This is a genomic window from Actinocrinis sp., assembly GCF_035938995.1.
Taxonomy (GTDB): domain Bacteria; phylum Actinomycetota; class Actinomycetes; order Streptomycetales; family Catenulisporaceae; genus DASZGI01.
The window spans coordinates 1-53450 of sequence record NZ_DASZGI010000223.1 but is presented as its reverse complement, the minus strand read 5'-3'; the positions used below and the strand labels follow the sequence as shown (position 1 = coordinate 53450).

Genomic DNA, 53450 nt, shown 5'->3' with positions numbered 1-53450 from the left:
ATTTTACTGCTGCCTGCCAGCGGTAGCCCGATCCTCTACCCCTCCCCCGCTTCGGGGATCGTGGTTTCGTCGGGTGCGAGCGAACTCGTCCTGACCGGCGCAACAACCGGCACGATCGTCAGCGGCGGCACCGAGGTGACCGCGCTGCGCGGCGGGGCGCTGGCGGCCTACCGCCGGACGGTGGGATTCGTGTTCCAGCGCTACAACCTGCTCCCGGCGCTGACCGCCCTGGACAACGTGATCGCGCCCGTGCTTCCGTACCGGACCGGCTGGGACAAGCCGGAGCGCGCCCGCCAGCTCCTGGACGCGGTCGGCCTGGGCGGGCGGGAGCGGTCGCTGCCGGCCCGGATGTCCGGCGGCGAGCAGCAGCGGGTCGCGATCGCCCGGGCGCTGGTGACCGAGCCGCGCTTCCTGCTCGCCGACGAGCCGACCGGCAACCTGGACACCGCGAACGGCGACGAGGTCATGGCCATCCTGGAGTCCCTGAACAAGGAGCGCGGCGTGGCGGTGGTGCTCGTGACGCACGAGGCCGAGATCGCGGCCCGGGCGCGGCGGCTGATCCGGATGCGCGACGGGCTCGTGGTCGAGGACACGGGGTTCGAACACCCAGCGCTCGAAGAAACCGCGTTCGAACACCCAGCGCTCGAACACACGCGAATCGACGCAGGGCTCGATGACGCCAGGTCCGATAAAGCCGGGTCCGGGGAAACCGGCGCCGGGGAGGCGTCGTGAACCCCTGGGAGTCGCTGCGCGTCGCCGGCGAGTCGCTCGCCGCCAACCGGCTGCGCTCGCTGCTGACCATGGTCGGCGTCATCATCGGCGTCGCCGCGGTCGTGATCCTGGTCGCCATCGGCGGCGGGGCCAAGAGCATGGTGGAGAACGAGGTCGAGGGACTCGGCTCGAACATCATCCTGGTGGTGCCCGGCAAATTCGCCTTCGGCACCGCGCCGTCGGTGTCCCGGCTCCAGTTGTCAGACATCGATCTCGTCGCGCGGATCGTCGGCTCCCCGGACGACGTGACCGCCAGCATCACCTCCGGCGAGAACGTGCGGGCCGGCTCGCTTCAGTACTTCGCCACCGTCCAGGGCGTCACCCAGACCGTGCCCGAGGTCTTCAACCGCCCCATCGACGAAGGCTCCTACCTCACCCGTGCGGACGTGGACACCAACGCGCGCGTCGTCGTGCTCGGCGCCGACGTGGCCGACTCCCTCTTCCCGGGCGAGGACCCGGTCGGCCGCCCGGTCACGATCGCTGGCGTGCGGTTCCGGGTCATCGGCGTCGCGACCCGCCGCGGCTCGGCCTTCGGTGTGAGCCAGGACTCCCAGGTCGACATACCGATCACCGCGGCCCAGCGGCTGCTCGGCGTCTCGGCGATCCAGGGCCTCGCGGTCAAGGCGCCGACTCCGGACCGCATCGGCCCGCTCTCCGACCAGGTCGTCGCGGCGCTCGAGGCGAAGTACCCGGGCACCCAGTTCTCCGCCGTGACGCAGACCCAGATCCTCGGCACCATCGGCAAGATCCTGTCGCTGCTGACCCTCGTGCTCGCGGCGATCGCCGGGATCTCGCTGCTGGTCGGCGGCGTGGGGGTGTCCAACATCATGCTGGTCGGCGTCCGCGAACGCACCCGTGAGATCGGGCTGCGCAAGGCCCTCGGCGCTCGGCAGCGGGATGTGATCCTTCAGTTCCTCATCGAGGCGATCGTGCTGACGGCGTTCGGCGGGATTCTCGGCATCCTGCTCGGCGTCGGGGTTTCCGCCGCTGTGGGCGCGTTCAGCCCGCTGCCGACCGTCATCGCGTGGTGGTCGCCGGCCGTGGCGTTCGGGGTCTCGGTCGCGGTGGGTGTGATCTTCGGCGTCGTCCCGGCCCGCCGAGCCGGACGTCTCGACCCCGTGGTCGCGCTGCGCACCGACTGACCGCCGGGTGGTTGCGCGGTCCGTGATGCGATCCTTCCCCGTCGTGGCGGCGGCCGTGCCGCTACGCTCGTTTTCATGAGCACTCTGGTTCCGACCGTCGCCGAGGAGATCGAGCCCGCCCGCCGGGCGCTGGTCTCGCACCTGGTGGCGACCGGAATAGCGGGCCCGGTGGCCACCCCGCGGGAGAACAACCTGCTGCACTACCGGCTGCTCGCCGACCGCGATCCGTACTACCTGCTCGGCCTCGAGCCGGCCGCGCACTGGACCCGCGACTCCGTGCTCGAACTGATGGCCCGCAAGGCGGGTGTCAGCCCTCTGATAAATTATCGGTACGGCCAGGACACCATCGATCCGGAGCGCACCGCCGACGCCCTCGACCGGTACGCGGCCCGTTTCGGACGCGCGCTGCGCGAGAGGCAGCGGGTGCTGTTCGCCACCGGCCACCCGGACCACCTCAGCCCGCTCTACCAGCGCTTCGCGGCGACCCTCGAGGCGGCCGGCGGCACCGTGGTCGAGGCCGCTGACGGCTGGGGCTACGACGCCTCCACCCGACACGGCCGCAAGCGGCTGGAGATCCGCTATTTCCTCGGCGTCGCCATGGTGGAGGACCCCGGTGGCCCGGTGCACAGCCACGCGGCGCGCCCCATCAGAGCGGTGCTCGCCGAACTGGTCGGCTCCGGCGAGCCCCTGCCCGACCTGGTGGTGGCCGACCACGGGTGGTGCGGCGGCGCCGGGCAGGCGGGCATCGACGCGATCGGATTCGCGGACTGCAACGACCCCGCGCTGTTCGTCGGGGAGGCGGAGGGCACGATCCAGGTGGCGGTACCTCTCGACGACGGCCGCGATCCCGAACATTACGAACTCGTCGGCGACTACATACTCGCCCGCGCTACGGCTTGATCACACGTGGACGAGTTGAGGGTGCCTTAGACAGAGTTCGATCAAGAGCGGCAGCCGCTCAAGCGGGCGCTCAAATGTTCTCCGGTGAGCGCCCTCGGCGCGCTGACCGGCGCGCGAAGTGCCGTGGCGCACGTTGCACGATTCCACGCGACTGGCGTACGGGGCCTGAAGCGGGCACTGTAATGAAGAGGTAGGGATATCCCCATAATCCGGAATCGCTCTCCCCATTGGCAGCAGGGGCAACTACTGTAGGAGATGACGCGCTTACGCTGATGGACTCCGGACGGAGGGGATGCCGGAGCCGCCGCGCGCCTCGAAAGGTGGTTCGCCCATGGCCAACGCACAGCCTCCGCACGCTGAGCCCACGACCGCTTCCGCACCTCAGTTCTTCAGCGAGGGCACCGGGCTCGAAGACGTGAGCTTCCTCACGGTCGCCGAAGTCGCCGGGCTGATGCGGGTGTCGAAGATGACCGTCTACCGGATGGTCCATTCCGGCGAGTTGACCGCGGTGCGGGTCGGACGGTCTTTTCGGGTCCCGGCGAAGGCGGTGCGCGAGTATCTCTCCGGAGCCTATGTCGGAACGGAGTGAGCGGCGCGTCGTGAGCCCGGCGGGACGGAACGGTCTGAGCTGACCCGGTGAACCCAACCGTGTGAACTTGACCGTGTCCGTTCGACCGGGCTCGACCGTTGCTTTACCCGGCGTGCCTAGGATCGATCCGCCGCGTTCTCGCGAACTCGGCAGTGCGGGTACCCTGGAGCCCTGTTGAACATCCGTGAAGAGTGAGCGAGGGTTCCAAGTGGGCTCGGTCATCAAGAAGCGCCGCAAGCGCATGGCCAAGAAGAAGCACCGCAAGCTGCTGAAGAAGACGCGTATCCAGCGCCGCAACAAGAAGTAGACGTGGCGCGCGTCCGGCCATGACGCGGGCGGCGGTCTCGATGTCCGGGGCCGCGGGCCCGGCTTCCGCGCGTCGGCTTTCGCGGCGTCCGGCGGCCCGGTTGATGCCGAGCGGGAGGCGAACGAGCGGGTGAGCGAGTCCGGGACGATCCTGGTGACGGGAGCCGCGCGGCGACTGGGCGCGGCGGTGCTGCACGACCTGCTCGAACACGGTGTGGCCGGCGAATCGCCGGTGGACCGGATCGTCGCGGTGGACCTACGCGAGCCGAAGCCCGAGTACCGGGTCGACGGCGTCGAGATCGAGTGCGTGGACCTGCGCACCCCGGCCGTGGCGTCGCTGATCGCCCGGGTGCGCCCGCAGACCGTGCTTCACCTTGACGTGCTGGCCGCGCCGTCGCAGGCCGGCGGTCGCACGGTGATGAAGGAACGCAACGTCATCGGCACGATGCAGCTGCTGGCCGCCTGCCAGAAGGCTCCGTCGGTGCGTCGGCTGGTGGTGAAGTCCTCAGGCGCCGTCTACGGCTGTCACCCGCGTGACCCGGCGCTGTTCGCCGAGGAGACCCAGCCGCACCAGCCGCCGCGGGCGGGATACGGCAAGGACGTCACCGAGGTCGAGGGTTACGTGCGCGGCTTCTCGCGGCGCCGTCCCGATGTCGCGGTGACGATCCTGCGTTTCGCCAACTTCCTCGGCCCCGACGTGGAGACCGCGTTCGTGGACTACCTGGGCCTTCCGGTGCTGCCGACGGTGATGGGCTTCGATCCGCGGCTGCAGTTCGTGCACATCGACGACGTGGTGCGGGCGATACGGGTCGCGGCGGGTGACACACACCCGGGCACGTACAACGTGGCCGGCTCCGGCTCGCTGACGATCTCGCAGATCGCCCGCCGCCTGGGCCGCCCGACCGTCCCGATCCCGCGGTTCGCCACCGCCAGCCTCGGACAGCTGCTCAAGCGCGCCGGGGTGGCCGACTTCACCGCGGATCAGCTGAGTTTGCTCACCTACGGCCGGGTACTCGACACCGAGCGGATGGCCTCCCGGCTTGGCCTGTCCCTGCGCCACACGACCGCGTCCGCGCTGATCGCCCACCGCGAGGCAGCCGGCATCCGGCCGGTGATCCCCCCGACGGCGGTCGCCTCGGCGGAGCGGCGGCTGGCCGGGCTGCTGGCCGATCACGCGATGACAAAGGCAATGACGAAGACGGCGTTCGCACAAGCGACCTCCGGGTGGAAGGACGAGTCGTGACCGAGAAGTCCGACGTCGGAGTCGTCCGGCTGAACGGGGTCCGGCTCGACGAGTCGCACGCTCAGGAGCAGCCCCAGTCCCAGCCCGGACCGGGCGCGCCCCGCCGTCCGCGGGCCTCGGCGGGGGCGAAGCGGCCGATACCGTCCCGCCCCGAGCCGGGCTCGGCTCTCCGCCCCGAATCCGCGTCCGCCGGCGAGAACGGATCGACGAACGGCGCGGCGACCAACGGCACCGGGACGAATGGCACCGGGACCAATGGCGCCGCGAATGCCCGCGCATCGCAGCCTTCTTCATCGTCGTCCGGTAAAGCCTCTGCCGGATCCGGCGCCCGTCCTCGCAAGGCGCTGCCCAAACCCGAGAAGATTCAGAAGCCTGACTCCGTCGCCGACGGCGATGACCTGGCGGCGAACAGTGCCCAGGCCACGGAATCCGAGGCGTCGTCAGCGTCCGAAGCCGAAGCTGAGGCCGACGCCGAAGCTGAGACTGAGGCCGACGACGCGTCCGCGCCCTCTGCGCCCGCACGCCCGCGATTTGACATGATCGACACCGTCGGCCGACTGATCGGCGGCGGAGACTGGGAGCGGCGCGCCTCGCGCGGCCTGGCGTTCCTGCGCCGCCGGGTCACCGGCGACTACGAGATCGACGAATTCGGCTTCGACCGCGAGCTCACCGAGAACGTGCTGCTGAGCCTGTTCCGTCCGCTGTACGAGCGGTACTTCCGGGTCGAGACGCGCGGGCTTGAGCGGGTGCCCGACAAGGGCGGCGTGCTGATCGTCGCCAACCACTCCGGCACGCTGCCGCTGGACGCGATCATGACGCAGATCGCGCTGGCCGACCACCATCCGGCGCATCGCAACCTACGGATGCTGGCCGCAGACGTGGTGTTCACGATGCCGTTCGTCGGCGAGCTGGCCCGAAAGGCCGGCCACACCCTCGCCTGCAACCCGGACGCCGAGCGGCTGCTTACGGCGGGTGAAGTGGTCGGCGTGTGGCCTGAGGGCTTCAAAGGGATCGGCAAGCCCTTCGCGGACCGGTATCGGCTGCAGCGCTTCGGCCGTGGCGGCTTCGTCTCGGCAGCGCTGCGCACCGGTACGCCGATCGTGCCGACCGCGATCGTCGGCGCGGAGGAGATCTATCCGAAGATCGGCGATATCAAGCCCCTGGCGCGCCTGCTCGGCGTGCCCTACGTCCCGGTGACGCCGACGTTCCCGTGGCTGGGCCCGCTCGGCCTGATCCCGCTGCCCTCGAAGTGGTACATCGCGTTCGGCGAGCCGATCGACACCTCGGCGTACGACCCGGGTTCAGCGGACGACCCGATGCTGGTGTTCAACTTGACGGACCAGGTGCGCGAGACGATCCAGGACACGCTCTACCGCCTGCTGCTCCAGCGCCGTTCTGTGTTCTTCTAACAGCCGGTTTCTTCTCACCGCGTTCTTCTAGCCGCCGCCTCTAGACGCGCGCTGGCCGTGTGACGGCGATCCTGGCGGCTACGGGAGCGGCGAACCGCGACCGGGAACTAACGAGCCGCGCGGCTGTCACGCCTACGCGGCTGCTACGCCTGCGCGGCTTGTCCCCGCTGCGCGCCCCGCTCGCATTGTGCGCAGCGGGGCGCGCCCGCATCGGCTTGGGCCAGCGCGCCGCCGCCGCGGCCGCGGAACGCGCGACCGCCCGCCCAGCCCGCGAGGTGCGTCTCCCAGCACTGGCCGGAGGCGCGCCCCGGGTGGCCGCGAGGTACGTCTCCCGGTACCCGCCGGAAGCGCACCTCGGGTGGCCCGTCAGGGAGTCGGCGTGGAACTCGAGCCGCCGTCCCCGAGCCCGATGTCTATCCCCGGCAGCCCGAGCAGCGGTGGTAGGTCGATGCTGGTCGACGGCAGTATCGGCAGCGGCAGGAGGTTTATGGTTATCGGCGACGAGCTGGCGCTCGGGGTCGTGGTGCCGGGGCCGCTCGCGCTCGGGGACGGTCCACCTGACGCGCTGCCGTGGGCTCCCGCGCCAGGACCGCTCTGCTGTCCGGCCGCGCTGGTCGCGCCCTTGCCGCCGTGCGTCGTCCCGGGGCCCGCGCCGCCGTTCGCGCCGCCACGGCCCTGCGAGCCGCCTTCGCCGGGCGTCGGTGCCGGTCCCGCAGCGCCGCTCTGGGGCATGTTCGCGACCGCCTGCTGCAACTGCTGGTACAGCTGGTCCATGAGGGCCACGATGCGCGCCGGCTGGCCCTGCAGGCTCGTCGGCACCTGCCAGGTCAGGTCTGCCACCCGCTGCCGCTCCGTCTGGAGGAAATCGGACAGTGCGTGCAGCGCGCTCTGGTCTCCGGCCGTGCGCACCTGGCCGACGAGCAGCGTGCCGCCGTCGCCGATCGTCGTGCGCAGATCGTTCAGCGCCTGGGCGAGATACGCGGCCGTCGGCGAACCGGGCACGTCCGCGTCCCGGCGCGAGAGCAGGTTGTCGATCTCGGCGAGCCGGATGTCCGCCAGCTTGAGGTACTGCTCCCCGCGGTCTGTGGGCGAACCGGACAGCTCCAGCTGGATGTTCTCGAACATCTTCTTCGCGCTGTACAGCGGATCGCCCGGCTGCGCGCCCGCCGAAGCGACCGCGATCCCGCCGACCGAGCCGGTGGCCACCGCCACGCCCACACCGGCCGCCAGGAGCCGTCGGCGCCACGCCGCGGACAGACCGATGTGGCCGCGGGTCGTGTTCTCGCCGCTCCCGCTCTTCCCGCTGTCCGCGCCACTCGACGGACTCGGCCTGACTGCTGCGCCGCCGGGCCGCGTGCCGTTCACGTGCGCACCCGCGCCGCGGCGCAGGCCCGCATGGCGCCCGCCGCGCTGTGCGGGCAAGCGCACCGGCGCCGCCGCCAGCTCCGGGGTGAGCCGCACCAGCCGCTCGCGCAGCTGCGCCCGGAACGCCTCGTCCATGCCCGGCAGTGCCCGGTCCGCCTCGCCGAGCCGGTGCACGACCGCGACCAGGGACGTCATCGGGGCGGCCGTCGGAGCAGGCCTCCGCCGCCGGTCCGCCGCGCGCTCCAGCGCGAGGTCGAACTCCTCCGCGAGCCTGCGCTCACTGAGTGAAGCCATTCGCCAGCCACCTCCTCTCGCTTGCAGGGCGGCGCCTCCGCCGCCGTGGGCCGTCCCGCACCGGGGCCGACGCCTGGTTTGACTCGCCCCGATCGCGCATGGTTGTGCCCTGATCGGTCACTAGCACGCCCAAGGCGACTAAATTCACCCGGACGAGTGGATCTCCCGAACATCGGCTCGAATCGGCGCTCGGGGCGGGCCGGCCGGCGACTCTCATCAGGGCCAACGACGGCATGGGCTGCGGAGTTACGCCGACGCACCCCTCCAGTGGTCCGTCCCACCCGCCTGGGGGCGGCGGCGCCGAGTGCGCCGAGGACGACTGCGCGAGCACGCCTATATGATCGTCCGTCAACGCAGATCCACCGGAAGCATCCGGGCCAGGGTGCGGATCGCCCGGTACTGGAGCGTCTTGATCGCCCCGTCGTTCTTGCCCATGATCTTCGCCGTCTCGGCCACCGACAGCCCGTGCAGGAACCGCAGCGTCACGCACTCCTGCTGCTGCGAGTTGAGTTGGCACACCGCGTCGAGCAGCGCCTTGTTCGACAAATAAGCCAGCACCGAGTCCTCCGGCGACGACTCCGTCTCGTCCGAATCCAGCATCTCACCGGTCGGCACTTCCAAGCGGTACCGGCTGGACTTGAAGTGGTCGGCCACCAGGTTGCGCGCGATGGTCACCAGCCAGGCGCCGAAGTCCCGGCCCTGCCAGGTGAAGGTGGAGATCCGGCGCAGCGCCCGCAGGAACGTCTCGCTGGTCAGGTCCTCGGCGAGCTGCCGGTTCGAGACCCGGTAGTAGATGTAGCGGTAGACGGTGTCTGAGTAGGAGTCATACAGCTGCCCGAAGGCCTCGCCGTCGCCCTGCTGGGCGAGCTCGACGAGGGCGAGCATCCGCAGCGACTCGGCGTCCTTCGCGTTGTCCGCGAAGCGGTCGCGGTCGTCCGAATGCGGCCCGGAAGCCTGCGTCGGGGCACCAGGCCCTGAACCGTTCTGGCCGTTCTGGCTCGGGCCACCGGTTACCGCACCGGTGCGAGTGGGGCCTGTCTGGATGGGGCCGGTGCGGTCCGCACCGGCGGGCGCCGGCTGGCGGGGAACCGCCGAAGCCGTCATCGCGGCAACGGCCGTCCGGAGGCCGGACAGGCCGCTCAACTCGGCTCTGACGTCTCGATGCACGGGACTCCAGCTGTTCGAGGGCTCGCGTCAGTTCACCGCGAGCCGCCGCGGAAGCGCGGCTCCGGTACGGCGCCGGGGCAGCGGCCCGCGTGGGCTGCGGACCTTCCGGTCGGACCGGCGGACCGGTCATGACCGAGCGTGCGTAGGCGATCACCGCTTGTTGGCCGTCTCCACATCGTAGGGAAAATCTCACCCCTCGTGTGCGGGTTTGGTACGACCGGCCCGGACGTGCCGAGCGCTCCATGAGGATACCGCTTTGTGACCGAGAGATTACTGCAAGTACGCAAAACGCATGTAGAGCAGCGCCTTAAGCAGGCACGCGTACCTGTGCTCGGAACTAATGGCGTGTCACTTCGGCTCTGCGGCGCCCGGCGCGGCGCAGCGCCACGCCCGCCGACACGGCACCCGCGGTGGCCCCGATCCCCGCCGCGGCCGGGAGGCCCACCCGCAGGAACCTGACGCCGGCGCGGTACTCGACGACCGGCCAGCCCTGCTTCACCGCGTACTGCTTCAGCCGGTGGTCCGGGTTCACCGCGTGCGGGTAGCCGACCGCGGTGAGCATCGGCAGATCGTTCGCCGAGTCGGAGTAGGCATGGCATGAGGAAAGACGGTAGCCCTCACGGTCCGCCAACGCTCGCATCGCGGCGCCTTTGGCAGGTCCATGCAGGACTTGTCCGCACAAACGGCCCGAATACACCCCGTCCACCCGTTCGGCGACGGTGCCCAGCGCCCCGCTGAAGCCGAGCCGGTCCGAGACGATCTGGGCGAGCTCCGTCGGCGCGGCGGTCAGCAGCCAGACCGGCTCGCCCCGGCCGAGGTGGGCCTGGGCCAGCGCCCGGGTGCCCGGCCAGATCTTCGACTCCATGTAGTCGTCGAAGATGTCGTGGCAGATCTGTACGAGCTCGCTGGCGGTGTGGCCGGCGATGAAGGACAGCGCGCGGTTGCGGGTGGTCTCCAGCTGCCCGGCCCGCTCGCCCCGCATCCGGAAGGTGAACTGGTCCCAGCCGAACTTGGCGACCTCGCGACCGCTCAGAAACCGGTGCGCGGCCAGCCCCCTGGCCAGGTGGAACAGCGACGCGCCTTGGATGAGCGTGTTGTCCAGATCGAAGAACGCCGCCGCGCCGGTGGCGCTGACGGCGTGGTTCGGGGCGGCCGCTTCCGAGGTCACGCACCTCGCCACGGTCGAGGTTGCACTCTCCCGCCCCGGAGCCACCGGCTTGGACACGGCTGCTGTTATCTCCGGGACTGCTGACACTTCAGGCACGGAATGAGGCACCATGGCTGAGACCATACTCGGGTACCGGTAACTTCATGGCCTGGCTTAGTGCCCGGACGGTTACAGTCCGGCGACTATACCCTGCTGGCATGAGCGAGTCCCGGATCACTCTTATCGGCAAACCCGGCTGCCACCTGTGCGACGAGGCGCGCGCCGTGGTCGCACAGGTCGCGGAGGATCTGGGCGTCGGCTGGACCGAACTCGACATCACCGCTGACCAGAGGCTCGCCGACGAATACTGGGAGCAGATCCCGGTCACCCTGGTCGACGGGAAGCGGCACGACTTCTGGCGGGTCGACGAGGCCCGCCTGCGTGCCGCGCTGAGCTGAAAATCCAATGCCGCACGCCCAGGGCCGATCAAGGCTGCCTTAGGTGCCGCTCTAGGGCGAATCGGCCCGATAGCTCTTGTGGCGATTACACCCCTCATCCCACTGGCCGCGGTCGCCGATCGGGCAGTCGACGGCGCCCTTGAGATTCCATCGTGCCTGCTAGTGTGCCGCTTTACTGTGAACCCGCTGGGAATCGAGCTCAAGCTACTGTGATATGGGTCGCATCCCGGTTTCCGGCACCACCGCGGCGAACGCTTCCGACCTGGTCAGTGACCACGGAGGGGGACGTTCTGGCCGATAACAGACTTTTCTAACGATCCGGACAGGAACTTTGTGCGTTCGTTCACAAGGTCCTACTCTGTCGAGAAGGTGCTGAGGCAGCCCCACAAACCGTGGCGCGCTCCGGCAACAGTCTCACCGTGACAGCGCCTAGGAGCACGATGGCCACACTGCGAACCGACGGCCCGCCGGGCCGGGGGAGTGAAGGGCCGACCGGACGGGCCGCGTCCGCTATCCCGGAGGCGACCGTCGCCCGGCTGCCGGTGTACCTGCGCGCTCTGCACGGTCTGGTCGAGCGCGGCATCGCCACCGCCTCCTCGGAGGAACTGGCCGTGATCGCCGGGGTGAACTCGGCAAAGCTTCGCAAGGACCTGTCCTACCTGGGCTCCTATGGCACCCGCGGTGTCGGTTACGACGTCGAGTACCTCATCTACCAGATCTCCCGCGAGCTGGGCCTGTCGCAGGACTGGCCGGTCGCGATCATCGGCATCGGAAACCTCGGCCACGCCCTGGCCAACTACGGCGGCTTCGTCAGCCGCGGCTTCCGCATCGCCGCCCTGCTCGACGCCGACCCCCGGCTGTCCGGCAACCGGGTGGCCGGCCTGGTGATCCGCCACATCGACGAACTCGACGAGGTCATCGCGGAGAACGGCATCTCCATCGCGGTGATCGCGGTGCCCCCGCACGCCGCGCAGGAGGTCGCGAATCGGCTGGTGACCGCCGGCATCACCTCCATCTTGAACTTCGCGCCGGCCGTGGTGACTGTCCCCGAGGGGGTGGACCTGCGGAAGGTGGATCTCTCCATCGAACTCCAGATCCTCGCGTTCCACGAGCAGCGCAAGACCTCCGGGCTGCCGCGGGCCGTGCTGCGCGGCCCGCGCGCGGTGCGCCCGGTGCGCGAGGACCCGGTGAACCCGGGCGAGTTCGACTACCCCAGCTATACCGCGGACGACGCCGCTCCGGCCGCGAACGCCCGCTACGACGAGGTGAGGCCGGCGTGAGCCTTCTGATCATCGGACTGTCGCACCGCACCGCTCCCATTCCGCTGCTCGAGCAGGTGGCCCTCCCGCCGGACCAGGTCAGCAAGCTTCTGGGCGACGCCGTAGGCACCGAGCACGTCAACGAGGCCATCGCGGTCGCCACCTGCAACCGGCTCGAGATCTACGCGGACGTGGCCAAGTTCCACGGCGCCCTGGCCGACCTGTCGGACCTGGTCAACGACTACACCGGGGTGCCGCTGGAGGAACTGACCAGCCACTTCTACGTGCATTACGACAACCGCGCGGTCCAGCACCTGTTCAACGTCGCCTGCGGCCTGGACTCGATGGTCGTCGGCGAGCCGCAGATCCTTGGGCAACTGCGCGGTGCCTTAGCCGCCGGACAGGCCGCAGGCACCGCCGGGCGCGTCCTGAACGACTTGGCCCAGACCGCGCTGCGGGTCGGCAAGCGGGCACACAGCGAGACCGGCCTCGATCAGGCCGGGCAGTCGCTGGTCACCGCCGCCCTCGACCTCGCCCAGCCGGTGCTCGGCCCGGCCGCGCCGGCCCACGCCGTCGTGATCGGCGCCGGCTCGATGTCGGCGCTCGCCGCCACCACCCTGGCCCGGCTCTACCCGGGGCTCGACCTCGCGATCGTCAACCGCAGCCCGGAGCGGGCCGAGCGCCTCGCCACCGCGGTCGGCGGCCAGACGGTCGCGCTGGACCGGATCGGCAGCGCGCTGGAGGGTGCCGACCTGGTCATCTCCTGCACCGGTGCCACCGGAACCGTGCTGACCGCCGACGTGCTCGGCGACTCCCGGCCGGGTGTGATCATCGACCTGGCGCTGCCCCGCGACGTCGCCGCGGAGGTCGGCGCGCTGCCCGGGATCACCCTGATCGACCTGGAGCGGATCGCCGCCGCGGAGCGCGACGGCGGCGAGCGGGTCGAGGCCTCGAGCGTCGAGGCGGCCCGCCGGATCGTCGCCGAGGAAGTCGCCAACTACGACGCCAACCAGCGCGCCGCGACCGTCGCGCCCACGGTCGCCGCGCTGCGCGGGATGGCCGCGGTACTGGTCGAATCGGAGCTCGGGCGGTTCGACGCGCGCGTGGCCGATCTCGACCCGAAGACCCGCGCCGAGGTCGCCAACACGGTGCGGCGCGTCGTGGACAAGCTGCTGCACGAGCCGACCGTTCGCGTCAAACAGCTGGCCGCGGACCCCGGCGGCACCTCCTACGCGACCGCGCTGCGCGAACTTTTCAACCTCGACCCGGCCGCGGTCGCCGTGGTCAGCCGGGCCGAGCCCATCGAGGAGACCCCGACATGACCGTGCCGCTGCGGCTGGGCACCCGCCGCTCCGCCCTCGCCCTGGCCCAGTCCGGGCTGGTGGCCCGCGCCGTGACCGAGGCGACCGGACGGCCGGTCGACATGGTCGAGATCACCACCTTCGGCGACGTCTCCCGCGAGGCACTGGCCCAGATCGGCGGCACCGGGGTCTTCGTCAGCGCGCTGCGCGACGCGCTGCTGGACGGCCGGATCGACTTCGCCGTCCACTCGCTCAAGGACCTGCCGACCGCCGCGCCCGCCGGGCTCGCGCTGGCCGCCGTGCCGGAGCGCGAGGACGTGCGCGACGTGCTGGTCGCCCGCGACGGGTTCAAGTTCGCCGATCTGCCGTCCGGCGCGCGCGTGGGCACCGGGTCGCCGCGCCGCGCGGCACAGTTGCGCCTGCTGCGCGCCGACGTGGAGATCGTGCCGATCCGCGGGAACGTCGACACCCGCATCGGGTACGTCACCGCCGGCAGTCTCGACGCCGTCGTGCTGGCCTACGCCGGGTTGAACCGGCTGGACCGGATCGGCGAGGCGACCGATTTCTTCGAGCCGACCGCGCTGCTGCCCGCACCGGGCCAGGGCGCGCTCGCCGTCGAAAGCCGCGCGGACGACCGGGAGCTGACCGAGCTCCTGCGCGCCGCGCTTGATCACGGCCCGACCCGCCACGCGGTCGCGGCCGAGAGAGCGCTGCTTGCCGCGCTCGAAGCGGGGTGCTCTGCGCCGGTAGGCGGCTACGCGGTCGCCGCCGGGCACGAGCTACAGCTGACGGGGACCGTGACCGAAGCGGTCACGTCAGCCAACGACGGGGTTGCTGCCCCCCGGTCGATCAGGATGTCCGCCACCGGACCCGCGGCCGACGCCGAGCGGATCGGGCGCGAGCTCGCCGCGCGGATGCTGGACCAAGGGGCCGCCGGCCTGATGGGGAAACAGTCGTGACCGTGAGCGTCACCACCGAGCCAGCCGCCAACCAACCTCTCGTCGCGACGGCTCCGGCCGGCCCGGCGACCGCGGATGTCACAACCGCGGGTGTCACATCAGCCGACGCTGCGTCGTCATCTGATGTGTCCTCCCATGCGGTGTCATCCAACGCAACAGCTTCTGATGCGGTGCCTTCTAACGCGGCGCCTTCCAATACAGTGTCTTCTGACGCGGCGTCATCCCAGGCCGGGGCGGCGTCGCGGGCCCGGGTCAGCTTCGTCGGCGCCGGGCCCGGGGACCCCGACCTGCTGACGGTCCGCGCGGCGGCGCTGCTCGCCGAGGCGGACGTCCTGGTCCTCGAGTCCGGGCTGCGCGACCGCTTCGTCCCGCGCTGCCGCACCGCGGTCCACGTCATCGAGGTGCCGCCGACCCGCCTCTGCGCCTCACCCGACGGCGACGTCGAGGGGGTGGAGACGTTCGCCTCGGTGCTGCGCTTCGAGGCGATCAGCGACGCGGTGAAGGCGGGCAAGTTCGTGGTCCGCCTCCTCGACGGCGACCCGGGGCTCTTCGGCCCGCTCGAGGCCGAGGCCGCGCAGTGCGCCAAGGCCGGGGTGCCGTTCGAGGTCGTACCGGGCCTGGCCCGGGCCACCGCGGTCCCCGCGTTCGCCGGCATTCCGCTGACCGCGGGCCCGATCGGGGACGTCCGGTTGCTGGCCGCGCCCCGCGTCGACTCCAACGCCGACTTCAACGCCTGGTCGAACTGGCACCGGCAGCTCGGCGAGGCCGGCGCGGCCAGCTCCACGCTGGTCCTGATAGGCATCGGCGACCGGGTGGAAGAGGTCGCCGCGGAACTGCTGGCCGCCGGCCGCCCCGGCACCACCCCGGTCGCGATCACCGTCGACGGCTCGCTGACCTCCCAGCGCACGGTCACCGGGCCGCTCGACCGGATCGCCGCGGTCCTGAAGGCGGAGCGCGTATCCAACCCCGCTGCGGATACTGTGGTGGTCGTGGGTTCGGTCGTCGATCGGCGCGCCGAGCTGTCCTGGTACGAGACCAAGCCGCTGTTCGGCTGGCGGGTGCTGGTCCCGCGCACCAAGGAGCAGGCGGGCGCGCTCAGTGAGCAGCTGCGGTCCTATGGGGCGGTGCCGCACGAGGTGCCGACCATCGCGGTCGAGCCGCCGCGCACCCCGCAGCAGATGGAGCGCGCCGTCAAGGGCCTGGTCACCGGGCGCTACGAGTGGGTCGCCTTCACCTCGGCGAACGCGGTCAAGGCGGTGCGCGAGAAGTTCGAGGATTATGGGCTGGACGCGCGGGCCTTCGCCGGGATCAAGGTGGCGGCCGTCGGCGAGCAGACCGCGACCGCGCTGCGGGCCTTCGGCGTCGTCCCCGACCTGGTGCCGTCCGGCGAGCAGTCCGCGGTCGGCCTGCTCGACGACTTCCCCGCCTACGATCCCGCGTTCGACCCGATCGAGCGGGTGTTCCTGCCGCGGGCGGACATCGCCACCGAGACGCTCGTCGCCGGCCTGGTCGAGCTCGGCTGGGAGGTGGACGACGTGACCGCGTACCGCACCGTGCGCGCCGCTCCGCCGCCCGCCGAGGTGCGCGAGGCGATCAAGGGCGGCGGCTTCGACGCGGTCCTGTTCACCTCCTCCTCCACCGTCCGGAACCTGGTCGGCATCGCCGGCAAGCCGCACGCCACGACGGTCATCGCGTGCATCGGCCCGGCCACCGCGAAGACCGCGCAGGAGCACGGGCTGCGGGTCGACGTGCTGGCGCCGACACCGAGCGCGGCGGTGCTGGCCGAGGCGTTGGCCGAGTTCGGGCGGGACCGGCGGGAGGCCGCGCTCGCCGCCGGCGAGCCGGTGACGCGTCCGTCGGAACGGCGCTCGTCCCGGGCCCGCCGGGCGAAATAGGGAACCCGGTCAAAGCTCGAGAACGCCGGGACTACGCTTAAACCTATGACCGTGCAATCGCAGTACCCGCACGCACGTCCCCGTCGGCTGCGGCGCACTCCCGCGCTGCGCAGGCTGGTCGCCGAGACCCGGCTGCACCCGGCGGACTTCGTGCTGCCGATGTTCGTCAAGGAGGGCGCGCCCGAGCCGCGGCCGATCGCGTCCATGCCGGGCGTGGTCCAGCACACCCTGCCAAGCCTGCGCAAGGCGGCGCGTGACGCGGTGGCGGCCGGGGTCGGCGGCCTGATGCTGTTCGCGGTCCCCGAGCAGCGCGACGCGGTGGGTTCGGCAGGCGTCGATCCGGACGGAATCCTGCAACGGGCGATCCGCGAGGTGGCCGACGAGGTCGGCGACGAAACCGTGATCATGAGCGACCTGTGTATCGACGAGTTCACCGACCACGGCCACTGCGGCGTGCTGGGTGCCGACGGGACGGTCGACAACGACGCCACGCTCGAGGTCTACGCGGAGATGGCGCTCGCGCAGGCCGGCGCCGGGGCGCACCTGCTCGGCCCGAGCGGAATGATGGACGGTCAGGTCGGCTACGTGCGCAAGGCCCTGGACGCGGCGGGCTTCCAGGACACGGGCATGATCGCGTATGCGGTGAAGTACTCCTCGGTGTTCTTCGGACCCTTCCGCGAGGCGGTCGAGTCGCAGCTCCAGGGCGACCGCAAGACGTACCAGCAGGACCCGGCCAACGCGCTTGAGTCGTTGCGCGAGGTGCGGCTGGACATCGCCGAGGGCGCGGACCTGGTTATGGTCAAGCCCGCCGGGTCCTACCTCGACATCGTGCGCATGGTCGCCGACGAGGTGGACGTCCCGGTGGCGGCATATCAGATCTCCGGCGAGTACGCGATGGTGGAGGCGGCCGCGGCGAACGGCTGGATCGACCGGGACCGGGCGGTGCTCGAGACGCTGACCGCGATCCGGCGGGCCGGGGCGTCGATCATCCTGACCTACTGGGCGCTGGACGCGATCCGCCTGCTCGGCTAAGCCCCCAGTCCCGAAGCGCGCACCCCTGAAGCCCGCAACCCCGAACCGGCCCGGCTGACCTCGTACACCGCATCACACACCGCCGCGACCAGCCACGTGTCGTGCTCGACCAGCAGGATCGACAGACCGCCGGCCCGCAGCGCGCGCACCGTCTCGGCGAACTCCCGCACCTGCGCCTCGCTCATGCCCGAGGAGGGTTCGTCGAGCAGCAGGACCCGCGCCCCGGCGGCGAGTGCCCGCGCGATCTCGACGAGGCGGGCGACGCCGGTGGGTGCCATCGCCACCGGATGGTCGGCGAAGTCGACGAGCCCGAAGCGTTGTAGCAGGTCGCGGACGAGAGCGCCGGGCTCCGCGGCCTGCGCCGCCTCGGCCGCGACCAGCAGGTTGTCCGCGACGCTCAGCGAGCCGAACGGCTCAAGCCGCTGAAAGGTGCGCCCGAGTCCCATCCGTGCGCGACGGCGGACCGAGAGCCGGGTGACGTCCCGCCCCAGCAGCACCACGCGGCCGACGCTGGGCCGCAGCTCACCGCAGACGACGTCGAGCAAGGTGGACTTGCCCGCACCGTTCGGCCCTACCAGCCCGACGACCGTGCCCGGCGCGACGGCGAACGTCACGTCGCGCAGCACGGGCACTCCCCGGTACCCGGCCGTGACGCCCTCTACCTGCAGCGCAGCTTCCAACGCAATCCTTAGACTTCCCTAGCCCTGGGTGTGGGATCGGCGTGATACAACTCATTCTCTTGTAGAGGGGCAGACTCGTGTATGGGGCCGCTGTCGATCGGCCCGGCCGAAGCTAGCTGGGAGCGTTTGTGGAGCACACCGGACCTGGGACCGAGCGGGGGATACCCGAGCCCGAGGGCGCGGTGGGATTCGCGTCCCCGGCGGGTGGCGCGCCCGCGCAGCCGTTGTACCCCGCTCAGCCGCAGCCGCAGCCGGCCTACCCCGCCCCGTCGATGCCACCGCCGTCCGCGCCACAGTTCTACGAGCAGGCGACTCGGGATCAAATACCCTTCGACCAGCCGCCCCAGTTCCCGCCGCCGGTGCCCGCACCGCCGCCTGCGCAGGCTCCCTCGCCGCAGCCGCCGAAGATCAGCCCCGCGCGCGCCTTCCGCGAGATCGGCCTGGTCTACTTCGTGTCCTTCGGCCTCGGCGTGGTCAGCGCCGTCGGGCTGCTCACGGACCCCTCGCTCAGCTCCGACCAGGTCGTCAAGGGCTGGCTGGACGCCGGCAGCGAGATCATGCAGTACATCATGCAGGCCGCCGTCGTCATCCTCGGCGTCGGATACTTCAGCCTCAAGCGCGGTCTCACTCTCAGCTCGATCTTCGGGCGCTTCTCCCGCCCCGCGCCCCCTGCTGCGCCGGCCATGCCAGTTTGGCCCGCCTACCAGCAGCCATATCCGCAGCAGTACCCGCCCGGTGCCTATGCCGGCTACCCGCCGCCTTATGGCGCGACTCAGCCCTACGGTGCACCCCAGCCGTACGGCTACGCGCCTTACGTCCGCCAGCCCGCGCAGCGCGGTCCGGGATGGCAGTTCGCGCGTGCCTTCTTCGTCTCGATGGCGGGAGTCCTCGCCTTCCTCGTCACCGTGATCGTTTACGTCGCGATCAGCAAGCAGCAGGCCAGCGCGCCCGACCAGGGCAACAGTCTGTGGCTCGTCCCGGTCGGCGTGGTGGTCGCGCTCGCCGCCGGGCTGGGCGAGGAAGTGCTGATCACCGGCATGGTCACCACGACGCTCGAGCAGGCCGGGTTCGCAAAGCGGGCCTGGGTGATCTATCTGGTCGCGATCGCGCTGCGCGTCCCGTTCCACCTGTACTACGGCTGGGCGTCGCTCGGCGTCATCTGCTTCACGGTCGTCAACATCTGGGTCTACCGGCGGTGGCGGCTGCTGTGGCCGATCGTGCTCGCGCACACCGCCTACGACGGGATCGAGTTCGCCGGCAGCCTGATTCCGCAGGTCGCGGGCCTCACGCTGATCCTGCTCGGGCTCGCCACCTTCGTGATGCTGATCGTCATCGCCTGCATCGAGCTGTCCGACCGCTCCGCCCGCCGCCGCTTCAACCAATGGCGCACCGCGCCCGGCCCCGGTTACTGATCAACCCTGTGTCTTGATCTACGCTGTGCCCTAATCAACGCCGTGTCTTGAGTGACGCCGTGTCCTGATCGGTCCCGGTCCTGATCCGGAGCCGCGGCGGCCCCGCCGCCGCCGCGCATGGCTCCGACTAGGCGGCGACCGGCTTCTTCCCGGTGACCCCCCAGGCGACCAGGCGGGTCAGCGCGGCCCGCAGGTCTGCTTCCTTGACCGACCAGCTCTCGAACGCCTTCGTGTGCGCCGCGCACGCGGACAGCATCGTGACCAGCACGCCCGCGGTGGCGGTCGGCAGCACGTCCCCGTCCACCTTCCCGGTGCGCTGGAGCTCGGTTATCGCCTCGGCCACCGCGGTCACCACGATGTTGAGCAGCTTCATCCGGATGCGGGAGAAGCGCCGGTCGCCCTCCGCCGCCGCGAGGTCGAGCACCCGGAGGATCGCGTCGTGATCGCGCCAGAAGTTCAGGAAGCCGTCGACCAGCTGGCCGGCCGCGGCCGAGCCCGACCGTCCGCTCCAGCTGCGGTCGGCGACCAGGTCCCGCAGCGCCGCCGCGTCCCGCAGGACGTCGCCGGCCAGCTCCAGCACCGCGGCCTGGATGTCCGGGAAGTACTGGTAGAACGTCGCCGGTGACGTCCCGGCCAGCCTGGCCACGTCGATCACCGTCACGTCCCGGTAGGCGGTGGTCGTGAGCATTTCGGCGAGGCATTCGAGCAGCCGGGTTCGGGTCGCCTGGCCTCGGCGGCCGGCCACCCGCCCGTCAACGGTGCGCACTTGTGTCATACCGTCAGTTTATCTACGCCTAGATAGCCTGCATTTGCGAGGCGTATCGGTTAAGCCATCTGGTGGGTGGTCAAATCGGCAATATCTGCTTACACGCGGTGAAAATGCTCCTGACTTAGCCGTACGACGACTGACTTGGACGTCGGAGTGTTCGATACCTGCGCCGTCGAGTCCAGCGGCACGAGCACGTTCGTCTCGGGGAAGTAGGCGGCGGCGCAGCCGCGCGCGGTCGGGTAGCTGACGACCCGAAAGCCCGGCGCACGCCGCTCGACTCCGTCTTCCCACCGCGACACCAGGTCGACTGACGCACCGTCCGCCACCCCGAGCTCGGCTAGGTCCGCGGGGTTCACGAACACCACCCGCCGGCCTCCCTTCACGCCGCGGTAGCGGTCGTCCAAGCCGTAGATGGTGGTGTTGTACTGGTCGTGCGAGCGGACCGTCTGGAGCAGCAGGTGGCCCGGCGGGACGCGGAGCACGTCCAGCGGGTTGACCGTGAAGTTCGCCTTCCCGGTCGCGGTCGGGAAGGTCCGCGAGTCGCGCGGGCCGTGCGGCAACTGGAAGCCCACCGCCTGCTTGTCCGCCCGCCGCACCCGCGCGTTGAAGTCGGCGAAGCCCGGCACGACCCGCGCCACGTGATCCCGGATCAGGTCGTAGTCGTCCGCCATGGCCGCCCAGTCGATTCCGCCGCCGTCCGGGCCGAACAGCGCCGCGGCGATCCCCGCCACGATCGCGACCTCGCTCTTGAGCACCGGGGACGCCGGGGCCAGGCGGCCGCGGGAGGCGTGCACCATCGACATCGAGTCCTCGACCGTGACGAACTGCTCGCGGCCGCCGCGCACGTCACGCTCGGTCCGGCCGAGACACGGCAGGATCAGCGCCGCCGCGCCGGTGACCGCGTGCGAGCGGTTCAGCTTCGTGGACACCTGCACGGTGAGCCCGCACCGGCGCATCGCGGCCTCGGTGACTGAGGTGTCGGGAGTCGCGGTGACGAAGTTGCCGCCCATCCCGACGAAGACCGCCACCTTGCCGTCGCGCATCGCCCGGATCGCCTCGACGGTGTCGTAGCCGTGCTCGCGGGGCGGCTCAAAGCCGAACTCGGCGGCCAGTGCGTTCAAGAACGCCGCGGCGGGCTTCTCGTAGATCCCCATGGTGCGGTCGCCCTGCACGTTGGAGTGACCGCGCACCGGGCACACGCCGGCGCCCGGCCGCCCGACGTTGCCGCGCAGCAGCAGGAAGTTGACGACCTCGCGGATGGTCGGCACCGAGTTGCGGTGCTGCGTCAGACCCATCGCCCAGCACACGATGATCCGCTCGGACCCGCGCACCCGGGCGGCCAGCGCCTCGATCCGTTCCTTTGGCAGCCCGGTCGCTTCGAGGACGTCCTCCCACGGCGTCTTGCGCACCTCGGCCTCGTATTCGGCGAAGCCGTGCGCGTGCTGCTCGATGAACGCGCGGTCGAGCACGGTCCCCGGCGCCTCGTCCTCGGCCTCGAGCAGCAGCCGGCCCAGCGCGCGGAAGAGCGCGAGGTCGCCGTTGACGCGGATCTGGAGGAAATCGTCAGCCAGCGCGGTGCCCGGTCCGACGACGCCGCGCACCGTCTGCGGGTTCTTGAACCGGATCAGGCCGGCCTCCGGCAGCGGGTTCACCGCGACGATCGACGCCCCGCCGCGCTTGGCCTTCTCCAGCGAGGTGAGCATGCGCGGGTGGTTGGTGCCGGGGTTCTGCCCGGCCACGATGATCAGGTCGGCCTTGGCCAGGTCGTCCAGCGAGACCGAGCCCTTGCCGATTCCGAGTGTCTCGGTCAGCGCGGAGCCGCTGGACTCGTGGCACATGTTCGAGCAGTCCGGCAGGTTGTTCGTGCCGTAGCGCCGCACGAGCAACTGATAGAGGAACGCCGCCTCGTTCGATGTGCGCCCTGAGGTGTAGAAGACCGCTTCATCTGGCGTGCACGCACGCAGCGCGTCGGCGGTGATCCGGAACGCCTCGTCCCAGCCCACCGGGCGGTAGTGCTCGTCGTCCGGAGCCTTGTACATCGGCTCGGTCAGGCGCCCCTGCTGACCGAGCCAGTAGTCGGACCGTTCGGCCAGCTCGGCCACCGGGTGCGCGGCGAAGAACTCTGGGGTGACCCGGCGCAGCGTAGCCTCCTCGGCCACCGCCTTCGCCCCGTTCTCGCAGAACTCGAAGTGGCTGCGGTCGGCGCTCTCGGGCCAGGCGCAGCCGGGGCAGTCGAAGCCGTCGCGCTGATTGAGCTTCAGCAGCGTCAGCGCCGACCGCTTGGCGCCCATCTGCTGCTGCGCGATCTGCAGCGCGTGCGCGATCCCCGGAACGCCCGCGGCCCACGTCTCGCCCGGGCCCACGGCGACGCCGTCTTCGCGCGGATCGTTCTCGGGCGCCGGGGTGGCCATGGCTGTGACTCCTTGGCTGTCGTCGAGGCTTCGAAGCTGACCAGCGCCAGGTCACGGCCGCGGCGAGGACGATCCCCGCCACGGGCTTGCGCGTCCGGCCAGGTCAGGGTCGAAGCAGGTGTTCGGGCTGGTCAGTACCCAACCGTACCGGGATTCACCCTCTCACCCCATTGAGTGAATTGTCTGTTATTCGACCTACCCCCGATCGGGGCGCTGACTCCAATAGAAACCCACGCGGTTCGCCCACGCGCCCCGCGAGAAGGGAACCCCACGATGGCAAGACATGCCAAACCCCGCACCCGGGTCAGATCGGCCGCCATGGGCGCCCTGACAGTCGGCGCCACGCTCACCGGACTCGGCCTCACCGCCGCCGCGCTCGACCCGCCCGACGCGGCCGGCGTGTCCGCGGACGGAACGCTCACCGGCACCGCGGTCGACCTCGCCGCCGCCGGACTCGGCGCGCCGGTGCCGGTCGCCCGGATCGACACCGTCCCCGCTGCCGTGCCCGTCGGCGGCATTGGCGCTGGAGCCGCGACAGGCAGGGCCGCAGGCCGCACCGGAGTCCAGCCCGCCCTCGCGAGGGGAGGACCTGTCCAGCCGTCGCTAGGCCGCGCGGCTGCGGCCCTGCCTGTCGCGGCCAACGCCCCTGCCGTCCAAGTGCCTTCAGTGCAACTGCCGATAGTGCAAGCACCGACCGTCCAAACACCCGCGCTCCTGACGACTGCACTCGAGACGAGCAGCCTCCAGAACTCGCCCGTCCAGCCGGTGGTAAATCAGCTGTCGAGCGTGGGCTCCACGGTCGTGCCCATGGTCCGCAACGCACTTCCGCCGGCGGTTACGCAGCCCCTCGCAGCGACCGGCCTGCTCTCGTCCATCACGCCGATCACGCCGCAGTCCGTCGCCTCCCAGCCCACCCTGGTGAACGCCCCGGCTCCGCTCCCCCTCCCGGCACTGCCCGCGCTCGCGCCCGTCACGTCCGCCGCGCAGGCTCTGCCGTCCAACGTGACCGCGCTCGTCCACGGCGTCGCAGGTCTGCTCTGAGAAGGTCCGGTCACCGCTCCACCCACTCCGCCGGGGGACGGGACTTCACACCCGCGTGTGAAGATCGCTGACTTGCCCCGCGCGGGTTGGCAGCATGGTCACGCCTGCAGCCAGCCCACGGAAGGCGGTGACCGTCCTGTCCGCTCTCGCGCTCCTCCAGCGTCTTTCCGATCCGGGCTTCGTCGATCTGGGAAGCGGCCGCCTGGAGGATTTCGTCCACCGCGACTACGCGGCGCTGTTCGGTGCGATCCCCGCCATCGCGCTCGGCTCGCTGGCCGTCTTCGCCCTGCGCGACAGCGCGGCGGGCGACCGCGCGGTCGGCGCCGCCGACGGATCCGGCGCCGCGACGTTCTCGAGCCTGCGCCCGGAACAGGAGCTGGCGCTGGTCGGCGTGCTGCTCGCGGTGATGGCGGATCGGCTCGAGCACGATCCGGTCGCCTACCCGCTCCTGGCCTGCGCCGCCGCGCGCCTGGTGGCGGCCCGCCCGGTCGGCGCCGTCTTGACCGGCCTGACCGAGCGGGCCCGGCGCGCCGCCGTGGAAGTGCTGCGCCCGGCCGCCCTCACCACCCTCCTGCGGGCCGCTACATGGGGCATCGCGATGGAATTGGAGCGGCTGTGATGGCGGCGACCGGCGTTGGGGTGGAACCGTCCGCCGAGCCGGCCCTCGACCTTCCCGGCGCGCAGTTTGTGTGGACGCCACCAGTGCCCGTGCTCGCGCCGTACCTCGGCCTCGTTACCGCAGTGCTGTGCGCGCTCGGCGGCGGCTGGCTCCTGCTCGCCCCATACGCACTCGACTACCGTCACGGTGCCCGCACCACGCCACGCACCACTGAGATCGACCTTGCGACGGGCGCGGCAGTCGCGGCCGTCGCGCTCATCAGCGCGGCCCTGTTCGCCGCGGCCCTGGCACGCAGGCTCCATGCACCTCTCGGCGCCGAGCTGGAAACAGAGCCTGTCGCCGAGCCCGAACCCGAGCCGACCGCCGACGAATCAGAGCCCTTCGCTCCGCTGTACGCGACGTCCGCCTCGACCGTCCCCGAACCCGCTCCGGCGCCCGACGCGTTGCCCCCAGAACCGGCTGCCGACCCGATCGGCTCGCTGCGGGAACTGCTCACGCCACTTGTCGCCGCCCTCGCGGCGGATCTGAAAAGCCGCACCGACGGCTCCCAAGGCGGTGTCCGCCCGTGATGCCCAGTCCGATCGCCCGCGCGCTGCGCGCCCCGGTGGCCGCGCTGCTCGGCCTCGCCCTGCTCGCCCTCCTCGGCGGCTGGCTGATCGCCGCCCCGTTCGTGCTCGGCGACCAGCTACGCGGCACCGCGTGGACCGCTGCGACCCGCACCGACGTGGCCACCGGTGCCGCGCTGGCCGGGGTCGGCCTCCTCGGGCTGCTCGGCTACCTGGCTGCTGCCGTCGCCTGGCTGGCGCGCTACGGTCGTTAGAGACGGGTGTGCCCGTCAACGTCGGTGTATCAGGCTCTTCGACGTTGTGTGGGTTGCCAGAGGGAGAATGATCATGGGCGATCGGGCGGCGGGCGGCACCCAGGACCGCACCAACGCGGCCTGCCAGGCTGGGCGCGACTGGGTCCACGACGCCATCGCGAAGGTCGAGGCCGACGCCAACCGCTCCGCCGACACCCATCTGCTGGTCGTCCCACTGCCCGCCGAGTGGGGCATCGACCTCTATCTCAAGGATGAGTCGACCCATCCGACCGGCTCGCTTAAGCACCGCCTGGCGCGGTCCCTCTTCCTCTACGCCCTATGCAATGGCTGGATTCGCGAGGGGCGCCCTGTCATCGAGGCATCGTCCGGCTCGACGGCCGTCTCCGAGGCCTACTTCGCCCGGATGCTCGGCCTGCCCTTCATCGCCGTGATGCCCGCCTCGACCAGCAAGGAGAAGATCTCGCTGATCGAGTTCTTCGGCGCCGAGTGCCACCTGGTCGACGACCCCACCGCGGTGGTCGCCGAGTCGCGGCGGCTGGCGGCCGAGTCCGGCGGCCATTTCATGGACCAGTTCACCTACGCCGAGCGGGCGACCGACTGGCGCGGCAACAACAACATCGCCGAGTCGATCTACGAGCAGATGACCCGCGAGCGCCACCCGGTGCCCTGCTGGATCGTGGTCGGCGCGGGCACCGGCGGCACCAGCGCGACGATCGGCCGCTACGTGCGCTACCGCCGTCTCCAGACCCGCCTCTGCGTCGTGGACCCGGAGAACTCGGCCTTCTTCGACGGCTGGGCCAACCAGGACCCCGCCTTCACGACCGGACGCGGCTCGCGCATCGAGGGCATCGGCCGCCCGCGGGTCGAGCCGTCCTTCCTCCCGGACGTCGTGGACCGGATGATCCAGGTTCCGGACGCCGCCTCGATCGCCGCTGCCCGCCTGCTGGCGGAGCGCACCGGGCACCGCGCCGGTGGATCGACCGGCACCAACCTGTGGGGGACCTTCCGCATCATCTCCGAATTGCGGGCGGCCGGGGTGCACGGCTCCGTCGTCACGCTGCTTTGCGACGGGGGCGAACGCTACGCCCATACCTATTACGACGACGGGTGGTTGAGCGGCCAAGGCATCGACATCACGCCCTACGACCGTGCTCTGCGGGACTTCTTGGCGACCGGTAGCTTGCCGTGAAATGGCGCCGCGATCACGGGTTGAGTTCGCAGTGTCATGGGCGGGTAACAGTTTTCTGAATTGGCGCTGAGAAATCAGCGCAGACCCGCCTCGCTTCACATTGGTTTCAGATTCGGCGCCAACACTCCGCCCCATGACGCCGCTCAAGTCCTCCCGCCGCCGACTCGTGCTGAACGGGTCGCTCGCCGTGCTCGTGCTGGCCGGCGCGGGTGTTGCCTACGCGACGGTCGGCCCGGCCAACAGCGCCACCGCCTCGACCCTGCGCACCGCGAACGTGCAGCAGGGGACCGTCATCGCCTCCGTTTCCGCGTCCGGGAACCTCGCGCTCGCCGCCACCTCGAGCCTCGCCTTCGGCGCGGCCGGCAAAATCACCGAGATCGACGTGAAGGTCGGCCAGCAGGTCACCTCCGGGCAGGTGCTCGCGAAGGTCGACCCCACCCAGGCCAACCTCCAGCTGACCGAGGCGCAGCAGCAGCTGACGGTCGCTCAGGACAATCTCGCCAAGGCACAGAACGGTCCCAGCTCGGCTCAGCAGGCGGTCAACGACGACCAGCTCAACAACGATGAGACCGCGCTGGCCAACGCGCAGAAGACCCTCTCGAACGACGAAGCCCTGCCGCAGTGCACCGCGACGCCGACGCCCTCGCCGTCGTCCGGCAAGGGCGGCTCGTCGGGCTCGTCGTCGACGGGATGCCAGTCAGCACCGCTGATCACGCAGGACCAGCAGTCCGTCACCAACGCGCAGAACACCCTTCAGCTCCTCAGGGACCAGCAGGCGGCCAGCGCGTACGTCGACCCGAGCACGATCGCGCAGGACCAGGAAGCGGTCACCCAGGCCCAGGCCGCCGTGAACAACGCGCAGACCGCCGTCAGCGCGACGGTCATCACCGCGCCGACGAACGGAACCATCCTGACCGTGGCCGGCGCGGTCGGCTCCGAGGTCAGCGCTGGCACCTCGACGACCGGCGCCTCCTCCTCGTTCAGCTCCTCGTCTGGGTCGTCCGGCTCGGGCGGGGGCGGCGCGGGCGGCGGCTCCTCATCCTCTGCGGGTTCGTCGTCCTCGGGCTCGTCCAGCTCCTCAAGCTCGGGCACCTTCATCACGATGGCGGACCTCGGCCAGCTCCAAGTCACCGCGAACGTCTCCGAGACCGACGTCGCCTCGGTCCAGCTCGGCCAGTCCGCGACCCTGACCCTGAACGCCGCGCCGGGCACCAACTACTCCGCGCAGGTCTCCGCGATCGCCCCGACGTCGACCGTGGTCTCCAACGTCGTCGAGTACGCGGTCACCCTGGACCTGACCCAGACGGTGCCCGCCTCCGTGCGCCCCGGCCAGTCCGCCGCCATCACCATCATCACCGGCCAGGCCAGCAACGCCGTGTACGTGCCCAGCTCCGCCATCACCCAGCTCGGTGGCCGCTCGATCGTGACCGTCGTCGGCTCGGACGGCAAGCAGACCGTCACGCCCGTCACCACCGGCCTGGTCGGCACCACCGACACCCAGGTGACCAGCGGCCTGACCGCTGGCGAGAAGGTCCTGATCAGCCTGGCCAGCACCACCTCCACCACCGGCGGCCGCGGATTCGGCGGCATCGGCGGCGGACTGGGCGGCGTCGGCGGCGGGCTCGGCGGCGGCGCGAGGAGCGGCGGGTGAGCGTCTTCTCGGCCGACGACGACACCACCGCCGTCACGCAGGTCAAGCCGGTCCGGCCGAGCGCGGTCTGGATCAACGGCCTGCGGAAGGTCTACGGCGACGGGGACGCCGCCGTGCACGCCCTGCGCGGCATCGACCTCGACGTCCCGCACGGCGACTACGTCGCGGTCATGGGCGCGTCCGGCTCCGGCAAGTCCACCCTCATGAACATCGTCGGCTGCCTGGACGTGCCCACCTCCGGCGAGTACCTGCTGGACGGGATCGCCATCGCGGACCTCGACGAGCGCCAGCTCTCGCTCGTGCGCAACCGCAAGATCGGCTTCGTCTTCCAGTCCTTCAACCTGCTCGCCCGCACCACCGCGTTCGAGAACGTCGAGCTGCCGCTGGTCTACGGCGGCGTGCACAAGATCGAGCGGCGGCGCCGGGCCCTGGCCGCGCTGAACCTGGTCGGCCTCGGCGACCGGATCGACCACCACCCCAACCAGCTGTCCGGCGGTCAGCAGCAGCGCGTCGCGGTCGCCCGCGCCCTGGTGACCGCGCCCTCTCTGGTGCTGGCCGACGAGCCGACCGGAAACCTCGACACCCATTCGAGCTACGAGGTCATGTCCCTCTTCGACCAGTTGAACGCGACCGGCCGCACGATCGTGCTCATCACCCATGAGGAGGACATCGCGGCGCACGCCAAGCGGGCTATCCGCCTGGTCGACGGCCTGATCGTGGAGGACACCAGGCTCTCCCCGGCCGACGGCCTGCCGCCCCGGATGGCCACCCGGAACCCCGAGGCGTACAACAACCAGGCCCGGCACGCGGCCGAGGGCCATGCGATCCGGAAGGCTGGCTCCTGATGCGCGTCATCGAGGTCTTCCGGTTCGCCATCCGCGGACTGCGGGCGAACAAGCTGCGCTCGGGGCTGACCACGCTCGGCATCCTGATCGGCGTCGGCGCGGTGATCCTGCTGATAGCGGTCGGCCAGGGCAGCGGTGCGGCGGTGCAAGCGCGCATCTCCAACCTCGGCTCGAACCTGCTCACGGTCACCCGGCAGGCCGGCGGCTTCGGCCGGGCCGCCGCCAGCCGCACCGGCACCCAGAGCCAGACCACCAACCTCACCGTCGCCGACGCGCAGCTGCTGGCCACCTCGGACCAGGACCCGGACGTCGGCGTGGTCGCCCCGGTCGCCTCCACCTCAGGGACGGCCACCTACGCCGGCGCCACCACGACGATCAACCAGGTGGTCGGGACCTACCCGGCATACCTGCCGATCTCCAACGACCAGATCGCGACCGGCTCCTCCTTCAGCGCCGACGACGTCAACAACGACCGCAAGGTCGTGGTGATCGGCCAGACGGTCGTGACCAACCTGTTCGGCACCATCGACCCGATCGGCAAGACGCTCCAACTCGGCGGCGTCCCCTACACGGTCATCGGCACGCTCGTGGCCAAGGGCGGCGGCAGCACCTTCAACGACCCGGACAACGTCGCCCTCGCCCCGCTGACCACCGTGCAGAACAGCCTGACCGGTTTCGGCTCGCTGTCCGAGATCGCGGTGCAGGCCACCGGGGCCGACCAGTCGAACGCCGCCCAGGCCGAGGTCACCAACCTCCTGCTCCAGGCGCACCACGACACCGCCACCAACGCGGACTTCACGGTGACCAACGAGGCCTCGCTGCTGTCCACCGCGCAGAGCACGACGCAGACCTTCACCGTCCTGCTCGCCGCGGTCGCCGCGATCTCCCTGCTGGTCGGCGGGATCGGGGTCACCAACATCATGCTGGTGACGGTCACCGAGCGCACTCGCGAGATCGGCATCCGCAAGGCCCTCGGCGCCCCGCGCGGCGCGATCCTCGGCCAGTTCCTGATCGAGGCGGTGCTGCTGTCGGTGGTCGGCGGCGCGCTCGGGGTGGTCGCCGGGGTGGTCGGGTCGCGCTTCACGATCGACGGCATCAAACCGGTGCTCGTCCCCAGCTCCATCCTGCTCGCCTTCGGCGTGTCCGCCGTGATCGGCCTGGTTTTCGGTTCGCTGCCGGCCAACCGGGCCGCCAAACTCCATCCGATTGAGGCGCTGCGTCATGAGTGAACTAGAGACAGAGACCGCGGTGGACCCGGGCGCGGAGACCGCGGAACTGGTCCTGGCGGAGCCGGACGCGGACGAGCTCCCCGGCGAGCTCGAGGTGCGCGGCGCCGACGCGGACCTGCTGGCACTCCCGCCGCGGGTCGACGACCTCGGCACCGCGCTCGCCGCCCGGCCGCCGCGGCTGAAGCTGCCGAAGATCACCACCGCCCTGGTGGCCGCCGCCCTGCTGTGCGGCGGGTTCCTCGGCGGCGTGCTGGTCGAGAAGCACTCGGCCGGCTCCTCCAGCCGGGGCGGCGCCAACTTCGCCGCGTTCGGCACCGGGACCGGTGGGACCGGGACGGGCGCCGCCGGCCGGACCGGGCGAGGCGGGTTCGGCGGACTCGGCGGCACGGGCAGCGGTTCGGGGACCGGCTCCAGCGCGGTCAGCGGCACGGTGACCGTCGTCACCGGTAACACGCTCTACGTCACCGCGGCGGACGGCAGCGTCTACACGGTGACCACGAACGGCTCGACAGCCGTCTCGATCGCCCAGTCCGGCTCGCTCTCCCAGCTCAAGCCGGGCCAGACGGTGGTGATCGCGGGCAGCAACGACGGCAAGGGCGACGTCACCGCGACCTCGATCACCGCGGGCAGCACGACCAACAACACCACTTCGACCGGCCAGTGACGGTGGACACGCGATGAACAAGAACATGATCCGGATATCGGCCAGGCCCGTCGTGGCGGTGGCCGGCGCGATCGTCGCGGGCGCCGTGTTGGCGGCCTGCGGCGGCGGGGGCGGCGGCACGTCGGGCACCACGCCCGCGGCCGCGGCGGCGTCGGCCTCGAGCTCGAGCAACGCCTCGGCCTATCGCGCGTGCCTCGCGCAGCACGGCGTCACGCTGCCGTCGCGGGCTCCGGGACAGGGCAGGCCGTCCGGCGGAACCGGCGGCGGGGGCTTCGGCGGTGGAGGCGGCGGCGGGTTCACCGCGAACCCGCAGATGCAGGCGGCGCTGCAGGCCTGCGCATCGCTGCGGCCGGCCGGCGGGGGCTTCGGCGGCTTTGGCGGCGGGGGCGGCGCGGCGCTCACCGCGTTCCGCAACTGCATGAGCCAGCAGGGCGTGGTGATCCCGACCACCCGGCCCACCGTCCGCCCGACGGCCCCCGCCAGCGGCAGCTCCCGGTACCTCGGCGGCCTCGACCCCAACGACCCGAAGGTGGTCGCGGCGCTCAAGGTCTGCTCGCCGCTGCTGCCGAGCCGCAGCGCGTCGCCGTCGGCGACCAGCTGAACGGCCGCTCGGCGAGTTTACGGACCGCATGCACCGGACGGGCCACGTGCTGCCCGTCCGGTGCGCGGCGTTGCCCTCTACGCTGCAAATACGCCCCGAAGCGGCAGTTATCCACAGGCTGGGTGTACCTCTAAGGCAGTTTTCAGGAATTCTGTCCAACCTTGTCACCGGGGAGATGATTTACCCGTACGACAATCGAAGGTGAACTTAAGGGGGAGGCCCTGATGGCGGCGAGCAGCAGCGGCGCGCGGCTCCTAGTCGTGGACGACGACAGCGAGGTCCGCGAGGCGCTCGGTCGTGCGCTGAAACTCGAGGGCTTCTCGGTCACTCTGGCCGCAGACGGCGCCGCCGCGCTGGACGCCGTGCGCGAGGCCACACCCGACGCGCTGATCCTGGACGTCGCCATGCCGGGCGTGGACGGCCTCGCGGTGGCGCGGGCGCTGCGTGCCGCCGAGGACCGCACGCCGATCCTGATGCTCACCGCCCGCGACGCGATCGCCGACCGGGTATTCGGGCTGAACGCCGGCGCCGACGACTACCTCGTCAAGCCGTTCGCCCTGGTCGAGCTGGTCGCTCGGGTGAACGCGCTGCTGCGGCGGGCGGCGGCCAGCTCGCCGCCGGAGCCGGAGATGCTCGCCTGCGGCGATCTCGCCCTGGACGTCGCGGCCCGCCAGGTCGTGCGCGGGGACAGCCGGGCGGACCTGACCAAGACCGAGTTCGAGCTGCTCGAGTTGCTGCTGCGCAACGCCGGCCGGGTGGTCACCCGGGATCTGATCATCGACCGGATCTGGGGGTACGACTTCGGTCCCGGCTCGAACTCGCTGGAGGTCTTCGTCTCCACGCTGCGGCGCAAGACTGAGGTCGGCGGCGCGCCGCGGGTCATCCAGACCGTGCGCGGCGTCGGGTACACCATCCGCGAGGGACGGACGTGAGGCCATGACCTCGTCGGGAGCCACGCGTCTGCGCCATGCGCTGCGCCGGATGCGAAGCCTCAAACTGCGCACCAGGATCACCCTGGCCGCGACGCTGGCAGTTTCGCTCGGCATAGGCGCGGGTGTGCTGTTCGCCTACCTCGCGGTGCGCGCGGAACTGTTCGGCGGTATCGACAACCAGCTGGGCCGCCAGGTGCAGAACATCCAGAAGTTCAACGCGAGCGGCGGATTGGGTAACCGTCTTCCGAACGGCTCCCAGGCCGGCCATACCGGGCAGGGCTTCCTCAACGGCCCGCACCATCGGTTCGGCGACACCGTCGGTTACATCCAGTCGGTGAGCGCGAGCGGAAAGACTTCACAGCCGCCGGACCAGACGGTCGCGTTGCCGGTGGACAACGTGGACAAGGCCGTCGCCGCGGGGACCGCGCCGGAGGTCACCCGCAGCATCTACCTCCAGGGCGTGCACGTGCGCATGGTGACCGCGCCGCTGAGCAAGGGTTCGGCGATCCAGGTCGCGGTCCCGCTCACCTCCATAGACGACCAGCTCAGCCGGCTCGGCCTGGAGCTTCTCGCCGTCGGGGCCGCCGGCATCCTGCTCGCGGCTGTGCTCGGTTGGTGGGTCACCCGGACCGCGCTGCGCCCGGTCGGCCAGCTGACCGCGGCGGCCGAGCGGATCGCGCGCACCCGCGATCTGGCCCACCGGATCGACCCGGGCGACCGCGCCGAACGGGACGAGCTCGGGCGCCTGGCGACCAGCTTCAACGCGATGCTCGGCGCGGTACAGGACTCGACCGAGCGGCAGCGCCAGCTGGTCGCCGACGCCTCGCACGAGCTGCGCACGCCGCTGACCTCGCTGCGCACGAACGTCGAGGTGCTGCGCAAGATCGAGCTGCTGGAGCCGGACGACCGCGAGCGGCTGATCGCGTCCGTGCTGGTCGGCATCGACGATCTGACCGCCCTCGTGGCCGACACGGTGGAGCTGGCGCGCGGGGAGGAGCCTCCGGAGTCGGTCGAGCTGTTCCGCTGGGACGAACTCGCCGACCGCGTCGTCGAACGGGCACGGCTGCTGTGGTCCGGCGTCGAGTTCGCTTTCACCGCCGAGCCGTGCGTGGTGGCGGGCGTACCGGACCGGCTTCAGCGCGCCATGGCGAACCTGGTCGACAACGCCGCCAAGTTCTCCGGCGGAACGGGCCTGGTCGAGATCAAGCTGAAGGGCGGGACCCTGACCGTACGCGACGACGGCCCGGGAATCCTCGAGGCGGATCTCCCGCACGTGTTCAACCGGTTCTACCGGGCCGCCTCGATGCGTGACCGGCCCGGCTCAGGCCTCGGGCTGGCCATCGTGGCGCAGGTCGCCGAGTCGCACGGGGGAGCGGTCACCGCCGCGAACGATCCCGGCGGCGGCGCGGTGCTGAGCCTTTCCCTACCCCTCGCGCCTGATCAGAGCCTCGAGGCGGTGCCGCACGGGGGTGATGCGGTTGCCGTCGGGCTTGGCGATGCGGAGCCTGCCAGCAGGTTGGTCGAGGCGTACGGGTCCACCATACGGCCGGAGCTCCCGCCGCCCGTGCCGAAGGCCGGGTTGATGTAGCCGTTGTAGGTGTTGCAGGCGGTGTTCGCTATGTCCGAGGCGTAGTTCGACATCAGGTACTTGCCGTTTTGCGCGGCGAACCCCGTCGGAGTCGCCACTTCGAGCACGTAGACCCGGTGCACCACAGCCCGCGAGGGGCGTCCCGCGCCGTTGCCGGGACCGACCGCGTAGACGAACTCGTAGTCGCCGTCGACCGTGAGGTCGCCGTTCTTGTCGATCCCGGCGGTCATGGCGCCCCGGACCTTCACCGTGCGGCCGAGCAGCCGCGTCGTGGTGGGATTGAACCGGGTGACCACGTCGATCGCGTTCGCCCCGGCCCCCGGGTGCGAGATCCACTTGGTCAGCTCCTCGGACAGGTGGTTCCGCGAGTCGAGGAGCTGGGTGAAGTCGGTGACCGGGCCGCCGCTGAGGACCGCGGGGTCGAGATTGCCGGCGATGAGCAGCTGCCGCAGCCCGTCGTAGCCGAGCGCGACCTCGCCCGCCGGGAAGACGCCCGTCGCGGGGGAGCCCACGGCGGTGGCGGCGGGGACGACGATCCCGGCGTCGTTGTCCGCCCACGAGAGCGCGGGCGAGTCGGCGAAGTACTGGTCGTCCGGATTCGTGAACGAGGGCGACGGCGTCGGGCCCGGCCGGGCGGTCCCGGTCGGTGCTGTCTCGGTCAGCGGGGCCTTGCCGTGCCGCGGGTAGACGAGATACCCCACGACGGTGGCGACCGCCAAGATCAGCACGAGGTTCCGGACCCAGACGCGCTGCGCCCGGCGCGCGGGCCGGTCCTGCTCCGCCCACGGATCAGCCTCACCCGACGGGTCGGGCGTGTCGCTGCGCCGGCCCGTGGACTCCGGCGGCTGCTCGGACCACCGCGCGTTCAGCTCGCGGGCCCGCGCCGACGGCTCCTTCGTCGTGGCCGCCTTGACGAAGTCCTCGTCGAGGACGATGTCGAACGGGTCGTCAGGTTCCTGCGAGGAATCGGACGAGTCCCCGTGGTTGTCGGTCACCGGCCGAGGCTACCCAGCGGCGCGCGGACCGGGCAAGGCACTTCGCGCAAAGACCTTGCCACGGACGCGCGACGTGCGGTTACGACGTGCAGTCAGACGTCGGCTGGAAGAGCGGGCGTGGCCGGGCGGCTCCAGAAGCGGATCGACTCGCCGAGGAAGAGCACCCACAGATAACCGGTGAGCACGAGCAGCGCCGGGATCAGGGCGTGGTGAGCCGAACCGCCGAGGAAAAGCCCGGCGACGGCGAGGACGATCACGCGTCCCTCGAAGCCGAAGCAGCCGGCGATCGTCAGCCACCGCGGCGCGGAGGCGCCGGCGCGGATCCGGTAGACCACGTCGTAGTGGTGGTAGATCACGGCGGCCAAGTACGCGAAGGCCGCGGGCAGCGCGTGGTGGACCTGGGAAGCTACCGCGATGGCCAGCGCGTATTCGAGGCCGTGGTAGCTCGGCGGGATCAGCCAACCCAGCGGCGTGGCCAGGCGCCGCCGCTCGGCGATCGGCGCGGCGGCGATGTCGGACATGGCGAACAATCCTGCGAGCGCCTCATCGGTGGGCGGCGGCGCCGACCGCCGCGCGCGAACGACTCGCCCGGCCGTGGTGTACGCGGCAGCGACCGCGCCCCACGCGATCAGGACCGTGAAGGTGGTACGCGGGCTCGTCAGCGCGGTGAGCAGCGCGATCAGGGCCCACCGCTCGCCGATCGGCAGGATGACGACCTTGCGGGCCCAGTAGCCGAGGTTCTTCGCAGGAGGGTCCTGGCGCGCTTCGGTGGCAGGGCTCTGCGTTGCTTCTCCGCGGCGCGCCGAAGGTGCCGGCTGCCCCCGCTGCGCCTCGTGGAAGGCGAAGTCGATGTGGTGGCGCAGCGTCTGCAGGGCCATCGCGACGGCGGCGAGCAGCCAGACGTCGTCGCCATGCCGGGCGGAGCCGAGCGCGAGCCCGGCGTACACGGCGTACTCCTTGGCCCGGTCGAAGGTGGCATCGAGCCACGAGCCGATCCGGGAGAAGTTGAGGGAGTAGCGGGCGAGCTGGCCGTCGGTGCAGTCCAGCACGAAGGAGAGGTAAAGCGCGACGGCGGCAATCACGTACCCCGCACGCGTGCCGGTCGCCGCGGTCACGGCGCCGACGAGCGCGACCAGCAGGGACAGCACCGTGACCGTGTTGGGGCTCATTCCGTGACGCGCGCACCAACGGGCGAGATGCCGCGAGTACGACGATACGAAGAGCGTGGCGAACAAGCCGTCGTCCGCCTTGACCGACTCGCGCAGCCGAACCGTCTCGTCGCTGACCGCGGCGATGTCCGCATAAGCACTCTTACGGGCGGCGAGCGGTGCGTCCACGAGCGTCGCCACGAGACCCACGGGCAGCCGCACCTCGTGCAGCCGCACCGACTCGGGCAGGCGGGCCGCCAGATCGTCCGGAACCAGCGGGCGCGGGGCCGTCAGCCGCGCCGCCGGGGAAACCCCTTCCACCCGGTGCCCGGTCAGGTCTGGGAGCGCGCGCAGATGACCCGCCAGCAGTTCGCGTGCCGCCCCGGAGACGGTGAGCACGCCGGTGCAGTGCGCGGCCGACCAGCGCGGATCCTCGATCGCCAGCCGCAGCGCGTGCTGGTGCGCGACCAATCGGCGGTCCACCAGCGCGACCCGTCCGGCGGCCGACGCGCTGGCCACCGCCCGGGCCGCGGCCGCCGGCCCGTCCGCCTCGATCACGGTCGCCCCGATGGCCGACAGGTCGGCCTTCAACTGACCGTCGCCGTCCACCGGCTGCGGGCCGGTCAATACAGCGATCGTCGGGATGCGCACCAGGGCGGCCTCTCTCTTTGTGTGAACGTGCCCGGCGGCAACCGTAGTCCCTCAGCCGGGTCGGCTACCATCCTGCAAACGTTCATTCGGCGCGGAAATGCCGAGATCGAGCCCACGCGAGGACGCCAGGTGCCACCAGCCGACAAGCCCCCGGTCGCGGATCCCGTCACCCCCGACGTGTCCGTGATCGTCATCGTCTATAACGATGCGGCGCGGCTGCCGTCGGCGGTCCGGTCGGTGCTCCGGCAGACGCTGCGCAATCTCGAAGTGATCATCGTGGACGACTGCTCCACGGACGACACCCCGGCGGTCGCCGCGCGGCTGGCGGAGGATCCGAGGGTTCGCTACGTCCGGCTGGAGCGCAACAGCGGCGGCTGCTCCATGCCGCGCAACGTGGGCATCGACCAGGCGCGGGGCACCTATGTGATGTTCCTGGACTCGGACGACACGCTCGACATGCACGCCTGCATGAACATGGTGCACGCGGCCGAGGAATCCGGCGCCGACCTGGTCTCCGGGGTGTGCGTGCGGGTGCACCAAAACAGGTCCGGCCTGGTTGAGAGCGTGCCGTGGTGGCCCGAGATGTACGCCGAGCGGCGGGTGCTCGACGGCGTGTCGCAGATGCCTGATCTGCTGCGCGACACGCTGTCGACGAACAAGTGCTACCGGCGCGCGTTCCTCGATGCCAACGGTCTGCGTTTCCCGGTGGGCTACCACTACGAGGACCTGCTCTTCTCGGCCAAGGCGTACCTCGCGGCCGGTCGCATCGCGCTGATTCCGGAGACCGTCTACCTCTGGAACGTGGTGGTCCGGGCCGCGCAGAAGTCGATCTCGAACCGGCGCGGCGAGATCTCCAACCTGCGTGACCGCATCAGCATCCACCGGATGATCGACGAGGCGCTGTCCGCCTGGCTGGACGCGGGCGGCGATCCGGATGTGAAGATCGCGAAGGACGCCAAGTTCATCGAGCACGACCTGGTGCTCTACCTGCGCGACCTGCCGTATCAGAGCCCGGACTACGTATCCGAGTTCACCAATCTGGTGCGCGACTATCTCGGGACGCTGCGCCCGGAGGCCTTCGACCGCTGTCCGCACCGCGTGGCCGTGGCCGGGGCGCAGCTGTTGCTGCTGCAGGACTGGCCGAACCTGGTCACCGTGTGCGAGCACTTACTCGACCGCAGCCGCGACAGCGCCGCGCACCTCGAACGCACGAGGATCACCTCCGACCTCGTCGAGCGCGATGACCGGATCTACTGGTGCGATGCCCACCTCTACATGCCCGAAGAACGCGCCGCGCTCGACGTCACCGACCTCGGCCTGCACCGCGTCCCCTTCCCCCAGGCCAACTTCGCGAGTCGGCTGACCGGGATCGAAGCGCTCGGCGGCGGACGCGTGCGCATCACCGGCGAGACGGTTAACCCGCTGGGGCGGATCCCCGAGGACGTGGCGCTGTCCGCAGTGCTCGAATTCCGGCCGACGGCGCGCGCGGTGCGGACCTACCGGACGAAAGTCGGCGAGGTGCGCCACGAAGGGCGCCGCATCATGTGGACAGCCGAACTGAACCTCACCAAGACCGTCAAACCGGTCGGCGTGATCGACCAGAACTGGGAGACGCGGCTGCGGCTTACCGCTGGCGACTTGGGCACCACAGTGTCCAAGGTGACCGTGCTCCCGGGCGTCACCGGAGTCGGTGGCGATGCACCCATCACCGTGCGAGCCAAGCCACTGCTGACGCGTGCGGTCGGAGACCAGTGGGTCGCCGGCATCAACCACCGCGGCGCGTTCAGCCTGACGCTCGTCGCCCGCAATCCGGTGGCGCGCGCGGTGAACGCACCCTTCGATCCGTCCAGGCCACCCGGCCGGGTGCTGCGCCTCGCGCAACGGCTCTACCGGAAGGCGCGGATCCTGAACGACCCGCGCATCAAGCGTGAGGTCTACCACAGGGTGCTGTGTCGGCTGCCGATCCGGCGCGGCTCGGTGCTGTTCGAGTCGCATCTCGGCGGCTCGTACAGCGACAGTCCCAAATACATCCACGAGGCGCTGCGCCGCTCCGGCTACAAGCGGCGCGTTTACTGGTCGTACGCCAAGGGGACCGGCGGGTTCCCAAGGGATGCGCGTCTGGTGAAGCGGGGCTCGTGGGCGTATCTACGAGCCGCGGCCCGGGCCGAGATCTGGATCGACAACCAGGGCTTCCCCCAGTGGATGCGCAAGCGGCCGGGCACCACATACGTGCAGACCTGGCACGGGACCGCGCTCAAGAAGATGGGCGTGCACACCCCGCAGGTCAAGGCGATGCTCGCGGCGGATCGCAAGCGCCTGGCGAACGCGGTGGGCCGATTCGACTACTTCCTCGTGCGGTCCGAGTACGACATCAGGACCCTGGTTGAGGCCTTCGAACTGCGCGCCGAACCGCTGCGGATCGGATATCCGCGCAACGACGCGCTGCTCGCGCCGGACCGGGATCAGCGCGGCGGGGCACTGCGCGAAAGCCTCGGACTCCCGGCAGGCAAGCGGATCGTGCTCTACGCGCCGACGTTCCGGGCGCGGACCGGCGTCTTCGAGCCCGGATTCGACCTGGAGGCGTTCGCGCGCGAGCTCGGATCGACACATGTGCTTCTGGTGCGAGCGCACTACCTGAACACCGTGGTGGTGCCGCGGGCGGTGGGCGACGTCGTGCGTGACGTGTCCGCGTATCCCGATGTCACCGAGCTGATGCTGGTCGCGGATGTCCTGGTCACGGACTACTCCTCGGTGATGTTCGACTACGCGCTGCTCGACCGGCCGATGGTGTTCTTCACCCCGGACGCCGCGCAGTACGACCGGGACCGCGGCATGTACTTCGATCTGGCCGACCGCGCGCCCGGTCCGCTCGCCACGGATCAGGGCTCGTTCTTCGAGGCCGTGCGCGAGGCGGCGCGGCAGGGCGCGCACGACCCGTTCGCCGAGGCCCGCAAGGCGTTCGCGCACGACTTCGGCGAGTACGAAACCGGCAGCGCGGCGGATCAGGTCGTCGCCCGGTTCTTCGGCGGGGGAGGCGTGACCCGGTGAGCAGTGACCCGATGAGCACCGATTCGGCGAGCCCCGACCCGATGAGGGCCGGGCGGGACGTCTTCGTCGTCTGCAACACGATCGACGAGCTCGGCGGCGTGCAGCGGTGGGCGCGCAGGCTCGCCGATCTGCTGACCGAGCGCGGCCACCGGGTCCGGCTGGTGGGCGTGTTCGCGGTCGCGCCGGCGAACCGGGCCGCGGGGATCGGCGGTACGTACTCCGAAACCGTCCTGCACCCGAACCGGTTCGGGGCGAGGCCGCGACCCGCGTTGCTCTCGCGGATCGCCAATCCGGTCGCCTACGTCCGGTACAAGCGCTGGGAGGCGGTGCAGCGCGCGGGTGCCGCGCGTCTCACGGCACTGCTGCGCACCGCCGACGAGCCCGGGAGCGCCGTTGTCATCTGCGCTCAGGTGCACGCGATGGAATGGGTCGCGCGGGCGGTCGCGAACCTCGGTCCGGCCGCGCCGCCGGTCATCGCCATGAGCCACGAGTCGTACGCCGCGTCCATGGCTTCGAGCCGGGGCCGCCGGGTCAAGAAGCTCTACGCGACGGCTCCGCGGTTCGTGTGCCTGACCGAGGCCGACGCCATGAGCTGGACCCGGGACGGCGGCATGAACAACACCGCGGTCGTCCCGAATCCGTTGCCGCTGCCCGCGAACGGCGGGGCCGACCCCGGTGCACGTGTGGTGATCGGACTCGGCCGGCTGTCGCAGGAGAAGGGCTTCGATCTCCTCCTCGAGGCATGGGCCGCGGCCGGCGCCGACCGCCCCGGCTGGACGCTGCGCATCCACGGATCCGGGCCTGAGCAGGACTCGCTCGCAGCACAGGCGGACCAACTCGGCATCACCGGATCGGTCGACCTCGCCGGGCCCACGGACGATGTCGCCGCCGCGCTCGTGCAGGGTTCTGTATTCGCGGCCTCGTCCCGCGCCGAGGGCTTTCCGATGGCGCTGCTGGAGGCGATGGCGTGCGGTCTTCCGTGCGTGGCCTTCGACTGCGCCCCCGGCGTCACCGAGATCGTCCACGACGGCGAGGACGGCATCGTCGTCCCACCCGGGAACACCGACGCGTTCGCAAAAGCGTTGGGCGACCTGATGGATTCGCGCGAACTGCGGGAGTCGCTGGGAAAGGCGGCGGTCGGCTCAGTCGGCCGGTTCGCTCCGGAGGAGATCCTCACCTCCTGGGAGAACCTGTTCGATCTCGTGTGGAAGTGATCGGAAGTGTTTGTTTCCGTTCCGTGACGGCATTCGGCGCTGTCGGCCCGAACGTGTCTACTAGGGTCGAGCCATGACGACGACTTGGCTGGTTACCGGCGGCGCCGGATTCATCGGTTCGCACGTGGTGCGCGCGCTGCTCGCCGACGGGGACGGCGTCGAACAGAACCGGGTCGTCGTGTTCGACGACTTGTCCACCGGCTTCGGCGACCGGCTGCCCGAGGGCGTGCCGCTCGAAATCGGCACCGTGCGGGATCGGGCCGCGCTGGACCGGGTCTTCTCGGCGCACCCGATCGGCGGCGTGATCCACATCGCCGCGAAGAAGCAGGTCGGCGAGTCTGTCGAGCGCCCGGCCTGGTACTACGAGCAGAACGTGGAAGGCCTGCGCGTCCTGCTCGAGGCGACCCTGGCGGCCGGCGTGCGCCGCTTCGTCTTCTCCTCGTCGGCGGCCGTCTACGGCTCACCGGACGTCGAGATCGTGACCGAAGACACCCCGTGTCTGCCGCAGTCGCCCTACGGTGAGACGAAGCTGGTCGGCGAGTGGCTGATCCGCGCGATGGCTCGCGAATACGGCCTGTCGTACGCGAGCCTGCGCTACTTCAACGTGGCCGGGGCCGGCACGCCCGAACTGGCCGACGTCGGCGCGTTCAACCTGATCCCCATGGTTTTCGAGCGGATTGACGCAGGCGAGGCGCCGCGCATCTTCGGCGACGACTATCCGACCCTCGACGGCACCTGCATCCGGGACTACATCCACGTCAACGACATCGCGAGCGCGCACGTCGCGGCGGCGCGCCGGCTGCGGGAGGACGACCACGCGGCGCTGACGCTCAACATCGGCCGCGGCGAGGGCGTCTCCGTCCTCGAGATCATCGACCGCGTGCGCGTGGTGACCGGCGTCGGCCTGCCCCCGGCCGTCGTCGCACGGCGGCCCGGCGATGGGGCCCGCTGCGTCGCCTCCGCCGACCGGATCAAGGCGGAACTCGGCTGGACCGCCGAGTACGGGCTCGACGACATGATCGCCTCGGCGTGGGCGGGGTGGCGTCTGCGTCACGACTCGGCCACGCTGCGTGGCTAGATGACGTAACAGTGGACCAGGGTTGTCCTAGGGTCGTCACCAGAGCGAAGAAAGCACCCGTACGCCTGGCAGAATGGGCGCGTGATCGGACTCATCCTCGCCGCCGGGGCGGGCCGCCGCCTACGCCCTTACACCGACACGCTGCCAAAAGCGCTGATCCCGGTGGACGGCGAGCGTTCAGTCCTGGATCTGACGCTGGCCAACTTCGCCGAAGTCGGGATCGGCGACGCCGCAGTGGTGGTCGGGTACCGGGCCGACGCGGTCCGGGAACGGAAGGCGAGCCTCGAGTCCGCGTACGGCGTCACGCTCCACCTCATCCAGAACGACAAGGCTGAGGAGTGGAACAACGCTTACTCCCTGTGGTGCGCCCGGGACCTGCTCGGCGAGGGCGCGCTGCTGGCCAACGGCGACACCGTGCACCCCGTCGCGGTGGAGGAGACCCTGCTCGCGAACCGCGGCGGGGACAAGCGGATCCTGCTCGCCGTCGACACCGTCAAGAAGCTCGCCGACGAGGAGATGAAGGTCGTCTGGACCCGCGAGGCCGGGGTCCGGCGCATCAGCAAGCTCATGGACCCGGGCGAGGCGACGGGCGAGTACATCGGGGTCACCCTCATCGAGGCCGAGGCCGGAGCGCAGCTCGCCGACGCGTTGCGCGCGACGTTCGAGCGCAACCCGCAGCTGTACTACGAGGACGGCTACCAGGAACTGGTGGACCGCGGCTTCCGGATCGACATCCAGCCGATCGGCGAGGTCGACTGGGTGGAGATCGACAACCACGAGGATCTGGTGCGGGCCCGGGCGATCACCGCGGCCGCCAGCCGCGCGGATGTCGTGGGTTCAAGCCCCGACACCCACCTCGCACCGGCCACCGGTTCTCCGGCAAGGCAGGACGCGCCATGGCCGTCCTGACGCGCCTCTATCCCGGCCCCGCGACCGTCCGGATCGGCGCCGGAGCCGCCCGCGAGCTCCCCGCGATCCTCGCCGACCAGCGGATCTCCGCCTCCGGCCGGCTCGCCATCGCGATCAGCGAGGGATCGGGCACAGCGCTGCGTGAGCGACTGCGCGAGCAGATCCCCGCCTCCGCCGGCTGGTTCACGGTGCCGACCGCGTCCCTGGACGCCGCCGTGGCCCTGGCCGACCAGATCCGCGCGTCCGGGAAGCCATACGACACGATCGTCGGGCTCGGCGGCGGAAAGGTGATCGACGTCACCAAGTACGCGGCGGCCCGGCTCGGCATGCCCATGGTCGCGGTCGTCACCAATCTGGCGCACGACGGCATCTGTTCCCCGGTCTCGACCCTGGAGAACGACGCGGGCAGCGGCTCCTACGGTGTGCCCGGCCCGATCGGCGTCGTGGTCGACCTCGATCTGGTGCGCGACGCCCCGCCACGCTTCGTGCGCGCCGGAATCGGCGAGGCGCTGTCGAACCTGTGCGCCCTGGCCGACTGGGAGCTGTCACACCGCGAGACCGGCGAGCCGGTCGACGGCTTGGCCGCGGCGATGGCCCGGACCCCGGCCGAGGCCCTGCTGCACCGCGACGGCACGATCGCCGACGACGGTTTCCTCACCGTCCTCGCCGAGGCGCTGGTGCTGTCCGGGCTGGCGATGTCGGTGGCGGGCAGCAGCCGGCCGAGCTCGGGCGCCTGCCACGAGATCTCGCACGCGATCGACCAGCTGTTCCCGGCCAAGGCGGCCCAGCACGGCGAGCAGGTTGGCGTCGGGGCCGCGTTCGCGAGTCACCTGCGCGAAGACCGCGGCCTGGCGGACACGCTGGTGGAAGCGCTGCGTCGGCACGACCTGCCCGTGCTCCCCGGCGAGCTCGGACTCGACACCCACGAATTCGTCGAAGCAGTCGCCTACGCCCCTCGTACGCGGCCGGGCCGCTACACCATCCTCGAACACCTCGATCTGTCCGAATCAGACCTCGTTGACGCGGTAAAGGACTATGTCGACACCTACGCTCGATGAGCTGCGGCAGGTCGTGCAGCCCGCCGAGAAGATGCAGCGGCGCAACGGCGAACACTGGGCCGGCCTGCTCTACATGCGATGGATCTCGCTGCGGGTCACCCGGCTGCTGGTGAACTCGCCGATCACCGCGAACGGCTACACCTATCTGATGATCCTCGCGGGCTTCGGGGCCGGGGCGGCGCTGCTGATCCCCGGCGTCGCGGGGGCCGTGCTCGGCGCGCTGCTGATCCAGGTGTATCTGCTGCTCGACTGCGTCGACGGCGAACTGGCCCGCTGGCGCCGGCAGACCTCGATCACCGGGGTCTACCTCGACCGCGTCGGCCACTACCTCTGCGAAGCCGCGTTTCTCGTCGGCCTCGGATTCCGCGCCGCGGATCTGCACTTCGACGGCTGGACGGTGCTCGGGTTCACCGCCGCGCTCGCCGTCGTCCTGGTGAAGTCCGAGACCGACCTCGTCGACGTGGCCCGCACCCGCTCGGGACTCCCGGCCGCCACCGACAGCGCGGCCATCCCCCGCGCGCGCGGCGCTGCTAAGGCACGGACCCTCGCCTCCGCCTTCAAGATCCACCGGCTGATCGGCGGCGTCGAGGCGTCGCTGCTCGTCCTCGTCGCCGGGATCGCCGACGCGTTCGCGACCGGCCGTCCGTTCACGCAGGCGGCCGTCGCCGTCCTCGCGGCCATCGCGTTGGCGATGGTCGTCCTGCACTTCGTCTCCATCGTCATGTCGAGCAGGCTCAAAGGATGAAGCTCGCCGCCGTCGTCATCACCATGGGCACCCGCCCCGCGGAGCTGTCCGAACTGCTGCGCACCATCGCCACGCAGGAAGGCGACCCGATCGACGTGGTCGTGGTCGGCAACGGGGTCAAGGCGTCCGAGCTGCCGGACCTGGGCCGCGCCCGCACCCTCGACCTGCCCGAGAACCTCGGCATTCCAGGCGGCCGCAACCGCGGGTACGAGCTGCTGCAGAAGCTGCCCGCAGGCGAGCGTCCCGACGTGATCCTGACCCTCGACGACGACGGGGCGCTGGTCGGCGACCAGGTCGGCAAGCGGGTGCGCGAGGCATTCGAGACCGAGCCGAAGCTCGGCATCGTCTCGTTCCGGATCACCGACCCGGACTCCGGCGAGGTGCAGCGCCGCCACGTGCCGCGCATCCGGGTCGGCGACCCGAACCGCTCCTCCGCGGTGACCACGTTCCTCGGCGGCGCCAACGCGGTGCGCACCGCGCTGCTGGACCAGGTCGGCGGCCTGCCCGACGACTGGTTCTACTGCCACGAGGAGACGGACCTGGCGTGGCGCGCGCTGGACGCCGGCTGGTCGATCGAATATCGCGCCGACCTCACCCTGAACCACCCGGCCACCACACCGAGCCGGCACGCGACGTACAACCGGCTGGTCGCGCGCAACCGGGTCTGGCTGGCGAAGCGTAATCTCCCATGGGCCCTGGTCCCGGTGTACCTCGGCGTCTGGACGGCGCTGACGCTGGTACGGATGCGCGGCGACCGTGCTGCGCTGCGTGCGTGGTGGGGCGGCTTCGTGGAGGGATGGCGGACTCCGGCGGGCCCGCGCCAACCGATGCGGTGGCGTACGGTCTGGCGCATGGGCCGATTGGGGCGCCCGCCCGTCATCTGACCCGCCGGTCGTCCGGCATGGCGGTGAGTGGTGACACGGCCCCAGGCCCAGGCGATTCGGCGCGGATGGTCCGGCGCAGATGGTTCGGCTAGTGATATCGACGCGGATGCGATGAAGACGAGAGGGAACGTGAGCGGCACACAGACGGTGGCGGTCGGCCCCGCCGGCGGCTCCGAGAGCCTTGCGCCCGTCGACCCCGAGTTCAACGAGCTCAGCGGCGCGGGCATGGCGGCCAAGTACGGCCTCGCAGTCGCGGGCGCCCGCCCGAGCCCGTGGGCGTACGCCAAACGGCTGTGGGTCGCCCGGCACTTCATCGTGACCTGGGCCACCGCGCGCAACCAGGCGCTGTACTCGGGCTCGCGGCTCGGCCAGATCTGGCAGGTGCTCACCCCGATCCTCAACGTCGGGGTCTACTACCTGATCTTCGGTGTGCTGCTCGGCACCAGCCGCGGCGTCCCGGACTTCATCGTCTACCTGGTCACCGGCGTCTTCATCTTCAACTTCATGCAGACCGCGATGCTCTACGGCTCGCGGGCGATCAGCGACAACCTCAACCTCATCCGGGCGCTGTACTTCCCCCGCGCCAGCCTGCCGATCGCGATCACCATCATCCAGCTCCAGCAGCTGATCATCGCGATGGTCATCCTGGTCGGGGTGGCGCTGGTCCGCGGCGAGCCGGTCACCTGGCACTGGCTGCTGATCGCGGTGGCGCTGGCGCTCCAGTTCGTCTTCAACACCGGCCTGGCGCTGTTCGTCGCCCGCTTCGGCGCGATCCTGACCGACACCAGCCAGCTGCTCCCGTTCCTCCTGCGCACCTGGATGTACGGCTCGGGCGTGTTCTACAGCATCAAGAACATGATCGCCCAGCACCCGAGCACCCCGGCCGCGCTCGCCTGGGTCCTCGACCACAACCCGCCGCTGATCTTCATCCAGCTGGTCCGTAGCCAGCTGATCACACCGCCCGCGCCGAATCCGAAGCAGACAGCCGCCCAGATCGCGAACGCGATGTACCTTCCGCCGCACGCCTGGCTGTGGGCGGTCGCCTGGGCGCTGGCGATCGGCGTGGGCGGGTACCTGTACTTCTGGCAGGGTGAGGAGACGTACGGCCGTGGCTGAGGTTGTCGACGAGAGCACGGGCGAACTGAGCCGCGAGGAGGTCCTGGAGCGCCGGGCCAAGCGGCGGGCCGAGGCCGCGCAGAACCAGCCGACGGTGGTCGTGGAGAACCTGCACGTCCACTACAAGATCTACGGCGCGGGCGGCGCGACCAAGGGTACGGCGACCGGCGCGCTGAACCGGATGTTCCACCGACGCAAGCACAATGCGCTCAGCGACGTGCACGCGATCAAGGGCATCTCCTTCGTGGCCCGGCGCGGCGAGTCGATCGGCCTGATCGGGTCCAACGGCTCCGGTAAGTCGACCCTGCTGCGTGCGATCGCCGGGCTGCTGCCGGCGGAGAAGGTCGGCGGCGTGTACACCGACGGCCAGCCGTCCCTCCTCGGGGTGAACGCGGCGCTGATGAACGACCTGACCGGCGAGCGCAACGTGGTCCTCGGCTGCCTGGCGATGGGCTTGCACCCGGACGAGATCAAGGAGAAGTACCAGGAAATCATCGACTTCTCCGGCATCGACGAGAACGGTGCCAGGACCTCCCAGCGTCCCATGAAGACGTATTCGGCGGGCCAGGCCGCCCGCCTGCGCTTCTCCATCGCGGCGACCAAACTTCACGATGTCCTCCTGATCGACGAGGCGCTGGCTACGGGCGACCAGGGTTTCCAAAGGCGCAGCGAGAACCGTATCCGCGAGCTACGCCAGAATGCGGGCACCGTGTTCGTCGTGAGCCACTCGATAGCTTCCGTCAGGGACATCTGCGACCGGGCGATCTGGCTCGAGGCCGGGGTGATCCGCATGGACGGCGACGTCGACGAGGTCACCGGGGCCTATGAGGAGTGGAGCGCCCAGCGCTAGCCGCAGCAGCATCCGCGGCATTCCCGTGCCCGTCTCCCGTGTCCATACCCGCGGCTCCGTGAACACCTGGCAAGGAACCAGCAAACACCACCCCCTCGTCTGATACTTGGAGCGAAGCCGCGGAAAGCGCGGCCGGACACAGGTCGGGATGCGGGCGCTAGGGCGATGGGTATCACCAGCAAGACCTTCATCGTGCTGCTGGCCCTGGTCGCATTGGCTCTGTTCGCCCTCACGGTCTGGCTTTGGCCTAAGCTCGCCCCCGCCACCCCCCGCGCCATCTGCGGCCGCGTCGCGCTCCTCGTCTCATCCCAGCTTCTCGTGCTCTCCGTCGCCGCCGTCTTCGCCAACGCCTACTTCGGCTTCTACACCTCGTGGAGCGACCTGTTCGGCTCTGGGTCGCAGCGCTATCACGTGAACGACAAGGGCGCGGTGGCGGCGAACGTCAACGCCTCGCAGCTCACCTCGGGCTCAACGTCCGGCTTGATCACCACGACCACTCTCACTGGCCTGCGCAGCGGCATCACCGCCCGGCTACGCGTATACGTGCCGCCGCATCCTCCGCAGTCCTACCCCGCCATAGTCGTCGACGCGACGGGTCAGCAGAGCGCCGCCGCGGAGGCTGCCGCCTTAAGCAACGCCGCCCGCCCGGTCCAGGCCCTCGTTGTGATCGTGGACACCGCGAACGGTTCCACCATCCCCTGCACCGACCAGCCCGGCGGCGCGCAGGGCGGACAGTTCTGGTCCCAAGACCTGCGCTCCGCGATCGCCGCGCACTACGCCGTCGGACTAAGCGCGAGCGACTGGGGCGCGCTCGGTACGGGCCCCGACTCCGCCTGCGCGCTGGAGTTCGCACTCGCTGACTCCACCCGCTACTCAGCCGCAGCCGCCATCAGCCCCACCCCGGCCGCCGCCAACCCGGCCTCGACCGTCACCAACCCCACCTCGGCGAGCTTCAACCCCGCCTGGTGGCTCGCCACCTACCCCGCCCCACCGAGCCGCATCCTCCTGGCTGGCGTCTCTGGCCCGCCGGACAGCGTCCTCGGCCACGTGCGCCCACCCCTCCAGACGACCGTCAGCGGGAACACCGACACGCAGAGCGCGCTCTCCTGGCTCGCCCAGACGCTCCAGGGGGTCAAGTCATGAGTCTCACCGGCGCCCCCTTCCTCATCCTCCTCACGGTCGTCACCGTCGCCATCTTCGTCCTCCTTGTCTACTTCTGGCCCCGCCTCTCTGGGGGCGGCCCCAAGGGCATCACCCTCCGCGTCGCCGCCTTCGCCGTCGCCCAACTTTTCCTTCTTTCCACCGCCGCCGCTTACGCCAACTCCTACTTCGGCTTTTACGGCACCTGGAACGACCTGCTCGGCGTGGCCAACGCCTCGTCCAGCCGTAGCTACACTTTCGCCGCACCCACCCCCCTCGGCGCCGGAGCCACCGAAGATCCCATCACCATCACCGGCCACCAAGCCGTCGGCCTGCCCGGGGACGGCAATCCGGCCGCGGTCGGCCAGATCCTCGACACCACGATCAAAGGCCAGACCACCGGCCTCTCCGCCGACGCGATGATCTACTTCCCGCCCCAGTACTTCCAGCCCAAGTACGCCGACACCCGCTTCCCCGCCGTCATCGTCTCGTCCGGCTACCCCGGCAGCGTGGTCAAGCTCGTCACCCTGCTGCGCTACCCCGCGCGCCTGGCCGGCGGCATCGCAACCGGCCAGGACAAGCCGATGGTCCTGGTCATGATGTCGCCGATGATCATTCCGGGCCGGGACACCGAGTGCACCGACGTGCCCAACGGAGGTCCGCTCGCCGGGACCTTCTGGTCCCAAGACGTCACGACCGCCGTCGAGCGGGACTTCCGGGTGGCGACCGACGCGCGCGGCTGGGGTCTGGTGGGTGACTCGACCGGCGGCTACTGCGCGCTCAAGCTGGCGATGATGAACTCTGACAAGTTCTCCGCCGCCGCCTCCCTGTCCGGCTACCTGGACGCCCTCCAGGACGGCACCACCGGCGACCTCTACGACAACAACCAAGCTTTCCGGAATCTCAACAACCTCACCTGGCGTATCAACAACCTTCCCTCGCCCCCCATCGCCGCCCTCCTCTCCACCAGCAAGACCGGCGAGGACAACTACGCCCCCACGATGGCGTTCGCCGCAGCGGCCAAGGCGCCGATGCGCGTCTCAACCCTGATTCGCGCCCAGGGCGGCCACAACTTCAACACGTGGAACGCCGAGGTCCCGGCCGCGCTTCAGTGGTTAAGTGCTCAACTAGTCTCGTCCCCGCCCGGCTGAGCGTCCTACTATCGTCAGATCATGGCGAACACAGGGTGGGGCATGGGGCCGGTCGAGCGGATCCTGCCCGCGGTTCCGCATACGGACCATTACATCGTCTGCGGCGCCGGTTCGCTGGCGCACCGGCTGGTCGTCGAGCTGACCGAGCAGTACGACGTCCCGGTGGTGGCGATCCTGCCGGACCGGGAACGCGACCACTCACCGCACATCCTGAAGATCCTCGGCGAATCAGGGGTCGTCGTCACACCCTCCGTCGGTGAGGAGGCCCTGCATCTCGCCCAGGCGGTCAGCGCGCGCGGCATCGCCATGGTGGACGGTGACGACCAGAGCAACATCCACGCCGCCCTTCGCGCCCAATCACTCAACCCCCGTATCCGCATAGTGCTGCGGATGTACAACCAGCGGCTCGGCGAGCACATCGAAAAGCTCTTCGACAACTGCGCGGCGCTCTCCCGGTCCGCCACCGCGGCCCCGGCGTTCGTCGACGCGGCGCTGCGTCGGCCCAACTCGGTGCAGATCGGCGGCCGCGCGGTCACCATCGCGCAGAGCGAGCAGATCTCCCCGGTCGACTACCTGTGCACGGTCGCCGACGAGATCGACCAGCAGGACCTCTCCCGTATGCGGCTGCTGCCGGAGACCCCCGGCCCGACCGCGCAGTGGGTCACCAGGGTCACCCGGCAGCCCACCCCCACGCCCGCCACCGGCCATGAAGCGGTCTTGCAGTTCCTCGAATCCGAACCCGGCGACGCCCTCCCGCGAATCTCCCGCATCCGCTGGCGGCTCATCGACATGTGGCGCTTTTTCACCAGCGCGCAGCTGCGCGTCGTCCTGGCTGCCAGCGTCGCCCTGGTGATCGGGTCCTTCATCCTGATCTGGCTGCTCAACCGCCCGGTCGGCTGGGCGGTATACGAGTCCTTGCTCGACATCGCCGGCTCCGCGGTCCCGGACAACTTCGGCCAGCCCAGTGGAACGGGCGGCACCTGGCAGCGGGTCGCGCAGGTCGCCATCACCCTCTGCGGAATCCCCCTCATGGCCGTCGTCACCGCGATCCTGGTGGAGAACACCGGCCAAGAAAGGCGCGGCGCCCCCAAAACCCCCAGCGCCGGCATCCGCGGCCACGCCGTTGTCATCGGCCTCGGCAACGTCGGCACAAGAATCGCGACGCTCCTCCACGAGTCCAAAGTCCCCGTGGTCTGCGTCGAAAGAGACCCGACGACGAGAGGCATCGCGGTCGCCAGAAGCCTCGACATCCCCGTCATCGTCGGCGAAGGCCCCCTCGACAACCAACTCCGCCAAGCAAGAGTCCAGACGTCGAGAGCAGTCCTCGCGGTAACCGGCGACGACGCGACGAACCTGGAAGCAGTCCTCGAAGCACGAGCAGTCAGCCCGGATGTAAGAGTCGTCCTACGCCTCTTCGACGACGACTTCGCAGCCCACGTCTACCGCACCTTCACCAACGCATCCTCACGCTCGGTGTCCTACCTGGCAGCCCCCGCATTCGCGGCAGCGCTCATGGGCAGGGAAGTCCTCGGCACGCTCTCGGTCTACCGCCACGTGGTCCTCATCGCCCAGTTCGCAGCGGAAGCAGGCTCCCCCGTCGTCGGCAAGACCCTCCGCGAAGCAGAATCCCCCGGCGAAGTAAGAATCATCGCCGTCCGCCCAAGGGGCACCGACGACTACATCTGGCGCCCCGACCACGGCCGCAGGCTCAACCCCGGCGACAGCTACGTCCTCGTCGCCACCCGCACCGGCCTCGGCCGTCACACCGGCCTTGTCTCCTAACTGAGCCGCCCCGAGCCACTCCCAGCACAACGACAGAAGGGCTCAACAAAGAGAATAAAGAGTCTTAGGAAGGCGGCACCTTGAAGGCGGCACCTTGGACGCGAGACCTTCCGGGAACCACTGCTGGGATAAGTCACGGCGCCGCCTCACCTTGACTCCGACGTTAGCGGTCTACCAACGCCGTCACGTGCGCAACAGCCGAGCGTCCGAACGCTTGGCCTGCCGACCGAACCACGCCGCCGCACCGATATCCGACCCGCCAATGAGGTCGAAGAAGTCATCGCGTTGCCTCGCCTCCCAGCCCGTCACTCGCCTCCCACGCAGTCACTCGCCTACGGCGATCTGCACGCACAGCACTGACGCGGACTGATACGTGGCCCACGCCAGCACCCACGACGGCCAAACTGCCTGCGATCAAGGCCGCCATCCCATGGCTCACGTCAGCCCGCAGACGCACCCCGCTATAGGTCACCATCTCCGAGACCTCCCACAGCGCCAAGCCGTCAAGGTTCTCAGCGACTCCGTGCGCTCGGTCTGCGCCTTGGACGGACTCGGTCCCTGACTGCCCGCCGGTGCAAACTCGACAGCACGAAGGTGCCGAGGATCGCGCGCAAAATCATTTATTCCCCAGGTCAATCAGGGTGACGAACGACCCGCTTGCCAAGTCGTTACATGCTGAGCCCAACCGCTCGCGCCGCCACGCGTTTTTGTGTGTGACTCCGCACGCAGGGCCGTGCCGGATACCCACCACCCGCCCGATTCTCCCAGGGGGCAACATGACCATCCTCACCCGGCGCCTCGCCGCAGCGGTCGTCCTCACTGCCGCCGGCACCGCACTCGTCGCGGGCTGCACCGCGACGACCAACGCTGCCGCAGGCGCCACCGTGGGCACGAGTGCGACGTCGTCGCCGTCCACCGCACCGGCTGTGCAACTGCCCACGGGCGCCAGCGGGACGACACCCCCCGCAAGTGCGCCGACGCAGGCCCCGTCGTCCGCGCAGCCGCCACTGTCCTCGATACCCCCGAGCCCCACGCCGACGCCGTGCTCGTTTCCCGAGCAGAGGTTCGTGCGCATCCTCTCGATCGGAGTCGACCCCGCGACCAACCACGAGGAACTCGTCGCGCAGCCGGCGAAAGGCCTGTGCGGAGGAGGCATCCCGAACGACGCAGAGTACTCCGTCACCGGCCCGGCCGTGGACTACGACGTGGCCACGACCGTGAAGATCACCGCAATGAACCACGGCGGCCAGCCGTACTCCCAGACGTGGTCGCAGTTCGCCGCCAGCAACCTCAACGAATACGGCGGCTTCTACGGGATCGACTTCAACAACGGCGGCCTCGTCACGGTGATCGACCAGTACTTCCACCCGTGATCGCCTCATCACGGTAGCCGCGTTCGGAAACCGTCAGAACGTGATCAAGACTGATCAGGCACTAGCGGGCACGAAGGCCCCGGACCCATGTCAAGGTCTGGGGCCTTGAGGCCGGGTTCAGCCAACCCCTCGCACGGCAAACCGCAGCGGACAGGGCGACACGACGGTTCCGGCCGCCCCGGATCATGAGGCGGCAGGGAAGCCACCCGAACCCGGCGCAACCACGGTCAAGCTGGCACTGAATCATCCACCACTGAATCATCCACGGTGGAGCCGGAGAGCAGACTCGACCTGGAAACGTCTGTGCAGGCGCTGCTCTTTCGGCTGGAAGTAGCCGGTCGCTTCAGCCATGGGAATCACCTCAGGCCTGTCAATCTCGTAGGCCCGACCACGGGATATGAGCGTCGCCGACCCTTTGGCAACGACGTTCTTCATCCAATCGGTGCGATCACCATAGGGAAGAGAGCGATCAGGAAGTCGTCGTCGTGCGCTGCGGCCACGACAGGGGTTCGGTAGGCCTGGCCCGATCGGCGTCCCACATGACAGATGACCGAGTTGTTAGACCCTTCTTTCCCGGCTGACCTCAACGCGAGTGGCCGCATGGCCCGGGTGAGACGGCG

The 53450-nt window shown here is 70.4% G+C and carries 45 protein-coding genes and 1 pseudogene; 39 read left to right on the top strand and 7 right to left on the bottom strand.

The genetic code is table 11. The annotated features are described in order from the left end of the window. The 7 genes from VGZ32_RS16040 to VGZ32_RS16010 form a co-directional block, all read left to right on the top strand. Positions 1–732, top strand: a 732-nt coding sequence (locus VGZ32_RS16040) for an ABC transporter ATP-binding protein (protein WP_326886847.1), incomplete at its 5' end; no start/stop codon positions are given. Next, a complete protein-coding gene (locus VGZ32_RS16035; RefSeq protein WP_326886846.1) occupies positions 729–1913 on the top strand; it encodes an ABC transporter permease in 1185 nt (394 codons plus the stop codon). The genes VGZ32_RS16040 and VGZ32_RS16035, both read left to right, overlap by 4 nt. Before the next feature lie 75 nt (positions 1914–1988). After that, complete coding sequence (locus tag VGZ32_RS16030) at positions 1989–2813, top strand: phosphatase (protein ID WP_326886845.1); 825 nt, start codon at positions 1989–1991, stop codon at positions 2811–2813. A 331-nt stretch (positions 2814–3144) separates the two neighbouring features. Next, positions 3145–3402: a helix-turn-helix domain-containing protein gene (locus tag VGZ32_RS16025; protein ID WP_326886844.1), complete on the top strand. Its 258-nt coding sequence runs from the start codon at positions 3145–3147 to the stop codon at positions 3400–3402. A 208-nt stretch (positions 3403–3610) separates the two neighbouring features. Further along, a complete protein-coding gene (locus VGZ32_RS16020) occupies positions 3611–3709 on the top strand; it encodes a 30S ribosomal protein bS22 (RefSeq protein WP_018654693.1) in 99 nt (32 codons plus the stop codon). 129 nt (positions 3710–3838) lie between these two features. Next, positions 3839–4951, top strand: coding sequence for an NAD-dependent epimerase/dehydratase family protein (locus VGZ32_RS16015; protein ID WP_326886843.1), 1113 nt, complete (start codon positions 3839–3841; stop codon positions 4949–4951). Positions 4952–5349: 398 nt separating this feature from the next. After that, complete coding sequence (locus VGZ32_RS16010) at positions 5350–6360, top strand: lysophospholipid acyltransferase family protein (protein ID WP_414642552.1); 1011 nt, start codon at positions 5350–5352, stop codon at positions 6358–6360. A 366-nt stretch (positions 6361–6726) separates the two neighbouring features. Here VGZ32_RS16010 and VGZ32_RS16005 read toward each other — a convergent pair whose 3' ends face one another. The 3 genes from VGZ32_RS16005 to VGZ32_RS15995 form a co-directional block, all read right to left on the bottom strand. Then, positions 6727–8019, bottom strand: a complete 1293-nt coding sequence (locus tag VGZ32_RS16005; protein ID WP_326886841.1) for a DUF5667 domain-containing protein — start codon at positions 8017–8019, stop codon at positions 6727–6729. Between the two features lie 348 nt (positions 8020–8367). Further along, a complete protein-coding gene (locus VGZ32_RS16000; RefSeq protein WP_414642551.1) occupies positions 8368–9186 on the bottom strand; it encodes an ECF subfamily RNA polymerase sigma factor, BldN family in 819 nt (272 codons plus the stop codon). Positions 9187–9523: 337 nt separating this feature from the next. Next, positions 9524–10354 (bottom strand): HAD-IB family hydrolase, encoded by an 831-nt coding sequence (locus VGZ32_RS15995; protein ID WP_326886838.1) that lies wholly within the window; start codon positions 10352–10354, stop codon positions 9524–9526. Between the two features lie 197 nt (positions 10355–10551). Here VGZ32_RS15995 and VGZ32_RS15990 point away from each other — a divergent pair, with 197 nt between their 5' ends. The 6 genes from VGZ32_RS15990 (at position 10552) to hemB (ending at position 17237) form a co-directional block, all read left to right on the top strand. Then, positions 10552–10791, top strand: coding sequence for a glutaredoxin family protein (locus VGZ32_RS15990; protein WP_326886837.1), 240 nt, complete (start codon positions 10552–10554; stop codon positions 10789–10791). Between the two features lie 440 nt (positions 10792–11231). Further along, on the top strand, positions 11232–12071 hold the full coding sequence (locus VGZ32_RS15985; protein WP_326886836.1) for a redox-sensing transcriptional repressor Rex: 840 nt from the start codon (positions 11232–11234) through the stop codon (positions 12069–12071). Then, a complete protein-coding gene (locus VGZ32_RS15980) occupies positions 12068–13372 on the top strand; it encodes a glutamyl-tRNA reductase (RefSeq protein WP_326886835.1) in 1305 nt (434 codons plus the stop codon). The genes VGZ32_RS15985 and VGZ32_RS15980 overlap by 4 nt, the downstream gene beginning before the upstream one ends. After that, positions 13369–14310 (top strand): hydroxymethylbilane synthase, encoded by a 942-nt coding sequence (gene hemC / locus VGZ32_RS15975; RefSeq protein WP_326886834.1) that lies wholly within the window; start codon positions 13369–13371, stop codon positions 14308–14310. Before VGZ32_RS15980 ends, hemC begins: the two co-directional genes overlap by 4 nt. Before the next feature lie 200 nt (positions 14311–14510). After that, positions 14511–16205, top strand: a complete 1695-nt coding sequence (locus VGZ32_RS15970) for a bifunctional uroporphyrinogen-III C-methyltransferase/uroporphyrinogen-III synthase (protein ID WP_326886833.1) — start codon at positions 14511–14513, stop codon at positions 16203–16205. A gap of 45 nt (positions 16206–16250) precedes the next feature. Continuing rightward, entirely contained in the window at positions 16251–17237 is a 987-nt protein-coding gene (gene hemB, locus VGZ32_RS15965) for a porphobilinogen synthase (protein ID WP_326886832.1), read from the top strand. On the opposite strand, the gene VGZ32_RS15960 is transcribed toward hemB, so the two are convergent. Further along, on the bottom strand, positions 17234–17917 hold the full coding sequence (locus VGZ32_RS15960) for an ATP-binding cassette domain-containing protein (protein ID WP_326886831.1): 684 nt from the start codon (positions 17915–17917) through the stop codon (positions 17234–17236). The two genes, hemB and VGZ32_RS15960, sit on opposite strands and share 4 nt — an antisense overlap. Before the next feature lie 128 nt (positions 17918–18045). Here VGZ32_RS15960 and VGZ32_RS15955 point away from each other — a divergent pair, with 128 nt between their 5' ends. Then, complete coding sequence (locus VGZ32_RS15955; RefSeq protein ID WP_326886830.1) at positions 18046–19329, top strand: CPBP family intramembrane glutamic endopeptidase; 1284 nt, start codon at positions 18046–18048, stop codon at positions 19327–19329. A 127-nt stretch (positions 19330–19456) separates the two neighbouring features. Here the strand turns inward: VGZ32_RS15955 and VGZ32_RS15950 are convergent, their stop codons facing one another. Together VGZ32_RS15950 and VGZ32_RS15945 are read right to left on the bottom strand one after the other, a co-directional pair. Further along, positions 19457–20104, bottom strand: coding sequence for a TetR family transcriptional regulator (locus VGZ32_RS15950; RefSeq protein ID WP_326886829.1), 648 nt, complete (start codon positions 20102–20104; stop codon positions 19457–19459). 89 nt (positions 20105–20193) lie between these two features. Beyond that, positions 20194–22509 carry an FdhF/YdeP family oxidoreductase gene (locus tag VGZ32_RS15945; RefSeq protein WP_326886828.1) on the bottom strand — a complete coding sequence of 772 codons (2316 nt, stop codon included), beginning with the start codon at positions 22507–22509 and terminating at the stop codon, positions 20194–20196. Between the two features lie 318 nt (positions 22510–22827). On the opposite strand from VGZ32_RS15945, the gene VGZ32_RS15940 reads away from it, so the two are divergent. The 12 genes from VGZ32_RS15940 (at position 22828) to VGZ32_RS15885 (ending at position 33688) form a co-directional block, all read left to right on the top strand. After that, positions 22828–23550, top strand: a complete 723-nt coding sequence (locus tag VGZ32_RS15940) for a hypothetical protein (RefSeq protein ID WP_326886827.1) — start codon at positions 22828–22830, stop codon at positions 23548–23550. A 94-nt stretch (positions 23551–23644) separates the two neighbouring features. Continuing rightward, positions 23645–24169, top strand: a complete 525-nt coding sequence (locus VGZ32_RS15935; RefSeq protein ID WP_326886826.1) for a hypothetical protein — start codon at positions 23645–23647, stop codon at positions 24167–24169. Then, on the top strand, positions 24169–24738 hold the full coding sequence (locus VGZ32_RS15930; protein ID WP_326886825.1) for a hypothetical protein: 570 nt from the start codon (positions 24169–24171) through the stop codon (positions 24736–24738). The genes VGZ32_RS15935 and VGZ32_RS15930 overlap by 1 nt, the downstream gene beginning before the upstream one ends. Continuing rightward, complete coding sequence (locus VGZ32_RS15925; RefSeq protein WP_326886824.1) at positions 24735–24989, top strand: hypothetical protein; 255 nt, start codon at positions 24735–24737, stop codon at positions 24987–24989. The genes VGZ32_RS15930 and VGZ32_RS15925 overlap by 4 nt, the downstream gene beginning before the upstream one ends. A 73-nt stretch (positions 24990–25062) precedes the next feature. Next, on the top strand, positions 25063–26178 hold the full coding sequence (locus VGZ32_RS15920; protein WP_326886823.1) for a PLP-dependent cysteine synthase family protein: 1116 nt from the start codon (positions 25063–25065) through the stop codon (positions 26176–26178). A 133-nt stretch (positions 26179–26311) separates the two neighbouring features. Continuing rightward, positions 26312–27829 (top strand): efflux RND transporter periplasmic adaptor subunit, encoded by a 1518-nt coding sequence (locus VGZ32_RS15915; RefSeq protein ID WP_326886822.1) that lies wholly within the window; start codon positions 26312–26314, stop codon positions 27827–27829. Between the two features lie 71 nt (positions 27830–27900). Then, positions 27901–28674 (top strand): ABC transporter ATP-binding protein, encoded by a 774-nt coding sequence (locus VGZ32_RS15910; RefSeq protein WP_349263625.1) that lies wholly within the window; start codon positions 27901–27903, stop codon positions 28672–28674. After that, a complete protein-coding gene (locus VGZ32_RS15905) occupies positions 28674–29903 on the top strand; it encodes an ABC transporter permease (protein ID WP_326886820.1) in 1230 nt (409 codons plus the stop codon). Before VGZ32_RS15910 ends, VGZ32_RS15905 begins: the two co-directional genes overlap by 1 nt. After that, positions 29896–30567: a hypothetical protein gene (locus tag VGZ32_RS15900; RefSeq protein ID WP_326886819.1), complete on the top strand. Its 672-nt coding sequence runs from the start codon at positions 29896–29898 to the stop codon at positions 30565–30567. The genes VGZ32_RS15905 and VGZ32_RS15900 overlap by 8 nt, the downstream gene beginning before the upstream one ends. 13 nt (positions 30568–30580) lie before the next feature. After that, positions 30581–31168, top strand: a complete 588-nt coding sequence (locus VGZ32_RS15895; protein ID WP_326886818.1) for a hypothetical protein — start codon at positions 30581–30583, stop codon at positions 31166–31168. 224 nt (positions 31169–31392) lie between these two features. After that, positions 31393–32100 carry a response regulator transcription factor gene (locus tag VGZ32_RS15890; RefSeq protein ID WP_326886817.1) on the top strand — a complete coding sequence of 236 codons (708 nt, stop codon included), beginning with the start codon at positions 31393–31395 and terminating at the stop codon, positions 32098–32100. A gap of 4 nt (positions 32101–32104) precedes the next feature. Beyond that, positions 32105–33688, top strand: a complete 1584-nt coding sequence (locus VGZ32_RS15885) for a HAMP domain-containing sensor histidine kinase (protein WP_326886816.1) — start codon at positions 32105–32107, stop codon at positions 33686–33688. A 1087-nt stretch (positions 33689–34775) separates the two neighbouring features. Here VGZ32_RS15885 and VGZ32_RS15880 read toward each other — a convergent pair. Further along, positions 34776–36482 carry a DUF5941 domain-containing protein gene (locus VGZ32_RS15880; RefSeq protein WP_326886815.1) on the bottom strand — a complete coding sequence of 569 codons (1707 nt, stop codon included), beginning with the start codon at positions 36480–36482 and terminating at the stop codon, positions 34776–34778. A 129-nt stretch (positions 36483–36611) separates the two neighbouring features. Between VGZ32_RS15880 and VGZ32_RS15875 the strand changes: the two genes are divergently transcribed. The 13 genes and pseudogenes from VGZ32_RS15875 (at position 36612) to VGZ32_RS15815 (ending at position 52830) form a co-directional block, all read left to right on the top strand. Then, positions 36612–39530, top strand: a complete 2919-nt coding sequence (locus VGZ32_RS15875; protein ID WP_326886814.1) for a bifunctional glycosyltransferase/CDP-glycerol:glycerophosphate glycerophosphotransferase — start codon at positions 36612–36614, stop codon at positions 39528–39530. Next, a complete protein-coding gene (locus VGZ32_RS15870) occupies positions 39527–40744 on the top strand; it encodes a glycosyltransferase (protein WP_326886813.1) in 1218 nt (405 codons plus the stop codon). The genes VGZ32_RS15875 and VGZ32_RS15870 overlap by 4 nt, the downstream gene beginning before the upstream one ends. 73 nt (positions 40745–40817) lie before the next feature. Continuing rightward, positions 40818–41822, top strand: coding sequence for a UDP-glucose 4-epimerase GalE (gene galE / locus VGZ32_RS15865; RefSeq protein ID WP_326886812.1), 1005 nt, complete (start codon positions 40818–40820; stop codon positions 41820–41822). Positions 41823–41903: 81 nt separating this feature from the next. Beyond that, positions 41904–42626 (top strand): annotated as a pseudogene (locus tag VGZ32_RS15860) (sugar phosphate nucleotidyltransferase); the annotation flags it as partial. A gap of 92 nt (positions 42627–42718) precedes the next feature. Next, entirely contained in the window at positions 42719–43789 is a 1071-nt protein-coding gene (locus VGZ32_RS15855) for an iron-containing alcohol dehydrogenase family protein (RefSeq protein WP_326886810.1), read from the top strand. After that, a complete protein-coding gene (locus VGZ32_RS15850; RefSeq protein ID WP_326886809.1) occupies positions 43767–44534 on the top strand; it encodes a CDP-alcohol phosphatidyltransferase family protein in 768 nt (255 codons plus the stop codon). Before VGZ32_RS15855 ends, VGZ32_RS15850 begins: the two co-directional genes overlap by 23 nt. Then, on the top strand, positions 44531–45418 hold the full coding sequence (locus VGZ32_RS15845; RefSeq protein WP_326886808.1) for a glycosyltransferase family 2 protein: 888 nt from the start codon (positions 44531–44533) through the stop codon (positions 45416–45418). The genes VGZ32_RS15850 and VGZ32_RS15845 overlap by 4 nt, the downstream gene beginning before the upstream one ends. Positions 45419–45529: 111 nt before the next feature. Further along, a complete protein-coding gene (locus VGZ32_RS15840) occupies positions 45530–46534 on the top strand; it encodes an ABC transporter permease (protein WP_414642550.1) in 1005 nt (334 codons plus the stop codon). A 43-nt stretch (positions 46535–46577) separates the two neighbouring features. Beyond that, the gene (locus tag VGZ32_RS15835) at positions 46578–47384 is read left to right on the top strand and encodes an ABC transporter ATP-binding protein (RefSeq protein WP_349263624.1); all 807 of its coding nucleotides are present in this window, start codon (positions 46578–46580) and stop codon (positions 47382–47384) included. Between the two features lie 165 nt (positions 47385–47549). Further along, the gene (locus VGZ32_RS15830) at positions 47550–48527 is read left to right on the top strand and encodes a hypothetical protein (protein ID WP_326886805.1); all 978 of its coding nucleotides are present in this window, start codon (positions 47550–47552) and stop codon (positions 48525–48527) included. Further along, positions 48524–49675, top strand: a complete 1152-nt coding sequence (locus tag VGZ32_RS15825) for an alpha/beta hydrolase (protein WP_326886804.1) — start codon at positions 48524–48526, stop codon at positions 49673–49675. The genes VGZ32_RS15830 and VGZ32_RS15825 overlap by 4 nt, the downstream gene beginning before the upstream one ends. Before the next feature lie 21 nt (positions 49676–49696). Continuing rightward, the gene (locus tag VGZ32_RS15820) at positions 49697–51457 is read left to right on the top strand and encodes an NAD-binding protein (protein ID WP_326886803.1); all 1761 of its coding nucleotides are present in this window, start codon (positions 49697–49699) and stop codon (positions 51455–51457) included. 776 nt (positions 51458–52233) lie between these two features. Continuing rightward, positions 52234–52830, top strand: coding sequence for a hypothetical protein (locus tag VGZ32_RS15815; protein ID WP_326886802.1), 597 nt, complete (start codon positions 52234–52236; stop codon positions 52828–52830). Positions 52831–53450: the final 620 nt, after the last annotated feature.

Bases quoted from the DNA above. Each gene is read 5' to 3' on its own strand.
- VGZ32_RS16030 (WP_326886845.1), top strand. From the start codon at position 1,989: ATGAGCACTCTGGTTCCGACCGTCGCCGAGGAGATCGAGCCCGCCCGC.
- VGZ32_RS16025 (WP_326886844.1), top strand. From the start codon at position 3,145: ATGGCCAACGCACAGCCTCCGCACGCTGAGCCCACGACCGCTTCCGCA.
- VGZ32_RS16005 (WP_326886841.1), bottom strand. From the start codon at position 8,019: ATGGCTTCACTCAGTGAGCGCAGGCTCGCGGAGGAGTTCGACCTCGCG.
- VGZ32_RS15990 (WP_326886837.1), top strand. From the start codon at position 10,552: ATGAGCGAGTCCCGGATCACTCTTATCGGCAAACCCGGCTGCCACCTG.
- VGZ32_RS15985 (WP_326886836.1), top strand. From the start codon at position 11,232: ATGGCCACACTGCGAACCGACGGCCCGCCGGGCCGGGGGAGTGAAGGG.
- hemC (WP_326886834.1), top strand. From the start codon at position 13,369: ATGACCGTGCCGCTGCGGCTGGGCACCCGCCGCTCCGCCCTCGCCCTG.
- hemB (WP_326886832.1), top strand. From the start codon at position 16,251: ATGACCGTGCAATCGCAGTACCCGCACGCACGTCCCCGTCGGCTGCGG.
- VGZ32_RS15950 (WP_326886829.1), bottom strand. From the start codon at position 20,104: ATGACACAAGTGCGCACCGTTGACGGGCGGGTGGCCGGCCGCCGAGGC.
- VGZ32_RS15945 (WP_326886828.1), bottom strand. From the start codon at position 22,509: ATGGCCACCCCGGCGCCCGAGAACGATCCGCGCGAAGACGGCGTCGCC.
- VGZ32_RS15940 (WP_326886827.1), top strand. From the start codon at position 22,828: ATGGGCGCCCTGACAGTCGGCGCCACGCTCACCGGACTCGGCCTCACC.
- VGZ32_RS15935 (WP_326886826.1), top strand. From the start codon at position 23,645: ATGGTCACGCCTGCAGCCAGCCCACGGAAGGCGGTGACCGTCCTGTCC.
- VGZ32_RS15930 (WP_326886825.1), top strand. From the start codon at position 24,169: ATGGCGGCGACCGGCGTTGGGGTGGAACCGTCCGCCGAGCCGGCCCTC.
- VGZ32_RS15920 (WP_326886823.1), top strand. From the start codon at position 25,063: ATGGGCGATCGGGCGGCGGGCGGCACCCAGGACCGCACCAACGCGGCC.
- VGZ32_RS15915 (WP_326886822.1), top strand. From the start codon at position 26,312: ATGACGCCGCTCAAGTCCTCCCGCCGCCGACTCGTGCTGAACGGGTCG.
- VGZ32_RS15905 (WP_326886820.1), top strand. From the start codon at position 28,674: ATGCGCGTCATCGAGGTCTTCCGGTTCGCCATCCGCGGACTGCGGGCG.
- VGZ32_RS15900 (WP_326886819.1), top strand. From the start codon at position 29,896: ATGAGTGAACTAGAGACAGAGACCGCGGTGGACCCGGGCGCGGAGACC.
- VGZ32_RS15895 (WP_326886818.1), top strand. From the start codon at position 30,581: ATGAACAAGAACATGATCCGGATATCGGCCAGGCCCGTCGTGGCGGTG.
- VGZ32_RS15890 (WP_326886817.1), top strand. From the start codon at position 31,393: ATGGCGGCGAGCAGCAGCGGCGCGCGGCTCCTAGTCGTGGACGACGAC.
- VGZ32_RS15885 (WP_326886816.1), top strand. From the start codon at position 32,105: ATGACCTCGTCGGGAGCCACGCGTCTGCGCCATGCGCTGCGCCGGATG.
- galE (WP_326886812.1), top strand. From the start codon at position 40,818: ATGACGACGACTTGGCTGGTTACCGGCGGCGCCGGATTCATCGGTTCG.
- VGZ32_RS15855 (WP_326886810.1), top strand. From the start codon at position 42,719: ATGGCCGTCCTGACGCGCCTCTATCCCGGCCCCGCGACCGTCCGGATC.
- VGZ32_RS15850 (WP_326886809.1), top strand. From the start codon at position 43,767: ATGTCGACACCTACGCTCGATGAGCTGCGGCAGGTCGTGCAGCCCGCC.
- VGZ32_RS15845 (WP_326886808.1), top strand. From the start codon at position 44,531: ATGAAGCTCGCCGCCGTCGTCATCACCATGGGCACCCGCCCCGCGGAG.
- VGZ32_RS15840 (WP_414642550.1), top strand. From the start codon at position 45,530: ATGAAGACGAGAGGGAACGTGAGCGGCACACAGACGGTGGCGGTCGGC.
- VGZ32_RS15830 (WP_326886805.1), top strand. From the start codon at position 47,550: ATGGGTATCACCAGCAAGACCTTCATCGTGCTGCTGGCCCTGGTCGCA.
- VGZ32_RS15825 (WP_326886804.1), top strand. From the start codon at position 48,524: ATGAGTCTCACCGGCGCCCCCTTCCTCATCCTCCTCACGGTCGTCACC.
- VGZ32_RS15820 (WP_326886803.1), top strand. From the start codon at position 49,697: ATGGCGAACACAGGGTGGGGCATGGGGCCGGTCGAGCGGATCCTGCCC.
- VGZ32_RS15815 (WP_326886802.1), top strand. From the start codon at position 52,234: ATGACCATCCTCACCCGGCGCCTCGCCGCAGCGGTCGTCCTCACTGCC.